Here is a 55,659-nt window from a genome sequence, read left to right as displayed (position 1 = left end):
ATGGGGGGCGCCGCCGGGCCCGGCGGCCCGGGCGGGGCGGCGCCCGGATTCCGGGATCAGATGAAGTCGGAACTGGAGTCGGTGCCGTCGCTGTCGCCGCCCGCGGTGATGTCGCGTGACGTCACGTCGGCCAGGTCCTCTACCTCGACCTCGATGGGGTCCATGTGCACCACACCTCGCTTTCTGTGTGCTTCTCGTGCCGTTTCCTCTGGCCAGGGCCGTCCGAGCGCGTCAGCGCCGGGACAGCCCCGTTCGGTGGGCCGCGAACGCGTGCGCGTCCGCGGCCAGTCCCACCGCGCGGCTGACCGCGCGCGGGCCGTGCCCGACGTCGCGTTCGTACCGGAGCAGGACCGGTGGGCGCCCCCGGTCGGGCGCCGCCTCCAGGAGCGCCGCGCACATCTTGCGCGGGTGGGCGGCGTCGGTGCGGGTGTCGCCGTGGAAGCCGGTGAGCAGGACGCTCGGGAAGCGCCGCCCTGACGGGCGCACGGCGCCGTCCAACGCCCGGTGGTAGGGGGAGTAGGACATCAGGGCGGCGAAGTCGTCGGGGTCGGCGGCGGTGCCGAACTCCCGTGTCCACATCCGGCCCAGCCCCATCCGCTCGAACCGGGCCATGTCCGCGAGCGGCGCGGAGGCGATCACGGCTCCGCACAGGTCAGGCCGGGCGGTCGCCGCGGCCAGGACGAGCAGCCCGCCGGCCGAGCCCCCGGACAGGCACAGCTGGCGCCGGGTGCACAGGCGCGCCGAGACGAGGGCGTCGGCGGCTGCCACGAGGTCCTCGACCGCGCGCGGTTTGGCGCGGCCGGAGCCGGCCAGGTGCCACGCGCGGCCGGCGTCGCCGCCCCCGCGGACGTGGGCGACGGCGTACCGTCCGCCGGAGAGCAGCCAGGCCAGCACCGTCGCGCTGAACCCGAACTGGCGCGGGCGGCCGAAGCCCCCGTAGGCGTGCAGGATGGTCGGTCCCGGACCGGGGGTCGGGGGCGCGTCGGCGACCGCCGCGTCGAACACGGTGACCGGGACCCTCGTGCCGTCCTCGGAGCGGCACCACAGCACGGTGCGCTCCACGGAGGGGGAGGGCGGGGCGTCCGCGGCGCCCGGCGGCCACTGGAGGGGCCGCGGCGCGTCCGGAGGCAGGCACAGGACCCGCTGCTGGGTGGCCACGTCCGCGTAGGCCAGGTACACCGAGCCGTCGGGGGCGGCCTCGGGGGTGGAGACCATGCCCTCGCCGGGCAGGTCTACCGGGTACAGGAGGTCGCCGGCGCGGGCGTCGTGGACGGAGGCCTCACTGATCCCCAGGCGCGTGCGCGACACGAACAGCGCCGGGACGTGGCGGTCCGCCCCGGGGGCGTCCTCCAGCGGTGTGCGCGGGAAGACCGCGAACGCGTCGAGGGTGGCGCCGCTCTCCTCGGGCACCACCTCGCGCCAGTGCTCCACGCCGGGCTCCTCGGGGGAGACCGCGCAGATACGGCGCCAGGGCGCGTCCAGAGTGGTGCGCAGGTACAGGAGACCGTCAGGGCCCAGCCGTGCCTCCGTCTCGCACTCAACGCCCACCTGGACGGGTCTGAGCGCGGGCTGCGCCGCACCGCCCCCGGACAGGTCGGCGATCCACAGGTCGGTGCGGTGGCCCGTGCCGTGGCCCTCGGAGACCAGGAGCCAGCGCTCGCCCAGGACGCGGACCCCGGGCACGGTGCCGGGGGCCGTGCAGGCGTGGACGAGCCTCTCCTCGCCGTCCCCGACCCGGCGCAGCCACACGCCGCGTACCCCCCGTTCGCCGTCGCGGCGCACGTAGAAGAAGGCGGGGGCGCCGTGGGGGGCCCAGGCGACGTGGGAGTAGCGCACCCCCGGCACCTCCGGTCCGCACGGGGCGCCGGTGGTGGTGCTGAGCACCCGCAGGGACCCGCGCTCCACCCCGCCGCGCGAGGTCTGCACGGCGACCATGGCGCCGCCGGGGCCGGGCTCCCAGGCGTCCAGGGTGGTGCGGCCGGTGGGGTCCTCGGCGGCGGGGTCGTAGACGGTGCGCGGGGGTGCGGAGCCGTTCAGGGCGACCAGGCGGGGGTGTTCGCTCCCGGCGGGGCGCACGGTGGCGAACGCGGTCCCGGCCCGGTGGACGGGGACGCTCCACAGGTCGGTGTCCACGAGGGAGCGGATGCCGTCGGCGAGGGGGGCGCGCAGGGGCCAGGTGGCGGCCTCGCGCTCGTACTCGCGCCGTCGTTCGTCCAGCCAGCGCAGGGTCGCGGGGGAGTCGGCGGTCTCTAGCCAGCGGTGGGGGTCGGGCACGGGGCGGCCGTGCAGGATGTCGACGGCGGGCACGGGGGCGGGGTCGGGGACGAGGGCGGCTCCGGGGGCTCGGTTGCGCACCATCACATGGTTCAGGTGGGCTGAGCGGACGGTCAAGCAACAGCTCCCTGGCCCGCGGCAACGCGAGTATGTCCGAGCAGTCAGGTTTGCGTGGGCCCCGCGGAGGCGCGGCGGGTCTGCTCGCCCGAGGGTGCGGCAGGTCCGAACGGGTAGGCCCCGAATGCGGGGCGAGCGGCCCCGCGGACCCATCGGGAAGCACGACGCAATCCGGGAGGAGATCATGGATGAGACGGTGGAGCGGCATCCGGCGTCGGCCGGACGCTCGGTCCTCGCCGCCGCGGGGTTCGCCGCGGCCGTCATCGCGGTCGCGGCCGTCGGCGGGATCGCGGCGAGCGGGTCGGGCGCGGTCTACGCGGGCCTGGAGCTGCCCGCCTGGGCCCCGCCGGCCTGGCTGTTCGGCCCCGTGTGGACCGTGCTGTACGTGGCCGTTGCACTGGCGGGGTGGCTGGTGTGGCGCGCGTCCGGCCTGGCGGGGGCGCCGGCCTTCTTCGCCGTCTACGCGCTCCAGCTCGTGCTCAACGCGGCGTGGACCCCGCTTTTCTTCGGCGCCGGACTGTACGGTGCGGCGTTCGCCGACATCGTCGCCCTGGCCGCGGCGGTGGCCGCCGCGGCCGTCCTGGGGCGCAGGCACAGCCTCACCGCGACGGTGCTGCTCGTGCCGTACCTGCTGTGGGTGGTCTTCGCCGCCGCCCTCAACCTCGCGATCGTGGCGGCGAACTGAGTTCCCCGTGTCCCGGGGCCGCCCCCCGGACGCGGGCGGGGCGGCCCCCCGCGTAGCGCGGGGGGCCGCCCCGTGGCGGGACGCCTCCGGAAGCCGGTGGGCCGACCGCGGAGCCGGACGGCGCCGGGAGCCGGGGTGCCCCAGGAGGTCCGGTCAGGAGTTGTCCGGGTGGCCGATGGCCAGACCGCTCTCCTGGTCGAAGAAGTGCAGCTGGCTGATGTCGATCGACAGGCTGATCGTGCTGCCGGGACGCACCTGGCTGCGGGGGCTCACCCGCGCGGTGAAGAGCGATCGGTCGCCGCCCAGGGGCAGTGCGGCCTCGGCGCTCTCCTCGTCGTCGCCCGCGGCGTCCCTGGCCAGCGCGGTGGCGTCCTCGTGGCGCACTGGCGGGGCGTCGACGCCGAAGATGATGTTGATCTCGGTGCCCAGCTCCTCGGTGACCCCGGCGGTCACCTCGATGCGCGGGTCGTCGTTGCCGGCGAACTCGGCGTCGTTGAAGTCCGAGGGGCGGATGCCCAGGATGACCGAGCGGCCCAGGTAGTCGCGCAGCTTCGGACGGGCGTCCAGGACCGACGCGGGGACCGGGAGCTTGTGCTCGGCGAACTTGAGGGTCGCCCCGGTGCCGTCGGCGGTCAGCTCGGCGTCGACGAAGTTCATGGCGGGGGAGCCGATGAACCCGGCCACGAACAGGTTGACGGGGGAGTCGAACAGGCGCTTGGGCGTGTCGACCTGCTGGAGGCGGCCGTCGCGCAGCACCGCGACCCGGTCGCCGAGGGTCATGGCCTCGATCTGGTCGTGGGTGACGTAGACCGTGGTGACGCCCAGGCGCTCGTGGAGCTGGTTGAGGGAGGCGCGCATCTGCACGCGCAGCTTGGCGTCCAGGTTGGACAGGGGCTCGTCCATGAGGAAGGCGCGGGGTTCGCGCACGATCGCGCGGCCCATGGCCACACGCTGGCGCTGACCGCCGGAGAGCGCGCCCGGCTTGCGCTTGAGGTAGGGCTCCAGGCCCAGCATCTCGGCCGCCTCCTGCACGCGGCGGGCGATCTCGGGCTTGGGGACCTTGCGCAGCTTCAGGCCGAAGGCCAGGTTCTGCTCGACGCTCATGTGCGGGTAGAGCGCGTAGTTCTGGAAGACCATCGCGATGTCGCGGTCCTTCGGCGGACGGTCGTTGACGATCTCGTCGCCGATGACCAGCGTGCCCTCGGAGATCTCCTCCAGGCCGGCGATCATGCGCAGGGCGGTGGACTTGCCGCAGCCGGACGGGCCGACGAGCACCATGAACTCGCCGTCCTCGATCTTCAGGTTCAGGTTGTCGACGGCCTTGACGTCGCCGCCGTAGATCTTGTCAACGCCCTCAAGGACGATCTCCGCCATGGTTTCAGCTCCCGCGCTGGGTCGAGGTGGGAGTGACGGGGATCTCGTGGCCGATGGTCCGCGTCACCCGGCCCGGTGTTTCCGAAGTTGATCGAAACGGGCCGATTTCCTGATCACATCAGACACGATCGTGATCGAAAAGTCCAGGCTTGGTCGGATGTCGATCCGATTGCGGTCACACACAAACTCCACCCGCCCAGCTGGCGTGGCGGCGTCAGGTGCGTTAGCCTGTCCGACGGTTCATCGCTATCTCCCCTCCAGACACTCGAAGCGGCGGTCACGACACGGCAGCCGGGTTGAGGCATCCGGTTGGGGAGTCTGGGTAACCTAACGACCAGTCCAGCACTGGACGGACCGGTTGTGCGTCCCCCGCTCGTCCGATTGGACGCTGCATCACGCGCCAGGTGCAGTTGGGATCGGGTGAGGGGCGGAGTACCGCGACCGGGCGGGGGGTTGGACCCGGAAAAGGCCCGGACATCCAGTAGACAACGGTCTTCCGAGCTCGCCGCCGACGGGACGGAGCCGGTCCGAAGGGTGGCTCGGGCCTTTTCCGCGTCCCCCCAATATGCTGACCGCAGGACTTCACCAGCCAGCGGAAAGCGAGCACCCCACGTGGTTGCCGAGCACACCGAGCAGGGCGACGCCCCCGGCTCCGACAGACCCGCGTCGCAACCGAGGGCGCCGCAGCGGACGGCGACCCCGGCTCGCCCGTCCTCCTTCCCCTCCGCACTGCCCCTGGGGCACCGCTGGGGACGTCGCGACCTGCTCTGGCGCACGCTCGCCGCGGCCCTCTCCGGCCTCGCGCAGCTCTTCGCCCTCCCGCCCTTCGGCCTGTGGTGGCTGGGCCCCCTCAGCGCCGGCCTGCTCTTCTTCGCCGTCGCCGGGACCCGCGTGCGCCGCGCCGCCTGGATCGGCGCTCTCGCGGGCGCCACCCTCATGGTGCCGCTCGTGCACTGGCAGGACATCTTCGGCGTGGACGTGTGGCTGGCCGTCGCCGGCCTGGAGATCTCCTACTTCCTGCCCATGGCCATGGGGCTGGCGCTCGTCATGCGCCTGCCCGGCTGGCCGCTGTGGACCGCGGCGCTGTGGGTGGCGCAGGAAGCCGTGCGCGCCCGCTTGCCCTTCGGAGGCTTCGCGTGGGGCAAGCTCGCCTTCGCCCAGCCGGACACGCCCTTCGTCGGCTACGCCGCCCTGGGCTCCTCCGCCCTCGTCACCTTCGCGGTCGCACTGACCGGGGGCCTGCTGCTGTGGAGCGTGCTGCGTGCCGTCTCCGCGCGCCTCGGCGCCGGGCCCTCGGCGGACGCGACGGGCGCCGGGGAGAGCGGGGCGAACAGTGCGCGCCGGCCCCGTGCCGGGTGGATCGCTTCCGCCGTCGGGCTGGCCGCCTGCGCCGCCGTCGTCGCCGGGGGCGCCCTCGCCCCGGCGATCGGCCGCCCCGCCGTCGACCACACCGTCACCATCGGCATGGTCCAGGGCAACGTGCCCAACATCGGGGAGATGTCCGTCCTCGGCAGGCGCATGGAGGTCCTCGGCAACCACGCGGACGGCGTCCACGACCTCGCCGCCGCCGTCAGGGCGGGGGAGTACCCCCAGCCCGACATGGTGCTGCTCCCCGAGAACGCCACCGACATCGACCCCTTCCGGGACCCGACCGCCCGCGAGGTCATCGACGCGGCGGCCGCCGACGCGGGCGTCCCCCTCCTGTGGGGCATGAGCCGGTTCAACGACGACGGCACCCGCCAGGTCAGCAGTGTCGTCTGGGACCCGGAGACCGGCCCCGGCGACCTGTACGACAAGCGCTACCTGGTGCCGTTCGGCGAGTACATCCCCTTCCGGGACTTCTTCACGCGGTTCGTCGACCGCCTCGAACAGGTCAGCTCCGACGCCGTGCCCGGCACCGAGCCCGGCGCCCTGGACGTGGGCGACACCACCCTGGCCGTCGGCATCTGCTTCGACGTCGCCTTCGACACGCCGGTGCGCGAGTCCGTGGCCGCGGGCGGGCAGGTCATCGTGATCCCCACCAACAACGCCAACTACAACTTCACCGGCCAGTCCGACCAGCAGCTCGCCATCACCCAGCTGCGCGCGGTCGAACACGGCCGCCCGGCGGTGGTCGTCTCCACCAGCGGCGTCAGCGCCGTGGTCGCCCCGGACGGGACCCTCTCCTACCGCTCACCCGAGGGCGAGCCCGACATCCACGTGGCCGAGCTCGACGCCATGGAGGGCACCACCGTGGCCACCCGGCTCGGCGCCGCCCCCGAGGCGCTCCTGAGCGCCCTCGGAGTCGCGGCGGTCCTGGCCGCGCTCGTCATCGCCCATCGGCGGGCCTGAGGCGCCTGGGAGCGCACGGGGCCCGCCTGTTCCGGCCGGGGCGACCGGGCGTGTTCGCTCACGGGTGAGAGGCCCCGGCGGGGAACCATTACGCACCCGGGGGCGTTTCTCCCAGTAAGGGAGGACCCGTTGGCCGACGACCCTGAGGATGGATCCGCATGCCGCTGCTGACACTGCTGGCGCTCATGGCGCTGCCGTTCCTCGAAGTGTGGCTGATGATCGTGGTGGGCGGCTGGATCGGCGTCCCCTGGACGCTGGCCGCGCTGGTCTCGCTGATGGTCCTGGGCGTGGCGGTGCTGCGCCGGGCCGGGACCAAGGCCTTCCAGGACGCGGACAAGGCCATGCGCTCCGGTGAGCCGCCGCGCGGCGGCCTGCTCGACCCGCTCATGCTGATGGCGGGGGGCGTGCTGCTCGTCATCCCCGGCTTCATCACCGCCGTACTGGGCCTCCTGCTGGCCCTGCCCTTCACCCGGCCGGCTCTGCGCTGGGCGTTCGCCGGATGGGCGCAGCGGCGGATGAAGAAGATGCAGGACCGCATGAACCAGGAGTTCGTCGTGCAGGGCGTCAACGTCCCCGGTCAGGGGCGCGCGGGCGACCCCTTCGGAGGCCGCCCCGGCGCCGACCCCTTCGGCCGGCGCCCCGGAGCCGACGGAACGGACGACGTACCCCCGACCGACCGCGGCCGCGTCATCCAGGGCCGGTTCGAGCCCACCGACCGCGACGGCACCTCCGACTGATCCATCCACCTCCCGGGGCAGGCGCGCTCCCGGGAGCGACGAGGCCCGCCGCGGATCGCCCCGCGGCGGGCCTCGTCACGTACCGGGCGGCCCGGGTCAGTCCCGGTCGTGGAAGTGGGCCTGGAGTGCGCGCACCTCCTCGGCGAGGGAGTCCACCGGGCCGTCCACCTCGACCCCCGGCACGACCTCGGTGATCGGCAGGGGGCGAACGGGGGCCGGGGGCAGTCCCCACTCCTCCAGCCAGGAGACCAGCTGCGCCGAGGAACTCGCGTACACGATCCGCCCGAGCCCCGCCCAGCCGTGCGCCGCCGAACACATGGCGCAGTGCTCCCCGGAGGTGTACACGGTCGCCGCGGCGCGCTCGGCCGCTGACAGGCGGGTCGTCGACCACCGGGCGATCGCGAACTCGGGGTGCTGGGTCCCGTCGCCGCCGGCGACGTGGTTGTGGTCCTCGAACAGCACGGAGCCGTCCGCCGCGACCAGCAGCGAGCCGAACGGCTCGTCACCCGCCGCCAACGCCTCGGCGGCCAGCTCGACCGAGCGCCTCAGGTGCCGCAGGTCGGTGTCGTCCACCATGCTCCCTCTCTCCTCACGCCGCGCTCCCTGGTCGCGGTCGGCGCCACGCTACCGCCGGTGCGTCCCGGGCGGCGAACCCCGGCGGTGTTCGTCCCCGGGGTCCGCTAAGGTGCCGGGCCATGACCGAACCCTCCTTCTTGACCCTCACCCGGACCGCCTACGACGCCGTCGCCGTCGAATACGCCGAACTGCACCGGGACGAGCTGTCGAAGGTCCCGCTCGATCGGGTGATGCTCGACCTGTTCGCCGCGCTGGTCCGCGCACGCGGCGGACCGGTGACCGACGTGGGGTGCGGCACCGGGAGGGCCACCGGGTACCTGGCGGGTCTGGGGCTGGACGTGTCCGGCGTGGACCTCTCCCCGGGGATGCTGGACGTCGCCCGGAACACCTACCCGGATCTGCCCTTCCGCGAGGGGTCGATGACCGGCCTCGACCTGCCGGACGCCTCCCAGGCCGGGATCTGCGCCGTGTACTCGATCATCCACGTGCCGGCCGAACTGCTGCCGGGGGTGTTCGCGTCGTTCCGCCGGGCCCTGGTCCCCGGCGGCGAGGTGATGGTCGTGTTCCAGGTCGGCGAGGAGCCCCGGCACATGGAGCAGGTACTGGGCCACCCCGTCGAACTGGTCTTCCACCGCCGCACGACGGAGCAGATCGCCGGACTCCTGGAGGAGGCCGGACTGGTCGTGCACACGCGGGTGGTACGCGAACCGGAGGGGGCGGAGCTGACGCCCCACGCCCACCTGTTCGCCCGCCGGCCGCTCGCGGAGTAGGGAAGGAGCGACCGGCCCCGGGACCTGTGCGGGCGCCCGGTGCCCGCGCCCGGCCTCCCCGTGGGCCGGGCGCGTGACCGGCGCGCCCTAGCTGTGGACGGGGGACGGCTCCGCGTCGTCCTCGGCGCAGGCGGGGTCGTCCGCGGTCTCCGGAGGGGCGGCCGTGATGAGGGTGTCCAGCACGTCGAGCGAGGCCGCGAGTTCGGCCACGGCGGCGCTGATCCGGTCGCGCTCCCTGTTGAGGTCGGTCACGAGGCCCGCGCAGCCCGGGGCCAGCTCCCCTTCGTCCTCGACCATGCACGGCAGCAGGTCCGCGATCACGGCGGTGTTCAGACCGGCTGCCAGGAGGGTGCGGATGTTCCGCACGGTGCGGACGTCGTCCTCCCGGTACTCGCGGTATCCGCTCGACTCATCGCGCTGGGGGTGCAGGAGTCCCTGCTTCTCGTAGTGGCGAAGGGAGCGCTCACTGGCTCCGGTCCGCCGGGACAGGGCTCCGATACGCACGTGACGACCACCACACAGGTTCCGGTTGACTCTGACACGGGTGTCAGACTCTAGCGTTTCGCACATGACAACGGACAACACCGCAGGACAGAGCACTGCAGGACACGACGAACCGGCACAGGACACCGTGAACCCGGGCGGGACGACGACGGAACAGCACGCCCTACGGGAGGACGGCGCCCCCGTCGCCCTCGTCGGACTGGGGCCCATGGGGGTGGCGCTGGGGGAGGCCCTGCTCCGGGGCGGGCACTCCCTCACGGTCTGGAACCGCACCCCGGGCAGGGCCGACGGCCTCGTCGCCCGGGGCGCCCGGCGCCCGGCGTGCGGCGACCGTCGCCGAGGCGGTGGCCGCCGCACCCGTCACGATCATGTGCCTCAAGGACTACGGGACCGCGTACGAGGTCCTCGACTCCGCAGGAGGGGCTCTGCGGGGGCGTACGCTGGTGAACCTCAACTCCGGAACCCCGGCGGAGGCCAGGGAGGCCCGGCGATGGGTCGGCGACCGCGGCGCCGACTACCTGGACGGCGCGATCATGGTGCCGCCGCCGCTGGTCGGAGAGTCCGGCGCCGTCTTCCTGTACAGCGGTCCGCAGGAGCCCTTCGACCGCCACCGGGCGGTGCTGGAGAGCCTGGGCGACCCGCGGCACCTCGGCGCCGACCCCGGCCTCGCGGTCCTGTACAACACCGCGCTCCTGGAGATGATGTACGCGACCATGAACGGGTTCCTGCACGCCTCGGCCCTGGTGGGATCGGCGGGTGTCCCGGCGGCCCGGTTCTCCGAACTCGCCCTCGGCTGGTTCATGCCCATGATCCTGGACGCCTCCTTCGCCGAGCAGGCCGCCGACCTGGACCGGGGGCACTACCCCGGTGACGACGGAACCCTGGAGATGAACCTCAACGCCCTCGAACACATCACCCGCACCAGTGAGGAACAGGGCGTCCACGCCGCCCAGCCGAGGCTGATGATGCAGATCGCCGAGCACGCCGTCGCCCGGGGCCACGGCGCCGACAACTACCTGGCCGTCTTCGAGGTCTTCAAGAGCGCGTCGCCCGCGCCGGACCCCCGGCCGGGAGGTTCCGCGACCGACCGGTGACGGTGTCTGCGCCGACCTCGGGGGCGGGGGCGGCCGCCCCCGCGCGACCGGCCCCGCCCCGGTCGGCCGTGCCCGCGCACAGGCAGCCGTGCCGGACGCGCTCCCGCGCGGCGAGTTCGCGCCCGTGGCCGGAGCGGGCGATGGCCCGGCGCGACCCCGCCGCGCCGGGCTGCCCGGAGCTGGTCGCCCCGGTCCGCGGGAACCGCAAGAACGTGCTGGAGTGGTTACCGGTATCAGGCAAAGGCTTTCCAGTCGTTGTGCGCCACGGGCGGTGTATGCGACGGCCTCTCCGTCCGGGGCTCGCCCGCGTCCGCCGCCACGGCGGGGCGACGGGCGGCGTCACAGATTCCCTGGGACACAGGGGCTTCGTGCCGTCCGGTCCACCGCCGACCCGCTTAACACGCTCGACTCCCGAGGGCAAGACTGTTGACGCGTTGACAACAAACACTTAACTTCATCGTTGAAAGCGCTTTCCGTTCTTGTTTCGCGGAGCCCGCCTTTCCACGGCAGGTCTCTTCCCCCCTTTCTGCGTCCACCGTCCCACTGGCCCCAGCGCCAACCCCCCTGGAGACGAACGATGAAACCGAGACCCCTCCTCGCGTGCGCCGCCGCCCTGCTCGCAGGCGCACTCGTCACGCTTTCCGGCACCCCCGCACAGGCCGCCACCACCCGCTACGAGGCCGAGGACTCCTCGGCCACCTGCCGGGGCAGCATCGAGACCGAGTGGTCGGGCTACTCGGGCAGCGGGTTCTGCGACACCGAGAACGAGATCGGCGCCTACGTGCAGTTCGGCGTGAACGCCTCCTCCGCGGGAACGGCCACGCTGCGCCTGCGCTTCGCCAACGGCACCTCCTCCGCCCGCCCCGCCGACGTCCTCGTGAACGGCTCGCGGGCGACATCGGTCTCCTTCGAGGTCACCGGCGCGTGGAACCAGTGGGCGACCAAGACGCTCACCGTACAGCTGAGGGCGGGCAGCAACACGATCCGGTTCGACCCGACCGGTTCCAGCGGCATGGCCAACGTCGACCACCTCGACGTGGAGACGGCCGGCGGGACGGATCCGGGCCCCGACCCGGAGGAGCCGCCGCCCTCGTCCCCGACCCTGTACACCGCGCCGGGCGGCAGCGCGGGCGCGAGCGGCACCCAGTCCGACCCGACCACCCTGACCTCGGCGATCGACCGCATCACCCCCGGCGGGACGATCTACATGCGGGGCGGGAACTACCCCTTCTCGCAGACCGTCACCATCGACCAGGACGACAACGGCACGGCGGGCGACCGCACGGAGCTGTACGCCTACCCCGGCGAGACCCCGGTCCTGAACTTCTCTGCCCAGAGCGAGAACTCCTCCAACCGCGGCCTGGCGCTGAACGGTGACTACTGGCACATCCGCGGCATCGTCGTGGAGCACGCCGGTGACAACGGGATCTTCGTCGGCGGCAGCGACAACGTCATCGAGCGGACGGTGACGCGCTTCAACCACGACACGGGTCTGCAGCTCTCCCGTGCCACCTCCGGCACCGCCGAGAGCGACTGGCCCGCCGACAACCTGATCCTGGGCGCGGTCTCGCACGACAACGCCGACTCCGACGGGGAGGACGCCGACGGCTTCGCCGCCAAGCTCACCTCCGGCCCGGGCAACGTCTTCCGCCACGCGGTGGCCCACAACAACATCGACGACGGCTGGGACCTCTACACCAAGTCCGACACCGGTCCCATCGGCGCCGTCACCGTCGAGAACTCCCTCGCCTACGAGAACGGGACCCTCAGCGACGGCTCCCAGGCGGGCAACGGAGACCGCAACGGCTTCAAGCTCGGCGGCGAGGACATCGGCGTCAACCACGTCATCAGGGGCAACATCGCCTACGACAACGGCAGGCACGGGTTCACCTACAACCGGAACCTCGGCTCGATGACGGTGTCGAACAACGTCGGCATCGGCAACGGGCAGCGCAACTACAACTTCGACGGAGGCTCCTCGGTCTTCCGGGGCAACACCTCGTGCGACAGCGGCTCGACCGACCGGATCATCGGCAACTCCGACAGCTCGAACCAGTTCTGGTCCGGCTCGAACGGGTCGCGGTGCTCCTCCTACGGCGGCGGCCTGAACTGGTCGCACTCCTCGGACGGCACCCTCGTCGTGACCTTCGGATAGCGGCGGACCCCGCCGTGACCGGTGTCCGCACCGGTCACGGCCCCGCGGGCCGGGGCGCTCCCGGCGTCGATCCCGTCGGCGCCGGGGGGCGGCGGGGCCCCGGCCCACGGAGTGATCCGCGGTCCGGGGCCCCGCCCGGGGACGGGCGCTAGACCGAGGAGTTCGCCCGGTGTCCGGCGTCCTCCCGGGCCGCCTCCTCGGCGGCGCGCGCCTCCGACCGGGCGATCCACCGGTCGTCCACCACCCGGATCACCGTGATCGCCACGATCGCCACCCCGGCCACCGCCAGGCCGGTGAGGAGCTTGCCGGGGTCGCTCACGTCCAGGTCGAAGAACCAGCGGCCCAGCGGCGTCACCATGGCCAGCGTCAGCAGGCCCACCATGGAGCCCACCATCAGGACCTTCCACCACACGTACGGCTTGGCCACCAGCAGCAGCACCCACAGCGTGGTCGCGCACAGCGTGATCACCACGGCGGTGCGGTCCGCCGGATCCGGCACGGTCCGGCCGCCCAGCACCAGCAGGTAGGTCGTCACCGCAGCGAACCCGGCCACCATCCCCGAGGGGATCGCCAACCGAAGCGTGCGCATCACGAACCCCGGCTTGGCGATGTCGGTGTTGGGGGCCAGTGCCAGGAAGAACGACGGGATACCGAAGGTCACCGCGTTGATCAGCGTCGCGTGCCGGGGGAAGAACGGGTACGCGACCGCGAGCAGCCCGACGATGATCGCCAGCGTCATCGTGTACACGGTCTTGGTCAGGAACAGGCTGGCCACCCGCTCGATGTTGCCGATCACCCGGCGGCCCTCGGCCACCACGCGCGGCAGCACCGCGAAGCGGTTGTCCAACAGCACCAGCTGCGCGACCGAGCGCGAGGCCGGGCTCCCGGACCCCATCGCCACCCCGATGTCGGCCTCCTTCAGGGCCAGCACGTCGTTGACGCCGTCGCCGGTCATCGCCACCGTGTGCCCGCGGCCCCGCAGCCCCCGCACCATGTCGCGCTTGCGCTCGGGTGTCACCCGGCCGAACGCCGAACGGTCCTCCACCTCGCGGGCCAGCTCGTCCGCGTCGGCGGACAGGTCGCGGGCGTCCACCGGTCGCTCGGCGCCCGGCAGGTTCAGCTCGCGGCCCACCGCGCCGACCGAGGCCGCGTGGTCACCGGAGACGATCTTGACGTCCACGCCCTGGTCGGCGAAGTAGTCCAGGGTGGATCCGGCGTCGTCGCGGACCCTCTGGTCCAGGACCACCAGTGCCACCGGGCGCACGTCGCCCGGGGCCTCGTCGGAGTCCACCCGGACGGAGGCGCGGGCCAGCAGGAGCACCCGGAGCCCCTGGGCGCCGAGCCGCGCCGCCTCGGCCGCAGCCGGGGCGTCGGGGGAGGACAGTACGTCGGCGGCGCCCAGGACCCAGTGCTCCTCGCCGTCGGGGGTGAGGAAGCCGGCCCCGCTCCACTTGCGGGCCGACGAGAACGGTGCCAGTGCCGTGACGGGCCAGTCCGGGGCGGACACCCCGCTCGTCTCGAACCCCTGCGCGATCGCGGCCATGCTCGCGTTGTGGTCGGGGTCACCGGCCGCCAGCGCGGCCAGGACCACGGACGGCGACGGCCCGTCGTCGTCCGTGCGTCCGCCCAGGTCGCGGATCTCGGCCAGCTTCATGCCGGCTTCGGTCAGCGTGCCCGTCTTGTCGGTGCACACCACGTCGACGCGGGCCAGGCCCTCGATCGCGGGCAGCTCCTGCACCAGGCATTGGTACCGCCCCAACCGGATCACCCCGACCGCGAAGGCGATGCTGGTGAGCAGGATGAGCCCCTCGGGGATCATCGACACCAGGGCCGCGACCATGCCGCGCAGCGCGTCCGCCAGCGGGCCGGAGATCTGGCCGCCCGCGGTCGGGGCGTCCAGGGTGACGTGCCCGCCCATGAACAGCTGGCTGTAGATCAGAAGGGCGCCGATCGGGAACAGCGCGTAGGTGATCCAGGTCAGGATGCGGTTGATCCCGGAGCGCAGCTCCGAGTGCACCAGCGAGAACCGGCTCGCCTCCTCCGCGAGGCGGGCCGCGTACGCGTGCCGTCCCACCTTGGTGGCGCGGAAGCGCCCGGACCCGGCCACCACGAAGCTGCCCGACATGACCGTGTCGCCGGGCTGCTTGAGCACGGGGTCGGCCTCGCCGGTCAGTAGCGACTCGTCGACCTCCAGTCCTCCGGCCCAGGTGACGAGGCCGTCGACCACGATCTGGTCGCCCACGCCCACCTCGAGGACCTCGTCCAGGACGATCTCCTGGGTGGCCACACGCGCGGTCACGCCGTCGCGCACCACCCGGGGGCGGGCGGCGTTCACGATGGCGAGCTTGTCCAGGGTGCGCTTGGCGCGCAGCTCCTGGACGATGCCGATCAGCGTGTTGATCACGATGACCATCGCGAACAGCCCGTCCTGGACGGGGCCGATCACGGCGATGATCGCGAACAGCACGGCGATCATCGCGTTGATCCTGGTGAACACGTTGCCGCGGATGATCTGGCCGACGCTGCGGCTCGCACGGACGGGGACGTCGTTGGTCCGGCCGGTCGCGATCCGCTCGGCGACCTCCGACCGGGTCAGCCCCGGTTCGGACGGCGGGCCGAGGCCGCCGGGCCCGGTGCGGGCGGGTCGCGCGTCGGTGACGGTCGGGGCAGCCCCCTGCGAATCCCTGTCCGAGGTGCGGTCCGCACCGTCGTCGGGTCGGTCGGGTTGCACGGGCACGCACACTCCTGGCTGGTACGGGAGACAAGGTGGACGGGGCCCGGAAGAACACGTGGGGCACACCGGCCACAGACGTCCTAAGAGTAAGGAGGTCCACAGCCTAGAAGACCCCCGGACCCCGCGCAGGTGGACTGCCTCCCGGATGCCGGGTGGTGCCATCACCACACCGGGCCCGGGGAGAGGGACCCACCCCGCCCCGGCCCGGTAGTGGTCCACCACTCCCGGAGGAGTCCGCGGCGTCGTAGAGTCCAGGTACCGTTCCGTTCACCTTCCGGGCGGGCCCGCCCGGGCCGCGCCGCCGGAGGAGACAGCAGAGGTCCTCATGTGTACCGTCATCGTCGGATTCGATCCCGGCGCCGACACCCCCCTCGTCATCGCGGCGCTCCGGGACGAGATGTCCTCGCGGCCCTGGGACCCGCCCGCGCACCACTGGCCCGACCAGCCCGCGCTGGTCGGCGGTCGCGACCGCCTGGCGGGGGGAACCTGGCTGGCGGTGAACCCCGAACGTCCCCGGATGTCCGCCCTGCTCAACGGGTGGCCCTGGGACGGGCGCATGCCCTGGGACGGGGTGTACCCGGCGAGCCGGGGCGACCTGCCGCTGCACGCTCTCACGCACTCGGTGCGTGACCCGCTGCGCGGTGAGGACCCCACCCGGTACGCGCCCTTCCACCTCCTGGACGCCGACGCCCACAGGGCCGGGCTGTACAGCTGGGACGGGCGGTGCGTGGACACGCGGCCTCTTCCGGTGGGGGTGAGCATCGTGGTGAACACCGGCCTCGACCCGCAGGATCCGCGGGCGGTCCGCCACACGCCGGAGTTCGAGCGGACCAGACCCGACCCGGGGGAGCTGGCGGATGTGTACGGGATCAAGGAGGTGTGGGGGGAGTGGCCGCGGCTGATCACGGAGGCCGCGAACGAGGCACCCCGCTCGGCGGGTCCCGACGAGTCGGGCGATCCGTCGGGGCTGATCGCCCGCGCCGACCTGGGGGACGGGCGGGTCTGGGCCACGGGCTCGGTGACCCTGCTGGCGCTGGACCGGGAGACGGTCCGCTACGCCTTCACGGACGACCCGGCCGACGCCGACGCCTGGCGGATGGTCGAGCTGTGAGAGGGGCGTCGCCGGGCCGCGGCGGGAAACGTCGGCGAAGGATTCCTGCAATGGGGTGTTTACAGGAGGTCGGGCGCTGGCTACTCTCATGGGAGCGTTCCCAAATGACCTGGGTCACATTTTCTGCCGCATCCCCCATCCCCCTATCCCCCTCCTTCGCCCGGCGTCGGCTCCTGATGGTCGGGCTTTCTTCGCCTGCCATTTGGGAGCGCTCCCACATTTGCCTCGGCGCATCGCGCCCCCTGCCCGTACGAGGTCGTCATGCCCCGCGCACCTCCACCCCCACCCACGTCTGAGCGGACCCCACGCAACCGTCGCCCGCGCATCCGGTCGACACTCCGCAAGCTCCTTTTGGTCACCCCCCTCCATCAGGAAGTAGACGAGATGAGCAGAATCCACCGTGGCGCGAGCGCACGCTCGCGGACACGACGAGGCCTCGCCGCGGTCTCGGCCCTCGTACTCGGCGCCACCTTGGCCGTCCTCCCCATCACGCCCGCGAGCGCAGCCCCGGGCTGCGAGATCGACTACCAGGTCAACGACTGGGGCTCGGGTTTCACCGCGAGCGTCGAGATCACCAACCTGGGCACCGCCGTCAACGGCTGGACCCTCGGCTGGACCTTCCCGGGCAACCAGCAGGTCTCGAATCTGTGGAACGGATCGCACACCCAGTCGGGGCGGAACGTGTCGGTGACCAACGCCGGTCACAACGCGTCCATCGCCACGAACGGGACCGTCTCCTTCGGGTTCAACGCCTCGTACTCCGGGAGCAACGCCGCACCGGCGGAGTTCACCCTCAACGGCGCGGTGTGCGACGGCTCTGTCGACCCCGGCCCTGGCCCCGACCCCGACCCCGATCCGGATCCGGGGAACGGAGACCGCGTCGACAATCCGTATGAGGGTGCGGATGTGTACGTGAACCCGATCTGGTCGGCGAACGCTGCGGCCGAGCCCGGCGGGTCCGCGATCTCGGACCAGCCCACCGGTGTGTGGATGGACCAGATCAGCGCGATCGAGGGCAACGACAGCCCCACCACCGGATCGATGGGTCTGCGCGAGCACCTGGACGAGGCCGTGGTCCAGGCCGCGGGCGAGCCCCTGGTCTTCCAGGTGGTGATCTACAACCTGCCCGGCCGTGACTGCGCCGCCCTGGCCTCCAACGGCGAGCTGGGCCCGAACGAGATCGACCGGTACAAGAGCGAGTACATCGACCCGATCGCGGAGATCCTGGCCGACCCGGCCTACGCGGACCTGCGGATCGTGACCACGGTGGAGATCGACTCGCTGCCCAACCTGGTCACGAACGTGTCCCCGCGTGAGACGGCCACGCCCGAGTGCGACCAGATGCTGGCCAACGGCAACTACGTGGAGGGTGTGGGCTACGCCCTGGCCGAGCTGGGCGCGATCGACAACGTCTACAACTACGTGGACGCCGGCCACCACGGATGGATCGGGTGGCAGGACAACTTCTCGGCGTCGGCGGCGCTGTTCTACGAGGCGGCCAACACCGCGGGCGCCTCGCCGGAGGACGTGCACGGGTTCATCGCGAACACCGCGAACTACTCGGCGCTGGTGGAGGACAACTTCTCCATCGACCAGACGGTGGCCGGCACCCCGGTGCGCCAGTCCGAGTGGGTGGACTGGAACCAGTTCACCGACGAGCTCTCGTTCTCCCAGGCCCTGCGCGAGGAACTGGTGTCGCAGGGGTTCCCCTCCGGCATCGGCATGCTGATCGACACCTCCCGCAACGGCTGGGGCGGTCCGGACCGCCCCACGGGTCCGGGGCCGCAGACGAGCGTGGACGCGTTCGTGGACGGTGGCCGCTACGACCAGCGGATCCAGTCGGGCAACTGGTGCAACCAGTCGGGCGCCGGGTTGGGTGAGCGTCCGCAGGCCTCGCCGGAGTCGGGCATCGACGCCTACGTGTGGATGAAGCCCCCGGGTGAGTCGGACGGCTCCAGCACGGAGATCCCGAACGAGGAGGGCAAGGGTTTCGACCGGATGTGCGACCCGACCTACGAGGGCAACCCGCGCAACGGCAACAACCTGAGCGGCGCCCTGGCCGATGCCCCGATCTCGGGTCACTGGTTCTCGGCCCAGTTCCAGGAGCTGCTGGACAACGCCTACCCGCCGCTGGACTGATCACCGCCCCCTGAACGCTGAAGGGGCCATTGAACAGGGCGCCCGTCCGCTCCCCGAGCGGGCGGGCGCCCGCCACGCGTTCCCACTCCGGTGCCCGTTCCGGATGCCGCCCCGTAGCTCCCGGGAGGGCGACGCTCAGGCGGGTCCGGGGACCGGACCGCCGCTGGAGGCGCGCGCGACGAACTCGAAGCCCAGGACCTCGTGCACGGGCTCGTCGTCCACACTGCGGTCGGCGAGGATCTCCACCACACGCCGCGCCATCGCCTCCGTGGGCTGCTGCACCGTGGTCAGGGCGGGGATCGACACCAGGCAGTTGCGGGTCCCGTCGAACCCGACGACGGCCAGGTCGTCGGGGACCGTCAGCCCGGCCCGGTGGGCCGCGTAGAGGACCCCGAACGCCTGCTCGTCGGTGGTGCAGTAGATCGCGCGCGGCCGGTCGGCGCCGACCAGTAGTGCGTAGGCGGCCTCCGCGGCGTGGTGCCGTGAGATCTCCGAGCGGATCGTCCCCGCCCGCACGCCCTCCGCGCCCGCGACCGCCCTGTCGAAGCCCGCGCGGTGCTGGAGCGCCCCGGTGGACTCGACCGGGCCGTTCAGCAGCACGATGCTCCGGTAGCCGTGTGCCAGCAGGTGCTCGGTGGCCCTCTGCGCGGCGACCTCGTAGTCGATGGTGATCGACGAGGCCCGCTCCCGGTCCGAGAGCGGGTGCAGCGCGACGACGGGGATCCCCGCCTCGAAGAACTCGCCGAGGTCGGGTTCGTCGCAGACCGAGACCAGCACGACCGAGTCGACCTTGCGCTCCACGAGCGAGCGCGTGTGGCGGCGCTCCTGTTCGGCGGACAGCGCGGAGTCGGCGATCAGCAGCAGGTTGCCCCGGGTTCCCGCGGCGTCCTCGATGGCGCGGGCCAGCTCGGCGAAGTAGGGGTTGCAGATGTCGGGGACGATGAGGCCGATCGAGTGCGTCCGGCCGCTGGACAGCGACCGGGCCAGGGCGTTCGGCCGGTAGCCGAGCTCGGCCGCCGCGTCGAGGACCTTCTGCCGGGTCGCCGGGGCGACGCCGCGCGGGCCGTCGTTGAACACGTAGGAGACCACGGCGGTGGAGGTACCCGCCCGTTGCGCGACGTCCCGTGCTGTCGCCATGCGGCACCAGTCCCTTCCGTTTCCCTAGCGTGAGGGTAGCGGCCCCGACACGCTGCCGAGGTGGAGGGGCGCCGTGTGGGCGCCGGACCGCGACACGAGCCCCCGACCTTGTCATTCCCCTGTCATCTGAGGTTTGCTAGCTTGTATCTAAGCGCATAGATCGCTGACTTCCCGGTGAAGGCCTCCGCGACCCGAGCAGTGCCGTGCGAGCCGGAACCCGCCTCGAAAGGTCACCGTCCATGAGAAAACGACAGCGAGTCCTGGCGTCCGTCGCCGGAGCGGCATCCCTGGCACTGATCGCGGCCTGCTCCCCGGGCTCCGGTGACGGGGGCGGCGACGGGACGGTCCAGTTCCTCGGCCCCGAGGACCCCGCCTTCTTCGAGCCCCTCATCGAAGCCTTCGAGGCCTCCCACGAGGGCTACACCGTCGAGTACACCCAGGTGCCCTTCGACCAGTACAACAGCACCGTCCAGCAGCGGCTCTCCGCGGGCGACGAGTCCATCGACGTCTACGCGGTCGACCAGCCCCGCGTGCCGTGGATGGCCGCCCAGGGGCTCCTGGAGGACCTGTCCGACCTGGAGGAGCGCGCCCGCGAGGTGACCACGGAGGGCCAGTACTCCACCGGAGTCCACCAGGACAAGCTCTGGGCCCTGCCCGTGTGGAACTCCACGCAGCTGATGTTCGTCAACCAGGACGCCCTGGCCGCCGCCGACGTCGAGGGGCCGGGCACCGACCCCGCCGGGCGCTGGACGTGGGAGCAGACCGTGGAGGCGGCGGAGGCCGCCCAGGAGTCCGGCACCGAGTGGGGCCTGCTCCTGGAGCAGACCGACTTCTACTACCAGCTCCAGCCGCTCATGGAGTCCAGGGGCGGCGGGAGCGGGGTCGTCGGCGAGGACATGCTCGACCAGGACGTCGCCAACGCCGAGTGGGTCGAGGCCATGGAGTGGTACGGCGCGACCTTCGAGGACGGGCTGTCCCCGCGGGGCGTCGGGACCTTCGAGACCAGCCCCCTCTTCTCCGCCGGTGACGTCGCCTTCTTCGTCGGCGGGCCCTGGGACCTGGGGGAGTTCGCCGACTCCGACGTGGACTGGACGGTCGCGCCGATGCCCTACTTCGAGGGCGGCGAGGAGGTCACCCCGTCCGGGTCCTGGTCCTGGGGGGTCAACCCCGCGTCGCAGGCCAAGGACGCCGCGCGCCTGTTCCTGGAGTACGCCGCCCTCGACCCCGAGGGCAACCTGGCCAGCACCGAGCGCCAGACCATCATCCCGGCCAACACCGAGGCCGCCGAGGAGTACCTGCCGCGCATGGACGCACTGGCGGGCGACCGGAGCGCCGGAGCCGCCGACCTCATCTCGTACGAGGTGGCCAACACCGGGGTGGTGCGTCCGGTCACGGTCGGCTACGCGCAGTTCGAGGAGGTCATGAACACGGCCTTCGCCGACATTCGCAACGGCTCCGACGCCGCCTCCCGGCTGGAGCAGGCCGGAGAGCAGCTCGAAGACGCCTGGGCGCCGCTGCGATGAGCGGAGCCCCCGTGCGGACCGGGGGTGGAGAGCCGGCCGTCGGCTCCCGCCCCCGCCCCGGCCACTACCGGCGCCCGTGGTGGCGCGGGACCGCCGCGGTGGCGCTGGCGTTCCTGCTGCCCTCGCTGGTGGCGCTCACCCTCCTGCGGCTGCTTCCGGGCGCGACGGCCCTCTGGGGGAGCCTGCACCACACCTCCCTGCTGTCCGGCGAGAGCTTCGTCGGCCTGGGCAACTACCTCGACCTCTTCGCCAACGCCGACTTCCGCGGAGCGGTCGCGGTCACCCTGCTCTTCACCCTGGTGGTGAACCCGCTGCAGGTGGGGATATCCGTCGCCCTGGCCGTGCTCTACACGCGCCGCCGCATGGCCGGGGCCAAGGTGTGGCGGGCACTGGTGATCCTGCCGATCGCGACCCCGCCTGCGGTCTCCGCCGTGGTCTGGAGCGTGATCTTCCGGCCGGAAGGCGGACTGGCCAACTCCCTGCTGGCGGTGGCCGGGCTGCCCCCGCAGGGGTTCCTGACCTCGCCCGACCAGGCGCTGGCGTCGATCATCGTCCTGCTGTCGTGGATCGGCGTCGGCTACTGGATGCTGTTCCTCATCGCGGGGATCAACGACATCCCGGCCGAACTCTACGAGGCGGCGGAGCTGGACGGTGCGTCGCCGGCGCGCACCTTCCTCAGCGTCACGCTGCCGATGCTGCGCAGGCCGCTCTCGTTCGTCCTGGTGGCGGCCACCGTCTCCAACCTCCTGGTGTTCGCGCCCGTGCAGATCCTCACCGGGGGCGGCCCGGAGGGCTCCACCAACCTGCTCATGTACGACATCTACTCCCGCGCCTACGCGCTCGGCGACATGGGGCGGGCCCAGGCGGAGGTGGTCGTGCTGGTGGTGATCACCCTCGTGATCGTCGCCGTGCAGTTCCGCATGCTGCGAAGTGAGGACTGAGCGATGCCGACGAACACCTCCGCCCCGTCTCCGTCCTCGCCCGGCCCCGCGGCGCAGGCCGACCGGGGTCGGCGCCCCGCCACGGGGGCACGCCTGCGTACACGCTCACGGAGGTTCCTGCTCACCGCGGCGGGCGCCGTGGTCGGTCTCGCCTTCGTGGTCCCGCTGGTCTGGGTGCTCACCAACTCCCTGCGCCCGAGCGCCGACACGTTCCGCTTCCTGTCGCCGGTCGGCTGGGAGACCTTCCTGACCCTGACACCGGTCCTCGACAACTACACGGCCCTGGTGGGAACGGGTCTGGGACGGGGCATCCTCAACTCGCTGCTGATCAGCGCCGTCACGGTTGTCGTGGGCCTGGTGCTGTGCGCCACGGCCGCGTTCGGCCTCTCGGCGCTCAGGTTCCGCGGCCAGGGCGCGGTGTTCGCGGTGATCGTGGTCAGCTTCCTGATCCCGTTCGACGCGATCGCCATCCCGCTCGCGGACCTGTTCCGCGACTGGAACCTCCAGAACACGTTCACCGGGCTGATCCTGCCCGGCCTCGGCAACGGCATGGCGATCTTCATGCTGCGCAACTTCTTCCTCGCCATCCCTGAGGAACTGGTGGAGGCGGGCCGCCTGGACGGCCTCACCTGGTGGGGCGTGTTCTGGCGGATCTACCTGCCCCTGTCCAGGCCCGCGCTCATGGGGGCCGGCCTCATGCTGTTCCTGTTCCAGTGGCAGGCGTACGTGTGGCCGCTGCTCATGGGGACGGACGCCGAGCACGTCGTCGGCCCCGTCGCCCTCGCCAACATGCAGGGCCAGTTCAGCGTGGACTACGGCCTGATGTTCGCCGGATCCGTGGTGCTGATCCTGGTGCCGCTCGTGGTCATCCTCTCCCTCCAGAAGTACTTCATCCAGTCCGTCTCGACCTCGGGGCTCAAGTGAGCCCGTCGAACCACACGAAAGGGTCCTCCATGCCCGCCGCCCCTACCGCCCGCGCCGTCGTCCTGGACACCGACATCGGAACGGACGTGGACGACGCGATGGCGCTCGCCCTGCTCCTCGGACTGCCGGGGGTGGACCTGCTCGGAGTCGCGACGGTGTACGGGGACACGGAGCTGCGCGCCCGGCTGGCCCGCCGCTACGGGGCTCTGGCCGACCGCGGCCTGTCCGTCCGCGCGGGGGAGGGCACGCCGCTCTCCGGCCGCGAGGTGTGGTGGGCGGGCCACGAGGGATCGCTGCACACCGGACTGGGCGAGGAGACCTACGAGGCCGGGTCCGCCGTCGAGTGGCTGGTGCGCACGGTCGCCGAGCGGCCCGGGGAGGTCGACGTCCTGGCCATCGGACCGCTGACCAACATCGCCCTCGCGCTGGAGGCCGATCCGGCCTTCGCGGAGAACGTGCGCACCCTGTGGGTGATGGGCGGTGCGTTCGACGACGTGGAACGGACAGAGCACAACTTCCGCAGCGACGCCCTGGCGGCCCACCGGGTGTTCTCCTCCGGTATCCGCGCCGTGGTCACCGGACTGGAGGTCACACGGCGGGTGAAGGTGCTGGAGCCCCACCTGCGCCGGCTGGGGTCCGCGGGGGCGCTCGGTGGGGCGCTGGTCGCCGACATCGACCAGTGGTGGAAGTTCTGGGACGAGCAGTGGAACGTCCCCCACGACCCGGTGGCGGTCCTGAGCATGGCCAGGCCGGAGCTGTTCACCCTGTCCGAGCCCGGCACGGTGCGGATCCAGACGGACGGGGAGGACGCCGGGGCGAGCGTGTTCACGCCGGGCGGCGGCGGACGGACCCGCCTGGTGCGGGACCTGGACGAGGCGGCGGTTCCGGAGGAGATCGTGGAGGGCATCGTCGCGGCGGGGACCGGACGGGACCGCGCCGCGGCGGACGCCTGACGGTCCGGGGGGTCCGGCCGCTGCGGGTGGCCGACCGGCGGCGGTGCCGGGCACACCGCGCGGGAAGGCCCCGTCCCTCCCCGCCGCGTGTACGGCCGCGGGGCACGGCGCCCGCTCTCCGACGGCAGCCGCCCCCGCTCTCCCGCAGCCGGTCCGGTGCCGGCGACCGGCACTACCGGCCGGGCGGCTCACCGTCGGCGGTCAGGGGGCGGACGGTGAGAAGCTGGTGGGCTCGGCCGACGGGCCCGGTCACGTCGTGCAGGACGCTGCTGGTCAGACCCTGTCCGGTGTCGCCGAAGACGACGGTGGTGTCCAGCCCCGTCCACCCGCCCTCGGGGCGGCGGTACAGGTGGACGGTCAGGTCCAGGTTGGGGAACATCCAGGCCGAGGGCGGCCGGCGCACGGCGATGCCGTTCGCCGTGTCCACGTGCGCGACGAAGGACGCCGCCGGCCCGGCGGTCTCCCCGGCGACGACGTCCAGCCCGCTGCGGATCCAGGCACTCGCCCTCCCCGGCAGTGGTTCCGCGAGGGGGCGCACCTCCAGCGAGGCGATGTACCCGCCCGGCCACGCCGAGCCGATCGGCCGGGGATCGAGTCCGTCGGGCGGCGTGAGCGGCTCGGGAGCGCCGCCCGCGACGGACGCGGTGTCGCCACCGGTCATGAACCAGGCGCGGGCCCGCACGGCAGCCCGGTCGGCGATGTACACCGTGGCCTCGACCAGTTCGATGGTGCGGCCCGGCCGGATGGTCTCCACCCGGACCTCGCACTCGCTCATGGGCAGGCGGCCGAGGATGTCGAAGCCGATCCGGCCGAGTTCCATGGCGGTGTCCGCGTGCCGGGCCCGGTGGCGGTCGATGGCGTGGACGACGAGGCCGCCCAGCGGGCTGAAGTGCTGTTCGTTCGGGTCCCACGCGCCGCCCGTGTGGGCGGTGGGCGCGTAGCGGTGTTCGTCGATCCGCTCGAAGTAGCCCTCGCGGGACGGGGTGCCGGTGTCCAAGGTGTCTTCCTCTCCAGGGTGCGAGGCACAGGGTAGGGGGCGGGTCCGGCCGGGGCGGTCGACGGGGTGTGCCCCTCCGTGTCTGGGCAAGCAGTTGCTCGACAGCTCCACCCTCGTCATGAAGAACGTGATCGAGGACCGGCCGCTGCCCCTGTGAACCGCCGGTCCGACGCCCGTCCTCGTCCCCCGCCGGCCTCCCGGGCCGACAGCACCGGGCCGACCGCACCGGGCCGTGGCTCGGCACCCGGTGATGCGGAGGTGCCGCCCGCGGCCCTACGCAGGCCCCCCGTATCCGCTGACGAGCACGAACAGGGGCAGTGCCGCGTTGTTCACGGCGTGGATGACCACCGCGGGCCAGATCGAACCGCTGCGGCGCATCGCCTCGGCGGCGATGATGCCCACCACGAGCGCAGAGGGCAGGGCGAGGTTGACGCCGTGGAAGAGCGCGAAGACCACCGAACTGCCGAGAACGCCGATGACGGGCCCGTAGCGCAGCAGGGCGTTGGTGATGACCCCGCGGAACAGGAACTCCTCACCGACGGGGGTGAGGACGGCCAGGAAGAGGACCGTCAGGATCAGGGGCAGCAGACCGCCGCCCGCCGCGTCGTAGTACATGCCCTGGGGGTCGGAGTCGAACCCGGTCAGGGCGATGACGGCGTAGTTGACCGCACCCTTCACCGCGATGGCCGCCACACCCAGGCCCACGGCGGCGAGTACCCAGCGCCAGGTGGTCCGGCGCACGCTGAACGCGGCGAGCGAGCGGATGCGCAGTGCCGCCGCGGCGGCGAAGCCGACGAGCCCCACGACGCCCGACCAGGCGGCCACGACCAGCCCGTAGGCCACCGGGTCCAGGTCCAGCGGGCCGAGCGGGCCGAAGAACAGGATCGCGACCGTGGCGGCGGCGAAGGCGAGCAGGCCGACCCAGACCTCGGGCCAGCCCGGACGCACCGGGGCGGTGGCGCCGACCGGAGGCGTTCGGTGCGGGTGGTCCGGGTGAGCGGTCGACATGGTGGTGGGCTCCTCGGGGGCGTCTTCTCGGCCGCGCCGTCCGACCCTCGGGTGCGCACGGGCGCTCCGGGTCGGGCAGCTGGTAGGTCCCCCAGTCTTCTGCTGACGCCGCGGCGTCACCAGTGACGCTGAGTCATGTCCTCCCCCGCGGAAGTGTCATGGAGGGGCAGTCCCCGGAACGGGGAGCCGGGCGGCCGCCCGGCTCGGCAGGACGGTTCCGGAGGTCCGCCCGGTCGGGCGCACGCGGGTCGGACGCCCCCCGTCCTGCGGCCCCACAGGTCCGCGGACCTGCACGGGTATGACGGTGGTCAGCCCGGTTCCCGGTCGGTCTCGGACGCGGCGACGAGTTCTTCCGGCCCGGAGTGTCTACACCACCGTCGACGACAACACAGGAGGCACACGTGACCCAGCTACTGCGAGTCCAGAACTTCAGCGTCTCGAGTGACGGCATCGGCGCTGGTGAGAACCAGAACGCCGAGAGGCCGTTCGGGGACGCCGTCGACCCCGAGAGGCTCTTCACCTGGGCCGTCGCCACGGCGGGCTGGCCCAACCGCACCGATTCCGGGGGGAGCCGGGGCCTCGACGACTACTTCACGCGGGACTTCGCGCACAACATCGGCGCCGAGATCATGGGCCGCAACAAGTTCGGGCCCCAGCGCGGGCCCTGGCCCGACCACGAGTGGCAGGGCTGGTGGGGGGACGAGCCGCCGTTCCACACCCCGGTGTTCGTCATGACCCACCACGAGCGTCCTTCGTTCACGCTCTCCGACACCACGTTCCACTTCGTCGGAGGCGACCCGGCAGCGGTCCTCGAACGGGCGCGTGGGGCGGCGCAGGGCAAGGACGTCCGCCTCGGAGGCGGGGTCAGCACTGTCCGGCAGTTCCTGGACGCCGACCTCGTCGACACCATGCACGTGGCGGTCGTGCCGTTGGAATTCGGGTCCGGCCTGCGGCTCTGGGAGTCGCCCGACGATCTGCTCGACCGGTTCCACCTCGAGGTCGTTCCCAGCCCGAGCGGCGTGACGCACCACCTGTTCTGGAGGAAGTGACACGAGGGCCGTCCCCCGCCGGGCCCGCCGCCCGCGGGCGGGGGCACGGCCCTGTGTCTTCGGGTCCCTGTCTCTTCGGGCGGCTCTGTGCCCGCGGGCGGGTACCGACACCGGTTGCGGTACCCGCCCGCACCTGTCGGACGGCGAAACGGGGCCGGCCGCGAACCGGGCGGTGCGGGCGTATTCCCGAATGGTCTTCGATGCTATTGTCTGGCCGGTTTCGCCGTGTCGTGGGCAGGAAAATGCGACCCCTGCGGTCCGGACATAAAAACTCCACGGCCTGCGATCAAGCCATTTCGGGAACGGGCGGGGTCGCCCTTCCGCTTCTGCTAACTTGCGATCGTGAGAAATGATCGCCCCAGCCCCACCGAGGTCATCAGCGCGTGGATCCCCCACGACTCCCGGTGGCACGAGTCCGCACGGTCCGCCGCGATCACCGGTGAGGAACAACTCCGCCGCTACGTCACGGGGCTCCTGATCCACCGGCGGGACGGCGACCGCCCGCTGGTCGACGAGTACGACCTCTTCTCCATCGGCGCCGTCGTCGAGGACCTCGGGGTGAACGGGCTGATGGGGGTGGACTGGCGCTTCGTCCGGGACGCGATCCTGGTCCCGCTGCGGGCGCGCGGACTCGTGTGATCCCGGGCCCCGCCGGCGTGACTCCCTGTTCCGGAACCCGGCACCGACGGCCGAGCAGACAAAAACCATTCGGGTTTCCGGCTGATCAGGAAACCGGCCATCGCCCCCGTGAAAATGCCGGTCGCTGCATGGCCGACGTCCGTCATCAGGAACTTGGAGGGGAAAGGGGAATCCCCGGAGGAACTCCCGGCACGCGGCAGAAAGCGGGCTCCGGGCCATAAGGGGGCAGGAGGGGTAAACGTCCGGACGATCAACTCGAGGAGGACCGCCGCAGAGGGCGCGTCACCGCTCTCAACCGGGGCAGAACCGGGTTTCGGGCCGTCCGAGCCCGCACAGGCTGTGCCGAGGGCCACGGCCGGCCCGCCGCTCCGCGGATCATGCCCGCCACCGCCATGCGCTGTGCTGCCACGGCTGATCCGTGCGCTGTGCGGACTGGAGGAGGAACCGCACCGGCTCCCCGGAGGCCGGGCTGGTTCATCCTGTGCACAGAAGGCGGTCACCGCGCGGTATGGAGGTCCCGTTCGGCGTGCGACAGTCTTGGCGTCGTCCACACCAGGTAGCGGATGAAGGAGCGCACCTTGTCGCTGAGGTCCCGTATCACCGTGTCCATGTCCGCGCTGACTCTCGCCGCCGGGGTCGGGATGGCCGCGGCCCCTGCCGCGAGCGCCTCACCGGCCGCGGACGAGTTCACCGCAGCCGCTGTCATCTGCCCCTACGTGACGACCACGTCGACGCCGAAGTACCGCGAGTGGCAGGGCAACATGGCCGACGGATCGTGGGCGTCCGGCGTCCGTGTCAACATCTACCAGGAAAGCCACAAGAACGGCCGACGCGAGACGACGTCGCGCTGGCCCTCCAACATGGGCAACCACTGGGTGAGCGGCGCACACGTCAGGCCGACCGGGGGCGCCTGCTTCGCCTGACCGGTGCTCGTGGCCGGACTACGGGGTGGTCGCCGCCACCGGGTACACCGCTGGGATGAGCGAACGCGTGTTCCTGACGTCCTCCCACAGCGGGGCCACCACGCAGAACCGTGAGGTGGGCGTGTTCCGCACGTCGACCCCAAGCGGGGCAGTTGATCAGAGCTGCGGCGAGGTCGCCGCCCTTCCCGACGGAACCCTTGTCCGTGACTCCCGGAACCCCCACCGGGGCCACCTCGCAATGCCTCCGAACGAGTGGACAGCGTTCCTCCACAACGCACGACGCCGACAGGGATCCCCCACGATGGTCATCGCAGTACTCGTCGCTGTTCTCCTTGTCATCTGGTTCTTCAGCCGGCTGATGTTCGACCGGGATCCGGATGGTGGCGGAGATTCGCCGTGGCCGCACAACGGCGGCGACTCCAGTGGTGACGGAGGCGGGGGCTGACGCACAGGCCCCCTCCGAGAAGGAGCCGGCAACATGCGGCTCACACCGGTGGGGCACCCGCATCCCCGGCACCGTCACCGACGGAACCTCCACCAGCGCCGTAGTGCGGGGGAGGCCGTCCCCGTGGCCTTCAGCGGTCACGGGGGCTGTTCTTGCCTCGGGGCCCAGACGCATCCGTACCGCTGACCGCGCCTCCCACTTGTCCCACTCCACACCCGCGCGGAGCCTGTCCGGCCGGGCGGTGGCGGGCACCCACAGCAACCCGCCCCGACCCGAAGCTCCACGCACGTGCGGATGGGCCGGAACTGGAGAGATCAGACGGTACGAGTCGCCAGGGGCGGGCCCGGCTGTCAGCGGTCGGGGCCCCGAAGGGGCGCCGGTCGCGGGAGGCTCGGCGCCGGGCGCCGCGGCGCGAGGAAGTCCCGGGCTCCTCGCAGCGCGGTACGGAGTCCGCGCCGGATCGCACTGCTGTCCAGGCGCACGTCCGACGGGCCGGGGACGCCCGCGTCCGCTCGTCGCCCCGCGGGCAGGGTCGAGGGGTCGAGGCCGTCGCGGCGCGCGATCAGGACACCCAGTTCATGGCGGCTGACGGCATCGGCGCCCGCCACGTGGCGGACCCCGGTGTGATCCGACCACGCCAGTTCCAGCAGGGCTGCGGCGAGGTCCGAGACGTGGACGGGGCAGCGGACGTCGTCCGTGAAGAGGACTCCGTCGCGGCGTCCGGTGGACAGGTCGTGCACCAGCGACTCATGTCCGGACCCGCCGTCGCCGATGATCAGCGAGGTGCGTGCGATGACGGCCGTGGGCGCCAGCAGACGGATCGCGGTCTCGGCGGCGGCCTTCGCCGCGCCGTACGGGGTGGTCGGATCCGGGGCGGCGGACTCGTCGTAGCGGACCCGGGCTCCGGAGAAGACGGCGTCGCTGGACACGTGGACCAGGCGTGCTCCCCGCCCGGTCGCGGCCATCGCGACCCGGACAGCCCCGTCGGCGGTCGTCGCCCAGTCGGACTTCCGGTAGGCGGTGTTGATGACGGCGGTGGGCCGTACCTCGCCGACCGTCGCTTCGACCTCCCCGGGATTCCTGAGGTCGGTGCGGAGCCACGTGGCCCCCGCCTGGTCTCCCGGCCGACTCGCGAAGGTCGCCGCGACGGTGTGCCCGGACGCTGTCGCCTGGCGGACCAGTTCGCCGCCGAGGAAGCCGCTGCCGCCGAAGATGAGAAGGTTCATGGCATGACACGGTAGGCCGTCGAGCCCCCTGACAGCGGGGTCTGTGCGCAACGGCGTCGGCCCGGACCACCCGCACGCGGGCGCAGGGACGACCCGTCAGGGTTTGCGCGCGACGCCGCAGTACTCGTCCACGTCCTGGACCGACCCCACCTCGGTGGGATCGGGACGCCAGCGGGGACAGGAGACCACCCCGGGCTCCAGCATCTCCAGTCCCTCGAAGAACGCCGCGATCCTCTCGGGCGTGCGGTTCACCCTTGGCCTTCCGCCCGAGGCGTTCCACTGGCGCACCATCCCGTCCATCTCCTCGTGATGGATCACGTCGGTGTCGTCGGAGACCACCAGGAAACTCCCCGGGGCCAGCGCCTCCACGAGCCCGCTCACCAGGTCGCGGGCCTCCCCGTCGTCGGAGACATGGGCCAGCACCCCGGCGAGGACGACCGCGACCGGCCGGGAGAGGTCCAGGGTCCGGGCCGCCTCCCGAACGATCTTCGCCGTATCACGGATGTCGGCGTCCACGTAGCCGGTCGCCCCCTCCGCAGTCCCCACCAGCAGGGCGCGGGCGTGCGCGAGCACGAGCGGATCGTCGTCCACGTACACCACGCGCGACTCCGGGGCGGCCGACTGCGCCATCACGTGGATGTCCTGCGCCGTGGGCAGTTCGCTGCCCACGCCCAGGAACTGGCGAACCCCGTGCTCCTCCACGAGCCGGGTGATCGCCCGCCGCAGGAACTCACGGGCGGCCCTGGCGATCTCCAGGACGTGCGGGTTCGTCTCCAGGATCCGGTCGGCGACCGCCTTGTCCGCCGGGTAGTAGTCCTTGCCGCCCGACCAGTAGTTCCAGACGCGGGCGGACTGCGGCACGGAGGCGTCGAACAGCGGGGGACGTGCCTCGGGGTGCGTCACGTGCGACTCGCTTCTGTCTTCACGGGTCGGCGGTGGGAGTGACCCTGTTCGCCGAACAGAGTGACACAGGACGGGAAGCCTTGCCACCGCGGGGATCCCGGGCTTCGGTGAGGTGTTGGGACGGCTGGTCCGTTGGGTTGCCGGGCGGCGACCGCGAGGCTTCTGGAGGCCACTGGTCGGCAGTCGGCGACGCGGCACGCGTCCCGGAAGGGAACCAGGACGGATCCGAGACGGTTCCGGGATGTGGTTCGCACGGCTTCGGAGGAGCAGCGGAACGCCGCAGTCGTCCACAGGGCGGCGGTCGGGACTGGTGAAGGGCGCGAATGGACGTCTACGCTGGAAATCGGGGGGGACCCCGACCAACCCGGGGACGCCACTCGCAGCCCGGGGACGCCACCCGGCAGGGCGGCTCCGCGATCTCCGCCCCCGAGGGCCCCGCCCCCACAGGCGCGCCCCCCGGCCCCGCCCCACGGCCCCGTCCCACCGACCCCTCAGTCCCACTCCGCCGGCCGCGCTCCCCAGCCCCGCCCTCAGTCCCGCCCTCAGTCCCGCTCCGCCCCCAGGCCCGCCGATCCTGCCGAGTTCCCCTGTGCCCCGCTCGCCAGCGGGCCGTCGCCGTCCACCGGTCGGGGGAGGCCCACAAGCGGCGACGCCCGGCCCGCGCCCCCGGCCGGCCCCTCGGGCACGGGCCTTCCGCGAGACCACCGCCCCGGCGCACCGTGACCGCCCCGGTACGCCCGCGCAGGCAGTCAGCGTCGGGTCACAGCCGCGATCGACGACGCCTCGTGCGTGGGGCCGCGCACCCGCGTCCGCGGAGGCGGGCCGGGCGGCCCGGTGTACGCGCGGGACCCGGGCGTACCTCTCAAGACGGAGAGAAAGTGTCAGCCACAGATGTACGCACCACCCGGATTCTGAGGGTTAGCGTCCAAGAACGCCTGTGAGAGAGTGAATCCGGAGGAATCCATGAGCGGACTGAAGATCACCGGAGCTGCTGTGCTGGGCCTGATCGGCGGTGCCGTCGTCGGCTTCGTGCTGTCGGAGGTACTGGCGATCGGACTGCTGCTGGTCGGGGGCGGGGACCTTCCTTCCTGGGCCTCCGGGCTGAAGTACCTCATCGCCGTCTTCGCCGCGGTCGGCCTGGTCGGGTCGCCCATGCTGGTCTCGCGCGGCAGGCGGTAACCAGGGGTGGGCTTGCGGAGGCAGGGTGGCGCGGCGTGGAGCAGACCCGCCACGAGGGCGCGGGACACCGAGTCGGAGGACGCGCACGACACGCAGGACGGCACCGCCACCAACGTCGCCATCGCCGTGGTGACCGCGGGAACCCTCCTGGTCGCGGAGGTGGTGTTCGCGCTCGACCGGGGTGCGATCCCCGAGGTGCACAGCGGGGGCCTGCTCCTGTTCGGCGCCGCGTCGATCGCGATCCTGGGGCGCCGGCCCTTCGTCACCGCCGTGGTGGTCGGGTTGTGCCTGCCCCTGTACTACGTCAGCGGGACCAACGACGCGTGGACCGCGTGGCTGCTCTTCTTCGTCACCGTCATGAGGCTGGCCGCCAGCGGTCAGCGCGCCGCGCCCATGGTCACGGTCATGGTGGCGCTGGGCTTCTTCATGGTCGGGGAGTCGCTGGCCTTCGAACCCTGGCGCGCCCTGACGATCCTCGCCTGGATGATCGTGATCGTCGCGGCGGCCGAGATCAGCCGCAACCGCGCGGCCTACCTCCGCGAGACGGAGCGACGGGCGGCCGAGGCGGAGCGCACCCGTGAGGAGGAGGCGCGACGGCGCGCCACCGAGGAGCGCCTGCGGATCGCCCGGGAACTGCACGACGTCATCGCGCACAACATCTCGCTGATCAACGTGCAGGCGGCGTCGGCGGTGCATCGCCGCGACCCCGAGAGGGCCTACGCGGCACTGGAGGCGATCAAGGCCGCCAGCAAGGACACCCTGCGGGAGCTGCGCGCCACCCTGGGCGTGTTGCGCCAGGTGGACGAGGAGGACAACGGGGCGCCCGTCACGCCCGAGCGCGGCCTGGACCAGTTGCCCGCGCTCGTCAGGAGCGTCGGTGAGGCCGGCCTCGACGTGGGTCTCACTGTGAACGGGGCCGAAGACCCGGCCGCGGTGGCGGCCGTCTCGTTGCCCGCGCCGGTCGGGCTGGCCACGTACCGGATCGTGCAGGAGGCCCTGACCAATGTCCGCCGGCACTCGGGCGTGGACCGGGCCGAGGTGACCATCGAGCGTGCCTCCGGCGAGGTCACGATCCAGGTGGTCGACGCCGGGGGCGGCTCCGGCCCCTCCGGGTCCTCCGGACACACCGAGGGCAACGGGCTGCGGGGGATGCGGGAGCGGGTGTCGGTCCTGGGCGGGCGCTTCGAGGCCGGGCACCTGCCGTCGGGAGGCTTTCGGGTGCGCGCGATCTTTCCCGTGGACTGCCCGGGTATCGGTTGAATGCGCTGATCCTCCCCACGAGCGAGGGTGATCTGGTAGGAACATGGCGGTGTTCGACGGAAGGGAAACCGTGTGATCAACGTGGTGGTCGCCGACGACCAGACCCTGGTCCGGGCGGGCTTCCGATCGATCCTGGAAGGCGAGGACGACATCTCCGTCGTCGCCGAGGCAGGCAACGGCGAGGAAGCGGTCAGCATCGCGGCCAGTGCACGGCCCGACGTAGTGCTCATGGACGTCCGCATGCCGGGCGTCGACGGGTTGGAGGCCACCCGCCGCATCGCAGCCGATCCGAGGCTGAACGACGTCAAGGTCGTCATCCTCACCACCTTCGACCTCGATGAGTACGTCTACGCCGCCCTGCGCGCCGGCGCCTGCGGCTTCCTGGTCAAGGACACCGAGCCGATGGAACTCATCCACTGCGTCCGGGTGGCGGCCCGCGGTGACTCGCTGCTCGCCCCGACGGTCACCCGGCGGCTCATCGCGCAGTTCGTCGATCGGATCAAGGAACCGCCGTCGGACCTGCGACTCAACAGCCTCACCGAGCGCGAGCGCGAGGTGCTCTCCGGGGTGGCGGCCGGGCTCAGCAACGAGGAGCTCGCCGCGCGCCTGGTGGTCTCGACCGCGACCGCCAAGACCCACGTGAGCAGGGTCCTGGCCAAGCTCGGCGCCCGCGACCGGGCCCAGCTCGTCGTGATCGCCTACGAGTCCGGCACGGTCCGCCCCGGCTGGCTCGCCTGAGGTCTGTCCGGACACCGGAGGGGCCATCGCCCAGCCCCACGCGCTTCGACGGACCGCGCGCCGCACCGCTCCGGGCCCCGTGCCGTCGGACGTGCTGACCGGACCGAGGACGAGCGCACGGGCCGCTGGGCGACCCGTGCGCCGACCGGCCCGGGGGCGGCCCGGCCCGATCCTCTGGCCGCCGGGCGCTCCTGCGATGGGCACCGTGGAGCGGTCCGCGGTTTGCGGTCACCGGGCGGCGGGTGCCAGGGGCGGGGGCGAGACGAAGAACCCGTGCTCCTCGGCCGGGCGTCGAGACGAACCGGGACGTGGGCTCGACCACGGCGGCCCGTCCCCTTCGACCCCGCCCGTCTCACAGTCGTCGCCGTCCACCGGGTGGGGAAGCCCCGGTGGACGGCGGCGGTACGCCTTGGTGCTCTTCGCGCTAGAGCGAGTAGACGCGCACGTAGTCGACGACCATCCGCTGCGGGAGCTGGGTGCTGCCGTCCGGGTAGCCGGGCCAGTTTCCGCCCACGGCCACGTTGAGGATCATGAAGAACTGCTGGTTGTAGACCCAGGGGTTCCCGCGCGTGTCCGCGGAGGTGTAGGTCTGGTAGGCGTTGCCGTTGACCGACCACGTGATCGAGCCGGGCCGCCAGTCCACGGCGAACGTGTGGAACGTGTCGGCGAACGACCAGCCCTGCGGGTGCATGTACGAGCCGGTCAGGGGGTTGCCGCCGGAGTAGCCGGGACCGTGGAGCGAGCCGTGGACCAGGTGGGGTTCACGTCCGATGTTCTCCATGATGTCGATCTCGCCCGAGTTGGGCCACGGAGTCCCCGGGAAGTTGCCGCCCAGCATCCAGAACGCGGGCCAGATGCCCTGGCCCCGGGGGATCTGGATGCGGGCCTCGATGCGGCCGTACTGCGGCTGGACCTTGTTCTTGGTGGTCATGCGGGCCGAGGTGTAGGAGCCGTTGGCTTCCTGGCGCGCGGTGATGACGAGGTTGCCGTTGCCGTCGAGGGCGGAGTTGTTGCGGCTGTTCGTGTAGTTCTGGAGCTCGTTGTTGCCCCAGCCGTGGTTGCCGGTCTCGTGGTTCCAGTTGGCGGGGTTGGGTGCGCTGCCCGCCGAGCCGTTGAACTCGTCGGACCACACGAGGGCCTGAGCGCCCACCGTGTCGGAGGCGGGCGTCGCGGAGGCCGGTGCCGTGGCCGCGGAGGCGGCGCCGGGGGAGAGGAGGGCCAGGAGGGTGAGGGCCGCCGTGGCCACGGGGGCCAGGAACCTGCGGTGGGGGCGCTCGGTGCGCATGGGCTGCTCCGGGGGGAGGCCCCGCGTGGGCGGGGCGGTCAGCGGGCGGAGTCGGGCCGTCGAACGGCGGACCCGGGGAGGGCACGGTGATGGCGACCCAGCGTGGTCGTCGCGTGACCCATCGGATTGTAAAGTTACTGTACGTTTAGTCATCTCGGTGCGCAAGAGGTCAGCGCCCTGTTCTTCTCCTCGGCCCCGAGGAGAGGTCGGCCCCGGTCCGGCCCTCGCGGGGGCGTTGCGGCCGGTCCGGCGGCTCCCGCCCGCGCCGGCTCCGCGACGCGCACCTGCACACCGCCCAGCACCGGCCGCCCTTTCCTTGTCCTGCCGGACCGCGCCCCTACTTGTGGGCCGCCGCGCCGTGACGCCAGTAGCCCATGAAGGAGACGTTCCCCCGGGGGACCCCGCGCTCGCGCACCAGGGCTCTGCGGAGGCCGGTCGGAAGGCCCCTCTCCCCGGCCACGAAGCAGTAGGGCGTCCCCTCGGGGAGGTCCGCGGACAGGACGGTCTCCAGGGCGAGCGCGCCGGGCACCCCCGCCCCGTCCCCGCGCGGCAGCCAGTGGACGCTGACGCCCTCGGGGGCCTCCACCTCACGGACGTCCCCCTCGCCGGGCACCTCCAGGAAGGCCTCGGCGCGCAGGTCCGCGGGGGCCTGCTCGATGATGGACAGCAGTGCCGGGAGCGCGCTCTCGTCGCCCACCAGCAGGTGCCAGTCCGCGTCCTCCGGCGGCAGGTAGCAGTAGCCCTCCGCGAACAGTCCGACCTCGTCGCCGGGCTCGGCCGCCGACGCCCACGCGGAGGCCGGGCCGCCGTCCCCGTGGGTGACGAACTCGATGTCCAGCTCCTGGCGCTCCGCGTCGAAGCGTCGGGCGGTGTAGTTGCGGATGTGCGGCCGTTCGGCGAGGGGGATCAGGTAGTACTGGGCGATCCAGCCGTTGTGCGCGGCCGTGGGAATGCGCAGGGAGTCCTGTCCCTCCCGGGGCAGGAAGAGCCGGGTGCACTGGTCCAGGCCGAGGAAGTCGAAGTCCGCGAGCCCGTCGCCGCCCAAGGTCACCGTGACGAAGTGCTGTCCCGTGGGTCGGACGCGGACGACGTGGGCGCGGACCATCGCGCGGCGTTCGGGGTGCTGGATGCGCATGGCGTCCTCTTCTTCGCGGGAAGGGATGGGGAGGGGGCGGAGGCGCCGCCGGAGGGCGGGCGGGCCCGATGTGAGTTAGGTTAGCCTATCCAACCTTTCTGTTCTCCTGGTGGGGGTGGCGCGCGCCCCGGAACCGGGCACGCGCTCCGGTGGGCACGGACCGGCCGGAACTCGCGCCTCCACCCGTGGCGGGCGGGCGTCCAGTGCTCCGACCTGGCATGACGCACCGGTCGGTGCGGCCGAACCGCGTCGCGGACAGGAACAGCGGCCACGGGGGAGTAGGGCAGTGCAGGAAGGGGAGGGAGAGAGGAAGAGTTACCGGAAGACGGTGTTGGAGGGACCGGTGTCACTGCCGGGCCGATGTGCTGACCTGTGAGGGCGGCGAAAGGATTCCGAAACCGCGTCATAGGCGCGGCGCGGGACCGTGTACCTGGTGAACCCGGGGCGCGGAAGACGCGTCGAACCGTGATCCCGGGGCTTTCCTGAACACCGACCCATCCCGAAGGACCGCCCATGAGCGCCACCGCACACCACCAGGCCCACCTCACCTCCGACGCGTTCGCGCGCGCCGCCCGCCGTGACACGGCCCGCGCGCGCTGGCGCCTGCGCGCCGTCCAGGCGGAGATCGCCGAATTCGGACCCGACGGCGACCCCGGCCTGGTGAGCGTGACCGACGAACTGGACCACCTGGAGTTGGCCGCCGCGGCCCGGCCCTGACCACGGCGGCCCCGGCCGCCCAGGCCCGCCCGACCCCTCCCGAAACCTTTCCCATCTCCGCCGGATGCTCCCGTCCGGTGGGACCGCGCGGACCCGCACCATGCCCGCGCCCCCACGTCCCACCTCGCCCCGCCCGCGCCCTGGCCGCACACGCGGCCACGGCCACGGGCCGGGCCCGGTCGGCGCGCCGCGGCCCGCTCACCGGAGGGTCCACGCCCTCCCTCGCCCGCGCTCCGGCCCCCTGCTTCCTGCCGCGACGACGCGGGACGCCTGGCGCACCGGGGGCACCGGTGCTCGACGACACCAGCCCCTCCTGTCCCACTGGGGATCTCGCCCACCACGGCTCCGCGAGCCGTTCCGTGTCCTGTATGTCCTGGTGGGACGTGTCGGAGTCGTCCCCATAACCACCGTCACATTGTTGGTGGGACACTTCTGTCAACCCCCTGTGTGACCACGGCGTCTCTGAGAGAGACGGTGCTTGCGCCGTCGAGCGCGTGGGAGTCACGCGTACGAGGTAGGGGGAAGCATGGAGGGTCGTCACCGCAATCTCATGGAGACCGGTTCGTACTGGCTCCTCTACGTGGTCTCGGTCAGTGCCGCACTGCTGCACTGGCGGCTGGGCAACGAGGAGCTCGCGGCGGTGTGCGCCGCCGCCGCGGTGTTCGGCGCGTTCCTCATCGGCAGAGGGCGCCGCGACGTCGCCGCGCCCCGCTGACCGGAGGGCGGACACACCGGTATTCCCAGCGGTGCTGGGGTGATCATCACCCACCATGTCCACCTGTCCCCGGACGTTTGTCGCACGGCCGTGCGGATAGTCTTCCGGGTATGCGTTCATGGTCTGCGCCTGACATCGTCCCCCTGCCGGGTAACGGCGGCCCCCTCCGTATCCACGACACCACCACCGGACGGATAGAGACGACGACGCCGGGGCCCCGGGCGGGGATGTACGCCTGCGGCATCACCCCCTACGACGCCGCCCACCTCGGCCACGCGTTCACGTACCTCACCTTCGACCTGGTCAACCGGGTCTGGCGCGACGCCGGCCACGACGTCGACTACGTGCAGAACACCACCGACATCGACGACCCGCTCCTGGAGCGGGCCGAGGCCCTGGCCGTCGACTGGCGCGACCTCGCCCACCGCGAGATCGACGTCTTCCGCGACGACATGGCCGCGCTGCGGATCATCCCCCCGACCTCCTACGTCGGGGTCGTGGAGTCCGTCGACCTCATCAGCGACCTCGCCGCGCGCATCCGGGACACCGGCGCCGCCTACGAGATCGACGGCGACCTGTACTTCTCCATGGCCGAGGCCAGGCACTTCGGCGAGATCAGCCACATGAGCCGTGACGAGATGCTGGAGGTCTTCGGCCAGCGCGGCGGCGACCCCGGGCGGACCGACAAGAAGGACCCGCTCGACTGGCTGCTGTGGCGCGCGGAACGCCCCGGCGAACCCGCCTGGGACAGCCCCCTCGGGCGCGGTCGCCCCGGCTGGCACATCGAGTGCAGCGCCATCGCCCTGGACAGGCTCGGCCCGAACTTCGACCTCAACGGCGGCGGCAGCGACCTCATCTTCCCGCACCACGAGATGGGCGCGGCCGAGACCCGCTGTACGACGGGCGGCCCCAACGCCCAGCACCACCTGCACGTCGGCATGGTCGGCCTCAACGGCGAGAAGATGTCCAAGTCCCTGGGCAACCTCGTGTTCGTGTCCAAGCTGCGCGAGCAGGGCGTCGAACCGGCCGTGATCCGCCTGGCCATGCTCACGCACCACTACCGCGCACCGTGGGAGTGGACCGACGTCGAGCTCCCCGCCGCCACCGGGCGGGCCGCCCGCTGGCGCGAGGCCTTCGCCCTGGGTGCCGGACCGGACGCCGCTCCCGTGCTGGCCGCCGTGCGCGCCGCCCTGGCCGACGACCTGGACTCGCCCGCCGCGCTGGCCGCCGTGGACGCCTGGGCCGGCACCGCCCTCACCGCGGGGGGCGCGGACACCGCGGCGCCCGCACTGGTGCGGGCCACGGTCGACACCCTCCTGGGCGTCGAACTGTAGAGGAACCACCGTGTGCCCGACCCCGTCCCGGGGTCGGGCACGCCGCACCGGTGCCCTCCGACGGGGACCCCCTACCGGGGCCGACAAGGTCGGCCGGACAGGGGCGGGACGCACCACACCGGGTCGCTGGACCACCCCGCTCGGACGCATGGGTCCCTGGCCTGCGAAAACGCCTGCCCATGGCCGCTCGCCCTGTCCGCCCCCTGCGCGGTCCTTTCACTGCTTCCGCCGACTGCCACTGTCCGCCCGGGGGCGGCGGGCCCGGGGGACGGAGTCCAGGACGAGTTCGTAGGAGTGGTCCACGAGGTCACGGACCAGGTGCGCGGTGATCTCCTCATGGGCGCCCACGGAGGTCCAATGCGTCTTGTCGAGGTAGCGGCCCGGGGTGATCGAGGAGTACCGCCGACGTAGGGAGCGGCCGTGGTCGGGTTCGACCTTGACGGTGATGATGCGCTCGTCGGGGTCGTCGGTGACGATCAGGAAGACCTTGCCCGCCACCTTGTACACGTCCAGCTTGTCGACGAAGGGCCGCCCGTGGTCGGCTCCGGGCAGGTTCCGGGCCGCGTCGCGTGCGGTCTGTTGGATCTGCTCCGCGGTGATGCCCACGGCCGGTCCTAGCTCCGGGTACCGGCGGTCGCGGACCCGGCGGGGCGGCGGGACCGGGGCAGGTTGTCCACCACGAGCTGGTAGGACTCGGTCACCAGTTCCCGAACCAGCTTCTCGTCGATCGAGTCGCCGGGCGCGAGGGTGATCCAGTGTCTCTTGTTCATGTGGTAGCCGGGTGTGATGTCGGCGTGGGTCTTGCGCAGGGCTTCGGCCTCACCGGGGTCGGACTTGAGGATCACGACCGGCTTGCCGGGGACGTCGGTCATGAGCATGAACACCTTGCCCCGGACCTTGAAGACCTCCCAGTCGGGTCCGAAAGGGTGCTCCAACCCGGACTCCGCCAGGAACTCGGTGTGCTCGTGGGCCGTGTCCTGCAGGGTTTTGCCGTCCATCACCGCTCCTTCTCCTCCGGCACCGCGGCCGCGGGCGCGCGGGGTCCGCGCTCCGTCGCTGCCTTCTCTCCTACCCGATTCAACCGCCTCGCACAGGTCGTCGAACCGCGTGAACACGAGCCGATCGGCGCCGTGCCCTCGCCGCGCCTCGGCATCGCGGCCCGGCCGCCGCCCCGGCGCCGGGTCAGGGCGCGGAGAAGTCAGGGTAGTGCGAACCCGGCGGGTCGTCGGGGTTGAGCCGCACCACCGGGATGCCGTTCTCGGGGTCGGCCCCCACACGCTCGAAGGACTCGGGGCTGCCGTCCACCTCGTGGCCGAGCCCCTGCATCAGCGCCACCGCCGCCTCCGGGTACTGCTGCGCGTAGTGCGCCAGCGCCTCACCGGACTCGCTCGGGGAGAGCACGGTGGCGGTGCCCCTGTGGCGCCGACCGCCCACCTGGAACAGCACCCTCGGCTCGGCGCCGATGTTGCGGAACCACTGGGAGCGCCGACCGTACCCGGAGGCCACCAGCACCGCCCCGGTGGCGTCGTTGCGGCCCACCACCTCCAGCACCGCCTGACGGGCCTCGCCCGTCGTGCGGCCCCTGTGCGTGAGCAGGACGAACCGGCGTCCGAGGAGACCGCCCAACCCCATCCGGTAGATCCAGATCGGGGCGCGGAACAGGGCCCTGCGCGCGGGTGTGGTGGGCGGTTGGGCGAGCGACATGGCGTGGCCTTCCTGGGTGCGTTCCCCGGCACGGGCGCACCGAGTGTAGTGCTGCCGACGGCTGCGCCCCGGGCCGCCACGCCCGCGAACCGTCCGAGGGCGGTGCCACAATCCCGGACATGCAGACAGGCACGGACGTACTCCGCGACACCGACTGGACCCGTACCTTCCACGCGTACGGCTCCGGCGCCGATGCTCCCGAACACCTGGCCCCCCTGCTCACCGGCGACCCCGGCGAACGCAGGCGGGCACTGGGCTACCTGTACGGCGCGATCCTCCACCAGGGGACCGTGTACTCCGCGACGGTGCCGGCCGCCCTGTTCGTCGCCGGGATCCTGGGCAGCCCCGCTCTCGACGCACCGGCCGTCGAGGGCGGCGGTACCACCCCGTTCCGGCACACCCTGCTGAGGTTCCTCGCCGACGCCGCCGAGGCCGCCGAGGACGCGCTGCACCACGCCGTCCCCGAGGCGCAGGCTCCCCCCGAGCCGTCCCCCGCCGACCTCGACCGCGTGTACGCGGCACTGGGCTCCGACGACGAGGACGAAGCACTCCACGTGTGGGAGGAGCCCGTGATGGAGGCGCTCATGAACCGCGTCGGTCCGGACATGCGCGCCGCCGCCCCGGCCCTGTACGAGGCGGTCCACCCCCTTCTCACCCACGCCGACCCGGGCACGCGCATGCGCGCGGTGGAGGCCGCGGCGGCCGTCGCCCGCCTGGGCGGGTTCGGCCCGGACCTGTCCGGGGCCGCCGACATGGCCGAGTGCCGCGACGAGGGCGCCGTGATCGTCCTCGCGCTGGGCCGGGTCGGAGCGGACACCACCGAGTTCCTCACCCACGCGGACCCGGCGATCCGGGTCTGCGCCGCCCTGGCCCCCGCCCAGGCGGCCAACCCGGCCGCCACCGAGGAGCTGGCCGCCGCGCTCGCCGACCCGGCCGGGGCCGACGCCTGGTTCGGGTCGCGTCCGTCGTACTTCCCCGACCGCGTCCGGTTCACCCTGGCCAGGGTGCTCGCCGAGCGGTCCGCCCCCGCGGACGCCGAACGCCTGCTGCCGGTGCTGCGCGCGGTGGCGCCGCTGTCCTCCACCGGCGCGGGCGCCGCGGACGTCGGGCAGCTCCTCCGGGTGGCGTTCCCGTCGGCCGCGGACGCGGGCGCCGACCTCACCGGAGTCCAGCGCGCCTACCTGGCGGTCCTGCTCGACAACGACGCCCTCTGGGAGAGCGGGGTCCCCGACTTCCGGTTCCACCTCAAGGGCCTGGGCCTGCCGCAGGACCGGGGCGGGATCAGCGCGCTGGCCGGGGTCTGAGAGGGCGGGCCCCGACAGGAGCACCGGCCCGGACCGCGCGGTTCGTCCGGGGCCCGGGGAGGTCCGTGCGGGGTTCGTTCTTCTTCGTCTCGATATGCACGCGCAGGTTGACCACCTGTGGCCACGAGCTTGTCCAAACACCCGTATCAGCGCCCGAAGCGTGGTGGGATTACCCCCATGACTACCCCCACGCGGCTCAGTGCGGCCGCCGAACTCATCGCCGCCTTCGTCTCCACCGGTGGTCACCTCACGGACCGGGCCGATCTCGCGCGGTTCCTGCGCCAGCACCGACTGGCCACCGAGGGCGCCATCCCCATCACCCTCGCCGACCTCGACGAGTCCATCGCCCTGCGCGACGGGATCCGGGCGGTCCTGGACCGGGACTCCGAGCCCGACCCCGAGGCGATCGCCCGCGGCCAGAAGGTCCTGGACGGCCTCCGGGTCACCGTGCGGCTGGAGCCCGCCCACGACACCGGGGTCCAGCTGGCCCCCGCGGTGGTGGACGAGGTCCGCCGCGGACTGGCCCGTATCGCCGGCGCGTGGGCGGCCGTCCTGGCCACGGGGGAGTGGCGCCGCCTGCGCGTGTGAGACCTGCCCACGGGGAGAGGGCCCTCCTGACACGGGAGGGCCCCGGCGACGGGTGTGTCGCCGGGGCCCACGGCCCGTCCTGCCGAGGCTCAGCCGTCGTCGCGTCGGCGCAGGTAGCGCTCGAAGTCCCGGGCGATCGCGTCACCCGAGGCCTCCGGAAGCTCCGCGGTGTCCTTGGCCTCCTCCAGACCGCGCACGTACGCCGCGATGTCCTCGTCCTCGGCGGTCAGTTCGTTGACGTTGGACTCCCACGTCAACGTCTCCTCGGGCAGCGACCCCAGGGGCACCAGCACCCCCAGGAAGTCCTCCACCCACGCGAGCAGGGCCAGGGTCGCCTTCGGGCACGGCGGCTGGGCCACGTAGTGGGGGATGGCCGCCCACAGCGACACCGTCTCCAGGCCCACCGAGCTGAACGTCTCGTGCGCGACGCCGAGGATCCCCGTCGGCCCCGAGTAGGTGGTGGCCTCCAACCCCATGTCGGCGCCCAGGTCCACCGGCGTGGCCATCCCGGTCACCGGGATCGGCCGCGTGTGCGGGGCGTCCGCCAGCAGCGAGCCCAGCATCACCACCCTGGTGACACCCAGCTCGCGCGCGATCGCCAGCAGGTCGGCGGCGTACGAGCGCCACCGCATGTTCGGTTCGGGGCCGGTGACCAGTACCACGTCCCGTCCGGACCCCGGCGGCGACGCCACCCGGACCCGTGTCGTCGGCCACTCGACCTCGCCGACCACGCCCTCCACCACGGACATGCGGGGACGCGTCACCTGGAAGTCGTAGTAGTCGTCCGGGGCCAGTGCGCACAGTTCGTACGCGCCCCACTCCTTGGCCAGGTGTTCCACGGCGAGGCTCGCCGCCTCACCCGCGTCGTTCCAACCCTCGAACGCCGCCACCATGACAGGCTCGACAAGCTCCCGGGCGAGCTTGATCATCGGTGGCCCCTTCCTGCATGTGGACGGAGTCCACCCTATGGGGTACCGCCCCACCCGGGAAACCGTTATGCGGACTCCGCCCGGGCTCCCGCGTCACACGCGGTGGGACACCAGTCTCACGTGCTGAAACACGTCATGGGGTAGCCTCGGACAAAGCGACTGACAAGGACGCTGCTGTCCCCGGACGCCCGACCCGCCCCCGCGCCGCGGGTCGACCCAGTGCCACGCATCACGGGGACAGAACTGGGCCGCCCCGGTGCTCCCACATAGAGTTGCTGAACATGAGAGCTCGCCTCACCTTCCGTGAAGCACTGTCCCAACGCGTTGTCGTGGCGGACGGAGCGATGGGCACCATGCTCCAGGCGCACGATCTCGACCTCGACCAGTTCGAGGGCCACGAGGGATGCAACGACATCCTCAACGTCACCCGTCCCGACATCGTCCGCGACACCCATGCCGCCTTTCTTGCCGTGGGTTCCGACGCCGTCGAGACGAACACCTTCTCCGCCAACTTCTCGGGCCTGGCCGAGTACGGCATCGAGGAGAGGACGTACGAGATCGCGGAGGCCGGAGCACGGGTGGCCCGCGAGGCCGCCGACGCCTACTCCACCCCCGAACAGCCCCGCTACGTCCTCGGCTCCGTGGGCCCCGGCACCAAGTTGCCGACCCTCGGGCACGCCCCCTACGCCCTCCTGAGGGACTACTACGAACAGTGCCACCGCGGTCTCATCGACGGTGGCGCCGACGCCATCCTCATCGAAACCTGCCAGGACCTGCTCCAGGTCAAGGCCGCCGTGGTGGCGGCCCAGCGCGCTCGCAAGGCCCTGGGCAAGGACATCCCGATCATCGCCCAGGTGACCATCGAGACCACGGGCACCATGCTGCTCGGTTCGGAGATCGGCGCCGCGCTGACCTCCCTGGAGCCGCTCGGCATCGACATGATCGGCCTCAACTGCGCCACAGGGCCCGCCGAGATGAGCGAGCACCTGCGCTACCTCTCGCACCACTCGCGCGTCCCCATCTCCTGCATGCCCAACGCGGGCCTGCCCGAGCTGGGCGCCAACGGCGCGGTCTACCCGCTGTCCCCGGAGGAACTGGCCGACGCACACGACAGCTTCACCTCCGAGTTCGGCCTGAGCCTGGCCGGGGGGTGCTGCGGCACCACCCCCGAGCACCTGCGCCAGGTCGTGGAGCGCGTCCAGGGGCGCGGCATCAAGAACCGCAAGCCGTTCGTGGAGGCCTCGGCCTCCTCGCTCTACCAGAGCGTGCCCTTCCGGCAGGACGCCAGCTACCTCGCGGTCGGCGAGCGCACCAACGCCAACGGGTCCAAGAAGTTCCGCGAGGCGATGCTGGACGAACGCTGGGACGACTGCGTGGAGATCGCGCGCGACCAGATCCGCGACGGCGCCCACCTGCTCGACCTCAACATCGACTACGTGGGCCGCGACGGGGTCAGCGACATGCGCGAGCTCGCCTCCCGCTTCGCCACCTCCTCCACCCTCCCGATCATGCTGGACTCCACCGAGCCCCCCGTCCTGGAGGCCGGACTGGAGGCCCTGGGAGGCCGGGCGGTCATCAACTCCGTCAACTACGAGGACGGCGACGGGCCCGACTCCCGCTTCACCCGCATCATGGAGCTCGTCAAGGAGCACGGCGCCGCCGTCGTCGGCCTGTGCATCGACGAGGAGGGCCAGGCCCGCACCTCCGAGTGGAAGGTCCGGGTCGCCAGCCGCCTCATCGACGAGATCACCGGCGACTGGGGCCTGCGCACCGGCGACATCGTGATCGACTGCCTCACCTTCCCCATCACCACGGGGCAGGAGGAGACGCGCAGGGACGGCATCGAGACGCTCGACGCGATCCGCGAGCTCAAGAGCCGCTACCCCGACGTGCAGACCACCCTGGGCCTGTCCAACCTCTCCTTCGGGGTCAACCCGGCCGCACGCATCGTGCTGAACTCGGTCTTCCTGCACGAGGCGGTCCAGGCCGGGCTCGACTCGGCGATCGTGCACGCGTCCAAGATCGTGCCGACCAACCAGATCCCCGAGGAGCAGCGCAAGGTCGCCCTCGACCTCATCTACGACCGGCGCGAGGGCGACTACGACCCGCTCTCCACGTTCATGGACATGTTCCAGGGCGTGGACGCCAAGTCCATGCGGGCCTCCCGCGCCGAGGAACTGGCCGCGCTGCCCCTGTGGGAGCGGCTGGAGCGCCGCATCATCGACGGTGAGCTCGCCGGCATCGAGGCCGACCTGGAGGAGGCGCTGCAGAGCAGACCGGCCCTGGCCATCGTCAACGACACCCTGCTCTCCGGCATGAAGACCGTCGGCGAGCTGTTCGGCTCCGGCCAGATGCAGCTGCCGTTCGTCCTCAAGTCCGCCGAGGTCATGAAGAACGCGGTCGCCTTCCTCGAACCGCACATGGAGAAGACCGACGACGACGGCAAGGGCCGCATCGTCCTCGCCACCGTCAAGGGCGACGTCCACGACATCGGCAAGAACCTCGTCGACATCATCCTGTCCAACAACGGCTACGACGTCGTCAACATCGGCATCAAGCAGCCGGTGTCGGCGATCCTCGAGGCCGCCGAGACCGAGCGCGCCGACGTCATCGGCATGTCCGGGCTGCTGGTCAAGTCCACGGTGATCATGCGGGAGAACCTGGAGGAGATGAACTCCCGGGGCATCTCCGAGCGCTTCCCCGTCCTCCTCGGCGGCGCCGCCCTCACCCGCTCCTACGTGGAGCAGGACCTGGCCGAGACCTTCGACGGCGAGGTGCGCTACGCCAAGGACGCCTTCGAGGGCCTGCGCCTGATGGACGCGTTCATGGCGGTCAAGCGCGGCGACGAGGGCGCCACGCTGCCGGCCCTGCGCCAGCGCCGCGTCAAGACGGGCGCCAAGCTCAAGGTGACCGAGCCCGAGGAGATGCCCGCGCGCAGCGACGTGTCGACCACCAACACCGTGCCCACCCCGCCGTTCTGGGGTGACCGGATCAGCAAGGGCATCCCGCTGGCCGAGTACGCCGCGTTCCTGGACGAGCGCGCCACCTTCATGGGCCAGTGGGGGCTCAAGGCCGCCCGCGGCGGCGAGGGACCCTCCTACGAGGAGCTCGTGGAGACCGAGGGCCGTCCGCGCATGCGGATGTGGCTCGACCGCATCCAGACCGACGGTCTGCTGGAGGCGGCCGTGGTGCACGGTCACTACCCGTGCTACAGCGAGGGCGACGACCTGGTCGTCCTGGACGACGACGGGCGCACGGAGCGCACGCGCTTCACGTTCCCGCGCCAGCGCCGCGACCGCCACCTGTGCCTGTCCGACTTCTTCCGGCCCAAGGAGTCGGGGGAGCTGGACGTGGTGTCCTTCCAGGTGGTGACCGTGGGGGCGGCGATCAGCCGCGCCACCGCCGATCTGTTCGAGAAGAACGCCTACCGCGACTACCTGGAGCTGCACGGCCTGTCGGTCCAGCTCACCGAGGCGCTCGCGGAGTACTGGCACACGCGGGTCCGCGCCGAGCTGGGCTTCGGCGGCGAGGACCCCGCCGAGCTGGACGCGTTCTTCAAGCTCGGCTACCGGGGCGCCCGCTTCTCCCTCGGGTACGGGGCCTGCCCCGACCTGGAGGACCGGGCCAAGATCGTGCGCCTGCTGGCGCCCGAGCGGGTGGGCGTGCACCTGTCGGAGGAGTACCAGTTGGTGCCGGAGCAGGCCACCGACGCGATCGTCATCCACCACCCGGAGGCGACGTACTTCAACGTCTGATCCTGTCCCGCGCGGCCCCGCCCCTCCACCGGGGGCGGGGCCGCGCCCGTGATCCGGGGGACTGTGGGCGAGCTCTCCTCCCGTCCCCGCCCATGTGTTCGTAGTGTGGAAAGGACGCCGACAGGTCCTCTTCACGGCGCGGGCGCCCCGGATCCGGCACGATGGCGGGCAGGGCGCCCCGCGGGCGGGCGGGGAACCCATCACACACGAGGGGAGAGTGCGGCGCTCCTTCCGGCCGGGGCCGGGGCGCGCCGCCGAACGCATGAGTGAACCGAGCACGCTGACCCGTGACACCTCCGACACCGGGACCGGGAGACGGCTCCAGGCCGTGCTGCTGGACATGGACGGCACCCTCATCGAGAGCGAGCACCTGTGGGGGGAGGCCGAGGCCGAGCTGGTCGCGGAGCTGGGCGGGGTGTGGACCCCGAGGGACCACGAGGCCAACGTCGGCAACGCCGCCGAGCCCGTGGGGCGCTACATCGTCGCCCTGACCGGAGCCGACCACCTCACCCCCCGCCAGGTCGCCGACCTGCTCTACGAGAAGTTCAGGACCAAGCTCGAGGGCGGGGCGCAGCTGCGTCCGGGGGCCAAGGAGCTGGTCGACATGCTGTCGCAGGCCGGTGTGCCGGTGGTCCTGGTGACCTCCACCGAGCGGCAGCTCATCCAGGCGGCGATCGGCGGGATCGGCCTCGACAGCTTCGACGACTCCGTCGCGGGTGACGAGGTGGAGGCCAACAAGCCGCACCCCGACCCCTACCTCAGGGCCGCCCGGCGGCTGGGTGTGGAGCCCGAGCGCTGTGTCGCCTTCGAGGACTCGGTGGTGGGCGTGGCCTCGGCGGCCGACGCCGGCTGCGTGACGGTCGCCGTGCCCAACCATGTGGAGATCCCGCCGCGTGAGGGCGTGGTCTTCCGCGACAGCCTCGTGGGCGTCGACCTGGACTGGCTGGAGTCGCTGGTCGCCGACCGCTGACCGCGCCTCCGTTCTCTCCCTGCCGGGCCCGGACCGCCACGGTGCGGCGGGCCCGGCGCCCGGGTCACCGGCTCTCCCTCCGTCCCGGTGCCGCGCGGGTACCGTGGAGGGGAAGGGCCCTCGTCACGGGCGCCGGGTCGGGGGCACGCCCTAAGGGATCGACCGGATGTGCGGTCCGGCGCCGAATGGGAGACTGGGCTCATGCCTGAGAATCTGACGTGGATGACCGGTTTGATCCTGGGAGGCGGCCTCACCCTCGTGGGGCTGGTGATCTCCCTCGTCGTGTGGCGTGCGAAGGGCGCCGCCCGCGGTCTGCGCGGGGTGGCGTGGTCGCTGCTTCCGCTGGTCGCCGGTCTGATCGGGCTGATGAACGCCGTCTGGCAGTTCGTCATGAGCATCATCGGCATCCTCGTCGGGCTGCTGTTCAACCCCGCCGTCTGGGCGGGAGTGGTCCTGGCCGGCGTGGCGGTGGTCCTCTACGTGGTCTCCGGCGTCATGGCGGCCCGGGGCGTGGGCACCCGGCCCAGGGGCAGGGCGTCCGAGGAGCCGAAGGCGGCCCGGGGCGGCGGAGGGCAGGGCGCCGCGGACGCGGCCAGGCCCGCGGCCGGTCAGGTGGGGGCCTCCCCCAAGAAGTCCGCAGCCGCCGACGACCTCTCCGACCTCGGCGACATCGAGGCCCTGCTGCGCAAGCGCGGTATCGACTAGGGCGCGTTCTGTGGATGCTTTCGGTTGACTCGGCGCTTGCGCCGATCGACGCGAGCGGCTTCCAGGCCATCTCTCGCAAGACGGGTAGCGCAGGTCAGCCCGGGTTTGGCTGTCCAAGCGCAGTCGGCGCAGCGAGAGGAAGCCTGGGGGACGCGAGCCCGGAATGATCCGCGGAACGCGGCCTAGACCCCTTCGGCTTCCCACCGGCCCCGCTCCCCCTTCCCCAGGGCGCGGGGCCGTTCGCCGTTCCGGTCCCCGCGCCGCTGCCGCGGTCCCGGGCCCCCGGGCAGGCCCGCGGGTCGCCCGAGGTCCCTTCCCGCGTCGACCGGCTCCGGTCACGGAGCGTGGGGGATCCCGGGTTCACGAGGCGATGACGACCCCGTCACAACCGGGTTTCCCTTGCAGTGCGCATGCGTCTCATCACTCTGCGACGCATAGCACTTGCCATAGTGTGCGCCATCTTTGGACGAACACGGTCATCGGCGGACGTATCGTGGGGGGCGCTCCCGCCCCGCATCGTCCCAGCTCGCGGCTGGTCATCGGATGAATGCGAACTCTGTCATCATTTGTTGTTATATACGTTTTTTGGCAGTGTTTGTCACGATTTAGATACATGGGCTGATAGTGGACGATATGCGTTCAAAGGGCGAGTAGGTTTGTCGCTGTGTAACAGCCCGGGCGTGACGGTCCCCGGATGTGTCCAACTTCTCCCCGAAGAGGCGCGTCCCGTCGACCAGAGTCAGCGAGGGCGGGTCATCCACCCGCCCCGCGGACCAGCGCCCACGCCAGCCAGCGTCGAGAACCGGCCGGCCCCACCGTGAGATCCCGACGGGTCACCCCCCGGAGGTCTCACGTGTGGGATCTGCGCGTTCCCCTCGGCCAGAAGCGTATGAGTGGAGAGTGGTGGCCTGATGAGCGCGCCCTCGCATGTCCCTGAGTCGGCTGAGCAGTCCGACGCTGTGGACGTCGCAGTGACGGCCCCCGCAGGTCGCAGCGACACCGAGAACCGGTCTCTGCGGCAGATCGCCTGGCAGCGGCTGCGACGCGACAAGGTCGCCATGATCTCCGGCGTCGTCGTGGTACTGCTCATCCTGTCGGCGGTGTTCGCGCCCCTCCTGGTCAAGTGGTTCGGGCACCCGCCCACCCAGTTCAACCAGGACCTGATCGACCCCATGCGGCGCATCCCCTACATCGACCCCGAGAACCCCGAGCTCGGCGTCGACCGCTGGGGCGGCCTCAGCGGGGACCACCTGCTCGGCGTCGAGCCGACCACCGGACGCGACCTGTTCAGCCGCATCCTCTACGGCGCGCAGATCTCCCTGCTGGTGGCCTTCCTCGCCACGCTCGTCTGCGTCGCCCTCGGAACCTTCCTCGGTATCCTCGCCGGCTACCTCGGCGGCTGGGTCGACACCGTCATCAGCCGGGCCATGGACATCTTCCTGGCCTTCCCCCTGATGCTCTTCGCGATCGCCCTCGTCGGCGTCATCCCCGAGGGCATGCTCGGCCTCCAAGGCAACGGGCTGCGCATCGGCGTCATCGTGTTCATCATCGGGTTCTTCAACTGGCCCTACATCGCCCGCATCGTCCGCGGCCAGACGCTCTCCCTGCGCGAGCGCGAGTTCGTGGAAGCCGCCCGCAGCCTGGGCGCCAGCAACCGGCACATCCTCTTCCGGGAGATCCTCCCGAACCTGGTCACGCCGATCGTCGTCTACGCGACGCTGCTGATCCCCACGAACATCCTCTTCGAGGCGGCCCTGAGCTTCCTGGGCGTCGGCATCAACCCGCCCACGCCCAGCTGGGGAAAGATGCTCTCCGAAGCGGTGCCCTTCTACCAGACGGCGCCCTACTTCATCGTCTTCCCGGGCCTGGCCATCTTCGTCACGGTGCTCGCGTTCAACCTCTTCGGCGACGGTCTCCGCGACGCGTTCGACCCCAAGACCTCCGACTGATCCTCGCTCGCACGGGGCGGGCACTCGCCCCTCCCCGTGCGGGCGTGGATCAACCCGCGGGTCCTCACCATCCCCACATCAGGTTCGCATGAGAGGCACTTCCTTGAGGAAACGAACCCTAGGCTTCGTCGCGCTCGGCGCGTCGGCAGCCCTCCTCCTGTCCGCCTGCGGCGGTGGCTCCTCCGAGACCGGCGGCGGCTCCGGATCGGGCACCTTCGACCTCGGCTCCACCGAGGTCGTCAACCCGTCCGAGGTCACCGGTGGCACGCTGAAGTACGCCATCGCCGGCGACTTCGACTCCACCGACCCGGCCAACACGTACTACGCGTTCAACTGGAACTTCTCCCGTTACTACGCGCGTACGCTCCTGGCCTTCAACCCGGAGCCGGGCGACGCCGCCACCGAGCTCATCCCCGACATGGCCGCGAACCTGCCGGAGGCCAACGACGACTTCACCGAGTGGACCGTCGAGATCCAGGAAGGCCTCAAGTACGAGGACGGCACTGAGATCACGGCCCAGGACATCAAGTACGGCATCGCCCGCGCCAACTTCAACGGCGGCGTGTTCAGCGAGGGCCCGCAGTACTTCAAGGCGCACCTGGACCAGGCCGACCACAACGTCTACGAGGGTTCGGACCCGCTCGCGGGCTTCGACTCCATCGAGACCCCGGACGACTACACCCTGGTCTTCCACCTCAAGGACTCCTTCTCCGAGTTCCCGAACGTGCTGACCCAGCCGCAGACAGCCCCCGTGCCGGTCGACGCCGACCGCGGCGAGCTCTACCAGGAGCACGTCGTCTCGTCCGGCCCGTACAAGTTCGACGGCGACTACGAGCCCGGCGTCAGGCTGAACCTGGAGCGCAACGAGCACTGGGACGCCTCGACCGACGCCGTGCGCCCGGCCCTGCCGGACCGCATCGAGGTCGAGATCGGCGTCAACCAGGACGAGATCGACGAGCGCCTGGTCAACGGTGAGATCGACGTCGACCTCGCCGGTGTCGGCGTCGGACCGGCGATGAACACCCGCCTGGTCGACGACGAGAGCGTCCAGGGCAACCTGGACAACCCGTTCTCGGGCGCCCTGCGCTACGTGAACATCCACACCCCGATCATCGAGGACGTGGCCTGCCGCCAGGCGATCATGTACGCCGCCGACCGCGACAGCATGTGGCGCGCCTGGGGCGGCGCGACCGGTGGCGACCTCGCCACCAACCTGCTCCCGCCGGCGATCCCCGGCTCGGACCCCGAGTCGAACCTCTACCCGTCCACGGACAACAAGGGTGACATCGAGGCCGCCGAGGCCAAGCTCGAGGAGTGCGGCGAGGCCGACGGCTTCAAGACCAACATCGCCGTCCGCGTCGAGCGCGAGAAGGACGTCCAGACGGCCGAGGCCCTCCAGGAGTCCCTCGCCCGCGTGGGCATCGAGGCCGAGATCAAGAGCTTCCCGTCCGCGGACTTCTTCGGTCAGTACGCCGGTTCCCAGGACTACGTCCGTGAGAACAACATCGGCATGAGCGTCTCGGGCTGGGGCCCGGACTGGCCGACCGGCTACGGCTTCGCCTCCAAGATCACGCACGGCGACGCGATCATGGAGACCGGCAACTTCAACACCTCCGAGCTCGACGACCCCGAGGTCAACGGCCTCTGGGACGACGCGCTCAAGACCGAGGACCCCGACGAGCGCGCCTCGATCTACGCGCAGATCGACACCCTCGTCATGGAGAACGCCGCGATCCTGCCTGTCGTCTTCGACAAGACGCTGATCTACCGCTCCGACGAGCTCACCAACGCCTACTACCAGCCGGCGTACATGATGTACGACTTCATGGCGCTGGGCGTGGACCGGGGCTAGCCCCACTACCGGCCTGAACTAGTACGAGAAGGCAGGTGAAAGCGGCGGGGTCCACGGCCCCGTGAGACCCCGCCGCTGACCGCGATGCTGAACTATATTCTCCGCCGCCTGGGTGCGGGACTCTTGCTACTCGCCGTCGTCACGGCGGTCACCTTCTGGATCTTCTACGTCCTGCCCCGCTGGGCCGGCGTCACGCCGCACGGCATGGCGGCGATGTACGTGGGCAAGGCGCCCACCCCGGAGGCGCTGGACGCCACCGTGGAACGCCTCGGCCTCGACCAGCCCGTCGCGGTCCAGTTCCTGGAGTTCGTCCGCAGCCTCGTGTTCGGCCAGGAGTTCACCTTCGGCCGGGAGACGGTCGAGTGCGCCGCCCCCTGCCTCGGCTACTCCTTCATCACGAACACCCCGGTCCTGCCGCAGCTGCTCGACCGCCTGCCCGTCACCCTCTCCCTGGGTCTGGGCGCGGCCGTCATCTGGGTCATCGGCGGCGTGGCCGTCGGCGTCCTGTCCGCGGTCAAGAAGGGCAGCCTGTTCGACAGGCTCGCCATGGGCACCGCCCTCATCGGCGTTTCCCTCCCCATCTACTTCACGGGTCTGCTGGCGCTGTCGTTCCTCGTGCACCAGTGGGAGCTGTTCCCCGTCTCCCGCTACGTCCCCTTCGGTGAGAACCCGGTCGCCTGGTTCCAGGTCATGTTCCTGCCCTGGGTGACCCTGGCGTTCCTGCACGCGGCGCAGTACGCGCGGCAGACCCGCGCGGGCATGCTGGAGACCCTCGGCGAGGACTACATCCGCACCGCCCGTGCGAAGGGGCTCAGCGAGGGCCGCGTGATCTTCAAGCACGCGCTGCGCCCGACGCTCACCCCGATCGTCACCATCCTGGGCCTGGACATCGGCATGGTCCTCGGCGGCGCGATCCTCACCGAGAAGGTGTTCTCGCTCAACGGTGTCGGCGCGTACGCGATCGACTCGATCGTGTCGAAGGACCTCCCGGTCATCCTGGGCGTGACCCTGCTGGGAGCCGTCTTCATCGTCATCTGCAACCTGATCGTCGACCTGCTGTACCCGATCGTCGACCCGCGGGTGCGGATCGCGAAGTAACGCGCGACAGCGTTCGACCAGACCAGCTCTAATGAAGGAATGTGACATGGCCTCGACCGAGCCCGTCGTCCGCGTGGACGACCTGAGGGTGACGTTCCCGACCATGGACGGCGACGTCCAGGCGGTGAACGGGTTGTCCTTCGAGGTGCCCGCCGGCGGCGCCCTCGGCATCGTGGGCGAGTCCGGCTCGGGCAAGAGCGTGACCTCGCTGGCGCTGATGGGCCTGCACCGGGGCAGCCGGGCGCGCATCACCGGCTCCATCGAGGTCGCGGGCCAGGACGTGGTGTCGGCGTCGGACAAGCAGCTGCGGCGGATGCGCGGCAACGACATCGCCATGGTGTTCCAGGACCCGATGCAGTCGCTGCACCCGCAGTTCACGATCGGCAACCAGCTCGTCGAGGCCTACCGGATCCACAACCCGAAGGCCTCCAAGGCCGACGCCCGCAAGCGGGCGATCGAGTCCCTGGACCGGGTGGGCATCCCCGACCCGGCCACACGGATCAACTCCTACCCGCACGAGTTCTCCGGCGGCATGCGCCAGCGCGTGGTCATCGCGATGGGGCTCATGTGCGACCCCAAGGTGCTGCTCGCGGACGAGCCGACCACCGCCCTGGACGTGACGGTGCAGGCCCGCATCCTCGACCTGCTGGACGAGCTGCGCCGCGACCTGAACATGGGCCTGATCCTGGTCTCCCACGACCTGGCGGTCGTCGCCGGTTCGGTGGACGAGGTCGTGGTCATGCGCCACGGCGTGGCCGTGGAGCGCGGTGACGTGCGCCGGGTCCTGTCCGCTCCCGAACACCCCTACACCCAGGGGCTGCTGGCGGCGGTGCCGCGCGTCGAGGTCTCCCGCGCCCAGCGCCGCGCACAGGACCGGGCGGACCGGATCGAGAGGGAGCAGCGCGACGGCACGGTCACCGAGCCCGGCGAGTTCAAGGCCTTCGTTCCGCCCGTGAGCGGCACCGGCGACAACACCGGCGAACCGCTGCTGCGGGTCGAGGACGTCGCCCAGCGCTTCAAGGTGCGCGGCGGTACGTGGGGCAAGGCCACGGACTTCTGGGCGGTCAAGGGTGTGTCCTTCGATCTGCACCAGGGGGAGACGCTGGGCATCGTGGGTGAGTCCGGTTCGGGCAAGAGCACGTTGTCGCGGATGGTGATGCGTCTGTTGGAGCC

Annotated in this window: 47 protein-coding genes and 1 pseudogene; 32 read left to right on the top strand and 16 right to left on the bottom strand. The window is 71.7% G+C overall.

All coding sequences use genetic code 11. From position 1 onward, the window contains the following. Positions 1–231: 231 nt before the first annotated feature. Positions 232–2,358 carry a prolyl oligopeptidase family serine peptidase gene (locus tag Q8791_RS27575; RefSeq protein ID WP_330094750.1) on the bottom strand — a complete coding sequence of 709 codons (2,127 nt, stop codon included), beginning with the start codon at positions 2,356–2,358 and terminating at the stop codon, positions 232–234. 217 nt (positions 2,359–2,575) lie between these two features. Between Q8791_RS27575 and Q8791_RS27570 the strand changes: the two genes are divergently transcribed. Then, entirely contained in the window at positions 2,576–3,076 is a 501-nt protein-coding gene (locus tag Q8791_RS27570; protein ID WP_330094749.1) for a TspO/MBR family protein, read from the top strand. A gap of 153 nt (positions 3,077–3,229) precedes the next feature. On the opposite strand, the gene Q8791_RS27565 is transcribed toward Q8791_RS27570, so the two are convergent. Continuing rightward, positions 3,230–4,450 (bottom strand): ABC transporter ATP-binding protein, encoded by a 1,221-nt coding sequence (locus Q8791_RS27565; protein ID WP_330094748.1) that lies wholly within the window; start codon positions 4,448–4,450, stop codon positions 3,230–3,232. Between the two features lie 612 nt (positions 4,451–5,062). On the opposite strand from Q8791_RS27565, the gene lnt reads away from it, so the two are divergent. Both lnt and Q8791_RS27555 read left to right on the top strand, forming a co-directional pair. Beyond that, a complete protein-coding gene (gene lnt, locus Q8791_RS27560) occupies positions 5,063–6,781 on the top strand; it encodes an apolipoprotein N-acyltransferase (RefSeq protein ID WP_330094747.1) in 1,719 nt (572 codons plus the stop codon). Between the two features lie 158 nt (positions 6,782–6,939). Continuing rightward, positions 6,940–7,518 (top strand): FxsA family protein, encoded by a 579-nt coding sequence (locus tag Q8791_RS27555; protein ID WP_330094746.1) that lies wholly within the window; start codon positions 6,940–6,942, stop codon positions 7,516–7,518. A 96-nt stretch (positions 7,519–7,614) separates the two neighbouring features. On the opposite strand, the gene Q8791_RS27550 is transcribed toward Q8791_RS27555, so the two are convergent. Next, entirely contained in the window at positions 7,615–8,094 is a 480-nt protein-coding gene (locus Q8791_RS27550) for a nucleoside deaminase (RefSeq protein WP_330094745.1), read from the bottom strand. 119 nt (positions 8,095–8,213) lie between these two features. Here Q8791_RS27550 and Q8791_RS27545 point away from each other — a divergent pair, with 119 nt between their 5' ends. Then, positions 8,214–8,864, top strand: a complete 651-nt coding sequence (locus tag Q8791_RS27545) for a class I SAM-dependent DNA methyltransferase (RefSeq protein ID WP_330094744.1) — start codon at positions 8,214–8,216, stop codon at positions 8,862–8,864. 87 nt (positions 8,865–8,951) lie between these two features. Here Q8791_RS27545 and Q8791_RS27540 read toward each other — a convergent pair whose 3' ends face one another. Further along, positions 8,952–9,368 carry a MerR family transcriptional regulator gene (locus tag Q8791_RS27540; RefSeq protein WP_330094743.1) on the bottom strand — a complete coding sequence of 139 codons (417 nt, stop codon included), beginning with the start codon at positions 9,366–9,368 and terminating at the stop codon, positions 8,952–8,954. 64 nt (positions 9,369–9,432) lie between these two features. On the opposite strand from Q8791_RS27540, the pseudogene Q8791_RS31895 reads away from it, so the two are divergent. The 3 genes and pseudogenes from Q8791_RS31895 to Q8791_RS27530 form a co-directional block, all read left to right on the top strand. After that, a pseudogene (locus Q8791_RS31895) lies at positions 9,433–9,621 on the top strand (hypothetical protein); the annotation flags it as partial. A gap of 91 nt (positions 9,622–9,712) precedes the next feature. Then, positions 9,713–10,462, top strand: coding sequence for an NAD(P)-dependent oxidoreductase (locus Q8791_RS27535; protein WP_330094742.1), 750 nt, complete (start codon positions 9,713–9,715; stop codon positions 10,460–10,462). Positions 10,463–11,039: 577 nt separating this feature from the next. Beyond that, positions 11,040–12,617, top strand: coding sequence for a CBM35 domain-containing protein (locus Q8791_RS27530; RefSeq protein WP_330094741.1), 1,578 nt, complete (start codon positions 11,040–11,042; stop codon positions 12,615–12,617). A gap of 148 nt (positions 12,618–12,765) precedes the next feature. Here Q8791_RS27530 and Q8791_RS27525 read toward each other — a convergent pair whose 3' ends face one another. Next, complete coding sequence (locus Q8791_RS27525) at positions 12,766–15,354, bottom strand: HAD-IC family P-type ATPase (RefSeq protein ID WP_330094740.1); 2,589 nt, start codon at positions 15,352–15,354, stop codon at positions 12,766–12,768. A gap of 322 nt (positions 15,355–15,676) precedes the next feature. Here Q8791_RS27525 and Q8791_RS27520 point away from each other — a divergent pair, with 322 nt between their 5' ends. Together Q8791_RS27520 and Q8791_RS27515 are read left to right on the top strand one after the other, a co-directional pair. Next, on the top strand, positions 15,677–16,462 hold the full coding sequence (locus Q8791_RS27520) for an NRDE family protein (protein ID WP_330094739.1): 786 nt from the start codon (positions 15,677–15,679) through the stop codon (positions 16,460–16,462). A gap of 384 nt (positions 16,463–16,846) precedes the next feature. Continuing rightward, positions 16,847–18,601 (top strand): glycoside hydrolase family 6 protein, encoded by a 1,755-nt coding sequence (locus Q8791_RS27515; protein WP_330094738.1) that lies wholly within the window; start codon positions 16,847–16,849, stop codon positions 18,599–18,601. A 135-nt stretch (positions 18,602–18,736) separates the two neighbouring features. Here Q8791_RS27515 and Q8791_RS27510 read toward each other — a convergent pair whose 3' ends face one another. Continuing rightward, complete coding sequence (locus Q8791_RS27510; protein WP_330094737.1) at positions 18,737–19,738, bottom strand: LacI family DNA-binding transcriptional regulator; 1,002 nt, start codon at positions 19,736–19,738, stop codon at positions 18,737–18,739. 239 nt (positions 19,739–19,977) lie between these two features. On the opposite strand from Q8791_RS27510, the gene Q8791_RS27505 reads away from it, so the two are divergent. From Q8791_RS27505 to Q8791_RS27490, 4 genes are read left to right on the top strand one after another with little or no spacing between them, the layout of a single operon-like run. After that, positions 19,978–21,261, top strand: coding sequence for a sugar ABC transporter substrate-binding protein (locus Q8791_RS27505; RefSeq protein ID WP_330094736.1), 1,284 nt, complete (start codon positions 19,978–19,980; stop codon positions 21,259–21,261). Further along, entirely contained in the window at positions 21,258–22,202 is a 945-nt protein-coding gene (locus Q8791_RS27500) for a carbohydrate ABC transporter permease (RefSeq protein ID WP_330094735.1), read from the top strand. Before Q8791_RS27505 ends, Q8791_RS27500 begins: the two co-directional genes overlap by 4 nt. Before the next feature lie 3 nt (positions 22,203–22,205). Next, positions 22,206–23,126, top strand: a complete 921-nt coding sequence (locus Q8791_RS27495; protein WP_330094734.1) for a carbohydrate ABC transporter permease — start codon at positions 22,206–22,208, stop codon at positions 23,124–23,126. A gap of 29 nt (positions 23,127–23,155) precedes the next feature. Beyond that, entirely contained in the window at positions 23,156–24,079 is a 924-nt protein-coding gene (locus tag Q8791_RS27490; RefSeq protein ID WP_330094733.1) for a nucleoside hydrolase, read from the top strand. A gap of 172 nt (positions 24,080–24,251) precedes the next feature. Here Q8791_RS27490 and Q8791_RS27485 read toward each other — a convergent pair whose 3' ends face one another. Together Q8791_RS27485 and Q8791_RS27480 are read right to left on the bottom strand one after the other, a co-directional pair. Continuing rightward, positions 24,252–25,076 (bottom strand): thioesterase family protein, encoded by an 825-nt coding sequence (locus tag Q8791_RS27485; RefSeq protein WP_330094732.1) that lies wholly within the window; start codon positions 25,074–25,076, stop codon positions 24,252–24,254. Between the two features lie 273 nt (positions 25,077–25,349). Beyond that, entirely contained in the window at positions 25,350–26,084 is a 735-nt protein-coding gene (locus Q8791_RS27480; RefSeq protein WP_330094731.1) for a CPBP family intramembrane glutamic endopeptidase, read from the bottom strand. A 401-nt stretch (positions 26,085–26,485) separates the two neighbouring features. Between Q8791_RS27480 and Q8791_RS27475 the strand changes: the two genes are divergently transcribed. The 4 genes from Q8791_RS27475 to Q8791_RS27460 all read left to right on the top strand — a co-directional run bounded on the left by Q8791_RS27475 (position 26,486) and on the right by Q8791_RS27460 (position 29,140). Next, positions 26,486–27,133 (top strand): dihydrofolate reductase family protein, encoded by a 648-nt coding sequence (locus tag Q8791_RS27475; protein ID WP_330094730.1) that lies wholly within the window; start codon positions 26,486–26,488, stop codon positions 27,131–27,133. Between the two features lie 342 nt (positions 27,134–27,475). Continuing rightward, the gene (locus Q8791_RS27470) at positions 27,476–27,772 is read left to right on the top strand and encodes a hypothetical protein (protein WP_330094729.1); all 297 of its coding nucleotides are present in this window, start codon (positions 27,476–27,478) and stop codon (positions 27,770–27,772) included. 608 nt (positions 27,773–28,380) lie between these two features. Then, positions 28,381–28,695: a hypothetical protein gene (locus Q8791_RS27465; protein WP_330094728.1), complete on the top strand. Its 315-nt coding sequence runs from the start codon at positions 28,381–28,383 to the stop codon at positions 28,693–28,695. Positions 28,696–28,750: 55 nt separating this feature from the next. Further along, positions 28,751–29,140, top strand: coding sequence for a DUF397 domain-containing protein (locus Q8791_RS27460; protein WP_330094727.1), 390 nt, complete (start codon positions 28,751–28,753; stop codon positions 29,138–29,140). 350 nt (positions 29,141–29,490) lie between these two features. Here the strand turns inward: Q8791_RS27460 and Q8791_RS27455 are convergent, their stop codons facing one another. Together Q8791_RS27455 and Q8791_RS27450 are read right to left on the bottom strand one after the other, a co-directional pair. Continuing rightward, the gene (locus Q8791_RS27455; protein WP_330094726.1) at positions 29,491–30,366 is read right to left on the bottom strand and encodes an SDR family oxidoreductase; all 876 of its coding nucleotides are present in this window, start codon (positions 30,364–30,366) and stop codon (positions 29,491–29,493) included. Positions 30,367–30,462: 96 nt separating this feature from the next. After that, the gene (locus Q8791_RS27450) at positions 30,463–31,269 is read right to left on the bottom strand and encodes an SAM-dependent methyltransferase (protein WP_330094725.1); all 807 of its coding nucleotides are present in this window, start codon (positions 31,267–31,269) and stop codon (positions 30,463–30,465) included. 963 nt (positions 31,270–32,232) lie between these two features. On the opposite strand from Q8791_RS27450, the gene Q8791_RS27445 reads away from it, so the two are divergent. From Q8791_RS27445 to Q8791_RS27435, 3 genes are all read left to right on the top strand, one after another. Next, on the top strand, positions 32,233–32,448 hold the full coding sequence (locus tag Q8791_RS27445) for a DUF5957 family protein (RefSeq protein WP_330094724.1): 216 nt from the start codon (positions 32,233–32,235) through the stop codon (positions 32,446–32,448). Positions 32,449–32,460: 12 nt separating this feature from the next. Continuing rightward, positions 32,461–33,708: a sensor histidine kinase gene (locus tag Q8791_RS27440; RefSeq protein ID WP_330094723.1), complete on the top strand. Its 1,248-nt coding sequence runs from the start codon at positions 32,461–32,463 to the stop codon at positions 33,706–33,708. Between the two features lie 72 nt (positions 33,709–33,780). Further along, complete coding sequence (locus tag Q8791_RS27435; protein ID WP_330094722.1) at positions 33,781–34,446, top strand: response regulator transcription factor; 666 nt, start codon at positions 33,781–33,783, stop codon at positions 34,444–34,446. Positions 34,447–34,870: 424 nt separating this feature from the next. Here Q8791_RS27435 and Q8791_RS27430 read toward each other — a convergent pair whose 3' ends face one another. After that, the gene (locus tag Q8791_RS27430; RefSeq protein ID WP_330094721.1) at positions 34,871–35,731 is read right to left on the bottom strand and encodes a glycoside hydrolase family 16 protein; all 861 of its coding nucleotides are present in this window, start codon (positions 35,729–35,731) and stop codon (positions 34,871–34,873) included. Between the two features lie 337 nt (positions 35,732–36,068). Further along, complete coding sequence (locus tag Q8791_RS27425; protein WP_330094720.1) at positions 36,069–36,866, bottom strand: siderophore-interacting protein; 798 nt, start codon at positions 36,864–36,866, stop codon at positions 36,069–36,071. A gap of 513 nt (positions 36,867–37,379) precedes the next feature. Here Q8791_RS27425 and Q8791_RS27420 point away from each other — a divergent pair. The 3 genes from Q8791_RS27420 (at position 37,380) to mshC (ending at position 39,632) form a co-directional block, all read left to right on the top strand. Next, on the top strand, positions 37,380–37,583 hold the full coding sequence (locus Q8791_RS27420) for a hypothetical protein (protein WP_330094719.1): 204 nt from the start codon (positions 37,380–37,382) through the stop codon (positions 37,581–37,583). A 526-nt stretch (positions 37,584–38,109) separates the two neighbouring features. Next, on the top strand, positions 38,110–38,298 hold the full coding sequence (locus Q8791_RS27415; RefSeq protein WP_330094718.1) for a hypothetical protein: 189 nt from the start codon (positions 38,110–38,112) through the stop codon (positions 38,296–38,298). Between the two features lie 110 nt (positions 38,299–38,408). After that, positions 38,409–39,632: a cysteine--1-D-myo-inosityl 2-amino-2-deoxy-alpha-D-glucopyranoside ligase gene (gene mshC / locus Q8791_RS27410; protein WP_330094717.1), complete on the top strand. Its 1,224-nt coding sequence runs from the start codon at positions 38,409–38,411 to the stop codon at positions 39,630–39,632. Positions 39,633–39,848: 216 nt separating this feature from the next. On the opposite strand, the gene Q8791_RS27405 is transcribed toward mshC, so the two are convergent. The 3 genes from Q8791_RS27405 to Q8791_RS27395 all read right to left on the bottom strand — a co-directional run bounded on the left by Q8791_RS27405 (position 39,849) and on the right by Q8791_RS27395 (position 41,336). After that, entirely contained in the window at positions 39,849–40,238 is a 390-nt protein-coding gene (locus tag Q8791_RS27405) for an MmcQ/YjbR family DNA-binding protein (protein WP_330094716.1), read from the bottom strand. Positions 40,239–40,246: 8 nt separating this feature from the next. After that, positions 40,247–40,630 carry an MmcQ/YjbR family DNA-binding protein gene (locus tag Q8791_RS27400; RefSeq protein WP_330094715.1) on the bottom strand — a complete coding sequence of 128 codons (384 nt, stop codon included), beginning with the start codon at positions 40,628–40,630 and terminating at the stop codon, positions 40,247–40,249. 184 nt (positions 40,631–40,814) lie between these two features. Next, the gene (locus Q8791_RS27395) at positions 40,815–41,336 is read right to left on the bottom strand and encodes a nitroreductase family deazaflavin-dependent oxidoreductase (protein WP_330094714.1); all 522 of its coding nucleotides are present in this window, start codon (positions 41,334–41,336) and stop codon (positions 40,815–40,817) included. Positions 41,337–41,455: 119 nt separating this feature from the next. Between Q8791_RS27395 and Q8791_RS27390 the strand changes: the two genes are divergently transcribed. Both Q8791_RS27390 and Q8791_RS27385 read left to right on the top strand, forming a co-directional pair. After that, complete coding sequence (locus Q8791_RS27390) at positions 41,456–42,640, top strand: hypothetical protein (RefSeq protein WP_330094713.1); 1,185 nt, start codon at positions 41,456–41,458, stop codon at positions 42,638–42,640. A 177-nt stretch (positions 42,641–42,817) separates the two neighbouring features. Continuing rightward, the gene (locus Q8791_RS27385; protein WP_330094712.1) at positions 42,818–43,228 is read left to right on the top strand and encodes an ABATE domain-containing protein; all 411 of its coding nucleotides are present in this window, start codon (positions 42,818–42,820) and stop codon (positions 43,226–43,228) included. Between the two features lie 89 nt (positions 43,229–43,317). Here Q8791_RS27385 and Q8791_RS27380 read toward each other — a convergent pair whose 3' ends face one another. Beyond that, the gene (locus tag Q8791_RS27380) at positions 43,318–44,157 is read right to left on the bottom strand and encodes a PAC2 family protein (protein ID WP_330094711.1); all 840 of its coding nucleotides are present in this window, start codon (positions 44,155–44,157) and stop codon (positions 43,318–43,320) included. Between the two features lie 281 nt (positions 44,158–44,438). Here Q8791_RS27380 and metH point away from each other — a divergent pair, with 281 nt between their 5' ends. The 7 genes from metH to Q8791_RS27345 all read left to right on the top strand — a co-directional run. Continuing rightward, positions 44,439–47,912, top strand: coding sequence for a methionine synthase (gene metH, locus Q8791_RS27375; RefSeq protein ID WP_330094710.1), 3,474 nt, complete (start codon positions 44,439–44,441; stop codon positions 47,910–47,912). Positions 47,913–48,174: 262 nt separating this feature from the next. Next, positions 48,175–48,882: an HAD family hydrolase gene (locus tag Q8791_RS27370; RefSeq protein ID WP_330094709.1), complete on the top strand. Its 708-nt coding sequence runs from the start codon at positions 48,175–48,177 to the stop codon at positions 48,880–48,882. Positions 48,883–49,083: 201 nt separating this feature from the next. Next, positions 49,084–49,587, top strand: a complete 504-nt coding sequence (locus tag Q8791_RS27365; protein WP_330094708.1) for a cellulose synthase — start codon at positions 49,084–49,086, stop codon at positions 49,585–49,587. Between the two features lie 911 nt (positions 49,588–50,498). Continuing rightward, positions 50,499–51,536, top strand: a complete 1,038-nt coding sequence (locus Q8791_RS27360) for an ABC transporter permease (RefSeq protein ID WP_330094707.1) — start codon at positions 50,499–50,501, stop codon at positions 51,534–51,536. A gap of 103 nt (positions 51,537–51,639) precedes the next feature. Further along, positions 51,640–53,388, top strand: a complete 1,749-nt coding sequence (locus Q8791_RS27355; protein ID WP_330094706.1) for an ABC transporter substrate-binding protein — start codon at positions 51,640–51,642, stop codon at positions 53,386–53,388. Positions 53,389–53,472: 84 nt separating this feature from the next. After that, the gene (locus tag Q8791_RS27350) at positions 53,473–54,486 is read left to right on the top strand and encodes an ABC transporter permease (protein WP_330094705.1); all 1,014 of its coding nucleotides are present in this window, start codon (positions 53,473–53,475) and stop codon (positions 54,484–54,486) included. A gap of 46 nt (positions 54,487–54,532) precedes the next feature. Continuing rightward, positions 54,533–55,659 (top strand): ABC transporter ATP-binding protein (locus tag Q8791_RS27345; protein WP_330094704.1); only part of this gene is annotated, 1,127 nt, incomplete at its 3' end.

Source organism: Nocardiopsis codii (genome assembly GCF_036327455.1).
Taxonomy (GTDB): Bacteria; Actinomycetota; Actinomycetes; order Streptosporangiales; family Streptosporangiaceae; genus Nocardiopsis; species Nocardiopsis codii.
This window is presented reverse-complemented; position numbering and strand designations above follow the sequence as displayed.

What these genes read in the sequence shown, in the direction of transcription:
- Q8791_RS27575 (WP_330094750.1), bottom strand. Translation starts at nt 2,358, where the DNA reads ATGGTGCGCAACCGAGCCCCCGGAGCCGCCCTCGTCCCCGACCCCGCC.
- Q8791_RS27570 (WP_330094749.1), top strand. Translation starts at nt 2,576, where the DNA reads ATGGATGAGACGGTGGAGCGGCATCCGGCGTCGGCCGGACGCTCGGTC.
- Q8791_RS27565 (WP_330094748.1), bottom strand. Translation starts at nt 4,450, where the DNA reads ATGGCGGAGATCGTCCTTGAGGGCGTTGACAAGATCTACGGCGGCGAC.
- Q8791_RS27555 (WP_330094746.1), top strand. Translation starts at nt 6,940, where the DNA reads ATGCCGCTGCTGACACTGCTGGCGCTCATGGCGCTGCCGTTCCTCGAA.
- Q8791_RS27550 (WP_330094745.1), bottom strand. Translation starts at nt 8,094, where the DNA reads ATGGTGGACGACACCGACCTGCGGCACCTGAGGCGCTCGGTCGAGCTG.
- Q8791_RS27545 (WP_330094744.1), top strand. Translation starts at nt 8,214, where the DNA reads ATGACCGAACCCTCCTTCTTGACCCTCACCCGGACCGCCTACGACGCC.
- Q8791_RS27530 (WP_330094741.1), top strand. Translation starts at nt 11,040, where the DNA reads ATGAAACCGAGACCCCTCCTCGCGTGCGCCGCCGCCCTGCTCGCAGGC.
- Q8791_RS27520 (WP_330094739.1), top strand. Translation starts at nt 15,677, where the DNA reads ATGTGTACCGTCATCGTCGGATTCGATCCCGGCGCCGACACCCCCCTC.
- Q8791_RS27515 (WP_330094738.1), top strand. Translation starts at nt 16,847, where the DNA reads ATGAGCAGAATCCACCGTGGCGCGAGCGCACGCTCGCGGACACGACGA.
- Q8791_RS27510 (WP_330094737.1), bottom strand. Translation starts at nt 19,738, where the DNA reads ATGGCGACAGCACGGGACGTCGCGCAACGGGCGGGTACCTCCACCGCC.
- Q8791_RS27505 (WP_330094736.1), top strand. Translation starts at nt 19,978, where the DNA reads ATGAGAAAACGACAGCGAGTCCTGGCGTCCGTCGCCGGAGCGGCATCC.
- Q8791_RS27500 (WP_330094735.1), top strand. Translation starts at nt 21,258, where the DNA reads ATGAGCGGAGCCCCCGTGCGGACCGGGGGTGGAGAGCCGGCCGTCGGC.
- Q8791_RS27495 (WP_330094734.1), top strand. Translation starts at nt 22,206, where the DNA reads ATGCCGACGAACACCTCCGCCCCGTCTCCGTCCTCGCCCGGCCCCGCG.
- Q8791_RS27490 (WP_330094733.1), top strand. Translation starts at nt 23,156, where the DNA reads ATGCCCGCCGCCCCTACCGCCCGCGCCGTCGTCCTGGACACCGACATC.
- Q8791_RS27480 (WP_330094731.1), bottom strand. Translation starts at nt 26,084, where the DNA reads ATGTCGACCGCTCACCCGGACCACCCGCACCGAACGCCTCCGGTCGGC.
- Q8791_RS27465 (WP_330094728.1), top strand. Translation starts at nt 28,381, where the DNA reads ATGTCCGCGCTGACTCTCGCCGCCGGGGTCGGGATGGCCGCGGCCCCT.
- Q8791_RS27460 (WP_330094727.1), top strand. Translation starts at nt 28,751, where the DNA reads ATGAGCGAACGCGTGTTCCTGACGTCCTCCCACAGCGGGGCCACCACG.
- Q8791_RS27455 (WP_330094726.1), bottom strand. Translation starts at nt 30,366, where the DNA reads ATGAACCTTCTCATCTTCGGCGGCAGCGGCTTCCTCGGCGGCGAACTG.
- Q8791_RS27445 (WP_330094724.1), top strand. Translation starts at nt 32,233, where the DNA reads ATGAGCGGACTGAAGATCACCGGAGCTGCTGTGCTGGGCCTGATCGGC.
- Q8791_RS27430 (WP_330094721.1), bottom strand. Translation starts at nt 35,731, where the DNA reads ATGCGCACCGAGCGCCCCCACCGCAGGTTCCTGGCCCCCGTGGCCACG.
- Q8791_RS27425 (WP_330094720.1), bottom strand. Translation starts at nt 36,866, where the DNA reads ATGCGCATCCAGCACCCCGAACGCCGCGCGATGGTCCGCGCCCACGTC.
- Q8791_RS27420 (WP_330094719.1), top strand. Translation starts at nt 37,380, where the DNA reads ATGAGCGCCACCGCACACCACCAGGCCCACCTCACCTCCGACGCGTTC.
- Q8791_RS27415 (WP_330094718.1), top strand. Translation starts at nt 38,110, where the DNA reads ATGGAGGGTCGTCACCGCAATCTCATGGAGACCGGTTCGTACTGGCTC.
- mshC (WP_330094717.1), top strand. Translation starts at nt 38,409, where the DNA reads ATGCGTTCATGGTCTGCGCCTGACATCGTCCCCCTGCCGGGTAACGGC.
- Q8791_RS27400 (WP_330094715.1), bottom strand. Translation starts at nt 40,630, where the DNA reads ATGGACGGCAAAACCCTGCAGGACACGGCCCACGAGCACACCGAGTTC.
- Q8791_RS27395 (WP_330094714.1), bottom strand. Translation starts at nt 41,336, where the DNA reads ATGTCGCTCGCCCAACCGCCCACCACACCCGCGCGCAGGGCCCTGTTC.
- Q8791_RS27390 (WP_330094713.1), top strand. Translation starts at nt 41,456, where the DNA reads ATGCAGACAGGCACGGACGTACTCCGCGACACCGACTGGACCCGTACC.
- Q8791_RS27385 (WP_330094712.1), top strand. Translation starts at nt 42,818, where the DNA reads ATGACTACCCCCACGCGGCTCAGTGCGGCCGCCGAACTCATCGCCGCC.
- Q8791_RS27380 (WP_330094711.1), bottom strand. Translation starts at nt 44,157, where the DNA reads ATGATCAAGCTCGCCCGGGAGCTTGTCGAGCCTGTCATGGTGGCGGCG.
- metH (WP_330094710.1), top strand. Translation starts at nt 44,439, where the DNA reads ATGAGAGCTCGCCTCACCTTCCGTGAAGCACTGTCCCAACGCGTTGTC.
- Q8791_RS27370 (WP_330094709.1), top strand. Translation starts at nt 48,175, where the DNA reads ATGAGTGAACCGAGCACGCTGACCCGTGACACCTCCGACACCGGGACC.
- Q8791_RS27365 (WP_330094708.1), top strand. Translation starts at nt 49,084, where the DNA reads ATGCCTGAGAATCTGACGTGGATGACCGGTTTGATCCTGGGAGGCGGC.
- Q8791_RS27360 (WP_330094707.1), top strand. Translation starts at nt 50,499, where the DNA reads ATGAGCGCGCCCTCGCATGTCCCTGAGTCGGCTGAGCAGTCCGACGCT.
- Q8791_RS27350 (WP_330094705.1), top strand. Translation starts at nt 53,473, where the DNA reads ATGCTGAACTATATTCTCCGCCGCCTGGGTGCGGGACTCTTGCTACTC.